Below are 57671 nucleotides of genomic sequence, written 5' to 3'. Positions count from 1 at the left end.
GGGGCCCGGGCACCTTCGACCTCATCAACTGTGTCGACGGCGGCGACATCGACCTCACGCCGTTCAACATGAACATCGCGATCGAGACCGCGCAGCGGCATCTGGCGGAACTGCTCAAGAGCAACGCCGCCTTCATGATGCTGGGCGGCGACCACTCCCTGACCGTGGCCGCCCTGCGGGCCGTCGCCGAGCAGCACGGCCCCGTCGCCGTCCTGCACCTGGACGCGCACTCCGACACCAACCCCGCGTTCTACGGCGGCCAGTACCACCACGGCACGCCCTTCCGGCACGGCATCGAGGAGAAGCTCATCGATCCGGCCGCGATGGTGCAGATCGGGATCCGCGGCCACAACCCGAAGCCCGACTCGCTCGACTACGCCCGCGGCAACGGCGTCCGCGTCGTGACCGCCGACGAGTTCGGCGACCTCGGTGTGGCCGGCACCGCGGACCTCGTACGGGAACGGGTCGGCGGACGGCCCGTGTACGTGTCGGTCGACATCGACGTCGTCGACCCCGCCTTCGCCCCCGGGACGGGCACCCCCGCGCCCGGCGGCCTGAGCTCCCGAGAGCTCCTCGCCCTGCTGCGCTGCGTCGGCGACCTCCGACCGGTCGGCTTCGACGTCATGGAGGTCTCGCCCCTGTACGACCACGCCGGGATCACCTCCGTCCTGGCCACCGAGATCGGCGCCGAACTGCTCTACCAGTACGCCCGCGCCCACCGCGCCCCGGCGTAGCCCCGAGGCCCTCCCGGCCCGGCGCGGCCCGCGCACCGTCGCATCCAGACGCAAAGGAGACATCGCACCCATGGCTTCTCCGATCATCGACTGCACCGCCCACCAGGAACACCTGCGTGCCCTCGCGGCCGAACTGCCCGAGGTGCCGCGCGCCGACCTGTACGGCTTCCTGGAGCAGGCGAAGGCCCTGTCCGAGCGGCTTCCGCGCGAGATAGGCGCCGCCCTCGACAGGTTCAACGCCGAGGGCACCGAGGACGGCTATCTGCTGCTGCGCGGACTGCCGTTGGAGGCGGAGGGCGAACTGCCGCCCACGCCCACCTCCACGCCCGCGCCGGCGGACCGGGGCCGGCTGCTCATGGAGGCGATGCTCGCCGTGGCCGGCCGCCGGCTCGGACTGCACACCGGCTACGCCGAGTTGCGCTCCGGCACGGTCTACCACGACGTGTATCCCTCGCCGGGCGCGCACTACCTCAGCTCGGAGACCTCCGAGACGCTCCTGGAGTTTCACACCGAGATGGCGTACCACGTCCTCCAGCCGAACTACGTCATGCTGGCCTGCTCCCGTGCGGACCACGAGCGCCGGGCCGAGACGCTCGTCGGCTCGGTGCGCAAGGCGCTCACCCTGCTCGACGAGGACACCAAGGCGCGGCTCTTCGACCGCAGGCTGCCGTGCTGTGTCGACGTCGCCTTCCGCGGCGGCATCGAGGACCCGGGCGCGATCGCCGAGGTCAAGGCGCTGTACGGGAACGAGAAGGACCCGTTCCTCGGCTACGACCGTGAGCTGCTCGCCCCCGAGGAGCCGGCCGACAAGGAGGCCGTCGCCGCCCTGTCGCAGGCCCTGGACGACGTGACGGAGGCCGTGAAGCTGACCCCCGGCGACCTTCTGATCATCGACAACTTCCGTACCACGCACGCCCGTACGCCGTTCAGCCCGCGCTGGGACGGCAAGGACCGCTGGCTGCACCGGGTGTACATCAGGACCGAGCGCAACGGGCAGCTGTCGGGTGGTGAACGGGCGGGCGACGTGGTGTCGTTCTCCCCGCGCCGCTAGGCAGACCGTCCGCCGGGCGCCCGGCGAGCCCCCTTCGCGCACCCCGATCCTGGCCCCGGGGCGCGCGGAGGGGGCCGTGGCACGTTCGGCTCGTTCTCGGTGGCGCCCCGAGCGGCGCGTGAAACGCTGGCTCACCGGAAGTAACGCAGACGGGAGACGATGACATGTCCGACTCCACATCGACGGCTCGGGCGACGCCGCTGGGCTTCGCCGTGCACACCGCCCCGGTCGGTCTCGGCGACGACGGCCGGGACGACTTCACCGTGCTCGCCTCGACCGTCCCGGCCCAGGTCAGCGGGGTGTTCACCCGGTCCCGGTTCGTCGGGCCGAGCGTTCTGCTGAGCCGCGAGGCCGTCGCCGACGGGCAGGCGCGGGGCGTTGTCGTGCTGGCCCGCAACGCCAACGTCGCGACCGGCCGGGAGGGCGAGGCCAACGCGCGGGAGATCCGCGCCTCGGTCGCCGCCACGCTGGGCGTGCCCGACGGGGAGGTGCTGGTCGCCTCCACCGGCGTGATCGGCCGCCAGTACCCCATGCCGCAGATCCGCGAGCACCTCAAGTCACTGGCCCTGCCGTTCCCCGAGGGCGGTTTCGACCGTGCTGCCCGCGCCATCATGACCACCGACACCCGGCCCAAGGAGGTCCGGCTGCGCTGCGGTGACGCGACGGTCGTCGGGATCGCCAAGGGCGTCGGCATGCTGGAGCCCGACATGGCCACGCTGCTCACCTTCTTCGCCACCGACGCCCGCCTCGATCCGGCCGAGCAGGACCGGATCTTCCGGCGCGTCATGGACCGCACGTTCAACGCCGTCAGCATCGACACGGACACCTCGACCAGCGACACCGCGGTGCTGTTCGCCAACGGGCTGGCCGGCGACGTCGATCCCGGCGAGTTCGAGCAGGTCCTCCACGAGGCCGCCCTCGCGCTCGTCAAGGACATCGCGAGCGACGGCGAGGGGGCGAGCAAGCTCATCGAGGTGCGCGTGACGGGGGCGCGGGACACCGCCCAGGCCAAGCGGGTCGGCAAGACCGTCGTCAACTCGCCGCTCGTGAAGACCGCCGTGCACGGCAGCGACCCCAACTGGGGGCGGGTCGCGATGGCGGTCGGGAAGTGCTCCGACGACACGGACATCGAGCAGGACGTGGTGCGGATCCGGTTCGGGGAGACGGAGGTGTACCCGGCGGGGTCCGTCGACGTGGCCGAGGAGGACGCCGTGCGGGCCGCTGTCGCGGAGCACCTCAAGGGGGACGAGGTGGTCATCGGGATCGACCTCGGGATCGCCGAGGGGGCGTTCACCGTGTACGGGTGCGACCTCACGGAGGGCTACGTCCGCCTCAACTCGGAGTACACGACCTGACGTCGCCCAGCGGATTCCCGCCCCCTCCGTCCCGTACCTGGGGGCTGCCGGCCCCCAGACCCCCGCGTCGGCCTGAACGGCCTCGTCCTCAATCGCCGGACGGGCTGAGAAACAGCCCCTCCGGCGATTGAGGAGCGGGGGCCCGGGGGCAGCGCCCCCGGTACGGGACGGGAAGGGGCGGAGGGGGCGAAGAACGCCCGGGTATGCCGAGCCCGCACGTGCTATGCGTTCCCCCTGCCCAGGGGCCCTCCGGGTCGTCGGGCGAGCCCAGGATGGGAGCGGAATGCATCCGGCAGGAGGGCCGCAGGGACATGGAGAGCACGAGGACCGACACCGGCGAGACCGGGTACGACGCGGGGGTCCGGGGCGTGGTGAGGCCGGGCGACGCACGCGGCGGCACGCTCCGCCTCGTCCGCACCGACGACTTCGACTCGCTGGACCCGGGCAACACCTACTACGCGTACACGTGGAACTTCCTGCGCCTGATCGGACGGACGCTCGTCACCTTCGACACCGCGCCGGGCAAGGCGGGCCAGCGCCTCGTGCCGGACCTGGCGGAGGCGCTCGGCGAGTCCTCGGAGGGCGGCCGGGTGTGGACGTACCGGCTGCGCGAGGGACTGCGGTTCGAGGACGGCAGCCCGGTCACCGCCGGTGACGTCAAGTACGCGATAGCCCGCAGCAATTACGGAACCGACGTGCTCGGCGCGGGGCCCACCTACTTCCGGCACCTGCTGGGCACCGAGTACGGCGGCCCCTGGCGCGAGCCCGACGCCGACGGGCCGGTCACCCTGGAGACCCCCGACGAGCGCACCCTCGTGTTCCGGCTGGCGGAGCCGTTCGCGGGGATGGACCTGCTGGCGACGATGCCGAGCACCACCCCGGTGCCGCGCCGGCTCGACACGGGCGCCGGGTACCGGTTGCGGCCGGTCGCGACGGGCCCGTACCGCGTGGTGTCGTACACCCGCGGTGAACTCGCCGTCCTGGAACGCAATCCGCACTGGGCCCCGGAGACGGACCCGGTCCGCAGACAGCGGGTGGAGCGCATCGAGGTGCACCTCGGCAAGGACCCGCACGAGGTGGACCGGATGCTGCTCGCGGGGGAGGCGCACATCGACCTCGCCGGGTTCGGGGTCCAGCCCTCGACGCAGGAGAGGATCCTGGCCGACCCGGCGCTGCGCGCCGACGCCGACAACCCGCTGTCCGGGTTCACCTGGATCTACTGCCTGTCGAGCCGGATCGCGCCGTTCGACAACGTGCACGCCCGCCGTGCCGTGCAGTTCGCCACCGACAAGGCCGCGATGCAGGAGGCGTACGGCGGTTCGGTCGGCGGGGACATCGCGACGACGATCCTGCCGCCGACGCTCGACGGCCATCAGGACTTCGACCGCTACCCGGTGGGCCCCGAGGGGCGCGGCGACCTCGACGCGGCGCGGGCCGAACTCGCCGCCGCCGGGATGCCCGACGGGTTCCGGACGAAGATCGCCGCCCGCAAGGACCGGCTGAAGGAGTACCGGGCCGCCGAGGCGCTGGCCGCCGGGCTCGCCCGGGTCGGCATCGAGGCCGAGGTCCTGGACTTCCCCTCGGGCGACTACTTCGACATCTACGGCGGCTGCCCCGCCTATCTGCGCGAACACGGCATCGGGATCATCATGTTCGGCTGGGGCGCCGACTTCCCCGACGGATACGGGTTCCTCCAGCAGATCGTCGACGGCCGGGCCATCAAGGAGCGCGGCAACCAGAACATGGGCGAGCTGGACGATCCGGAGATCAACGCCCTGCTCGACCGCGGTGCGACCTCCTCCGACCCGGCCGAGCGCGCGGAGATCTGGCACCGGATCGACCGCCTCACCATGGAGCACGCGGTGATCGTGCCGTACCTGTACCCGCGCTCGCTCCTCTACCGGCACCCGGACGCCCGCAACGTGTATGTGACCGGGTCCTTCGGGATGTACGACTACGTGGCGCTCGGCGCGAGCTGAGACACCGCGCGCAGGTCCTGCCGGTGGGTTCCCGCGACCCCCGGCAGGGCGAGGCTCCGGCAGGACTGCGCCGCCTCGTGGAACTCCGCCTCGAAGCGGCCCAGTCGGTGCAGGAAGCTGCGGGTGGAGCCGGTGAGGTCGGTACCCCGTGCGCTGCGCAGCAACAGCTGTGCTCCCAGGCCGAGTTCGAGCCGGTGGATGCGACGGGTCAGCGCGGACTGGCTGATGGAGAGCACCGCGGCCGCCCGGTTGATGCTGCCGTGCCGCGCGACCGCCCGCAGTACGTGCAGGTCGTCGACGTCGAGCTTCCGGGTGCCCTGCGCGGTGTCCGGTGCCGTCGGCGCGGCCGGCCCCGGACCGGCGGTACGGGCGGCTCCGGTCGTCCGTTCGCGGTACCAGCGTGTCCACCACGGGTCGGTGAGCAGGGCCGGGTGACGGTCGGCGAACCGGCGCAGATAGCGGTCGGCGAGCAGCTCGGCCAGGTGCTCCGCGAGCGCGCCGGGGACGACCGTCGGGTCGACGAGGAGGCTGGTGGAGCGGTGGGGGCGCTCCACGACGGACCGGTGCACCACGGAGGGGGCGACGACGGCCGGCCGGGTCGGGGAGCCGAGGCCGATCGCGTCGCCGCGCCGCAGCATGCCCCGGGCCACGGAGGCTCCGGTGACGTGCAGGGCGGCGGGCGCGGGCAGCCCGGCCGCCTGGAAGACCCGCGCGACCAGGACCTCGGAGTCGGGGCCGACCTCGGACACCCAGGTCTCCTCCCGCAGATCGGCGAGGGAGACCGCGCCGCCGCCGGCCAGCCGGTGGCCGTGGGGCAGGGTGACCCACAGCGGGTCGTCGAGGACCGGGTAGGTGCGCACGGGGCGTTCGACGGACCGGCCCGGGGCGTCCAGGTTCCAGGTGTGCGCCGCGTCGACGTGGTAGCCGGCGAGCCTGCGCATGACCTGCTGGGGCGTGTCGTGGTGCACCGACAGCAGGATGTCCAGGGCGGCGGCGGCGTCCTCGACGACGTCCTCCAGGAACGGTTCGGCGGAGGCGATGGCCAGGACGGCCGGGGCGTCGACGGCCTCGGGCCCGTGCCCGAAGATGTCCGTCCGGACGGCGAGGTCGACCTGGCGGAAGAACCGGCGGCCGGCGGCCAGCAGGCGCGAGCCCGCCGAGGTGAGCCGCGCGGTGTGCCGGCCGCGCAGGGTCAGCGGCAGCCCCACCGCCTTGTCCAGGCGCTCCAGTTGGCGCTCCACGGCACCGCCCCGTGAGCCGGTCCTGCGGGCGGCCTCGGCGAGGTCCCCGCACTGCCCGACCGCGTCCAGCAGGGACAGGTCGGGGCGGGTGAAGGGGAAGCCCGCGAGGGCGCCGGGGCACGCCGGCGTGGGGGGCGCGGCGGTGGGGGACGCCGGAGCGGGCGTGCCGGTGGAGGAAAAGGATGAGGGAATGGATGGGGGAAAGGCGGTCGGCCGGTCGGGAACAGAGGCGAGTGCAGGATGTACCGCAGGCGTTGTTTCTGACCCGGAAGACAATGTCGGTTTCCTTTGTGGTCAAGGACTGTGCCGTGTGATTGTCCGCAGTGGTTCGATGAATTCGATTCGGCCGAATTCTCCGTATGTCGCTGCGGTGATGTTAGGCACGTCCTCTCTCCGGGCTCTCCTCACTTCGGGAGAGGCGCCGGAGACCGTCCGGAGACAGGGTCCCGCGGGGTCGTTCAGGCCTGGTCGGTCGGGCGGATGAAGATCTCGTTGACCGTGGCGTGGGCCGGTGCGGTGACGGCGTAGCGCACCGCCTCGGCGATGTCGGTGGCCTGCAACTGCCGGATCTTGGCGACCCGTTCCTCGATCGCGGCCTTCGTCGGAGCGTGGGTGATGTGCTCGCGCAGCTCCGTCTCGACGGTGCCCGGCTCGACGACCACCACGCGCACCCCGCGTTCGGTGACCTCCTGGCGCAGCCCCTCGCTGAAGCCGTTCACGGCGAACTTGCTCGCGTTGTAGCCGGCCGCCCCGCGCCCCGCGACGCGGCCGGCGATCGAGGAGATCTGCACGACCGTGCCCTGGCTCCTGAGCAGGTGCGGAAGGGCCGCGTGGGTCATGTACATCAGGCCGAGGACGTTGGTGTTGATCATCCGGGTCCAGTCGGTGGTGTCGGCGTCCTCGACGGGGCCGAGCAGCATGATCCCGGCGTTGTTCACGAGGATGTCGAGGCGCCCCAGAGTCTCCACCGTGGACCGTACGGCGTCGGCCGCGGCCCGCTCGTCGGTCACGTCCAGTTCGACGACGTGCACGGTGGCGCTGGTCGCGGCGAGTTCGTCCGCGAGCGCGGTCAGCCGGTCGACCCGGCGGGCCGCGACGGCGACCGCCGCGCCCTCCGCGGCGAGCGCCCGCGCGGTGGCCGCGCCGATGCCCGAACTCGCGCCCGTGACGAGCGCGACTTTTCCCTGCAGTGCTGAGGTGGTGGTCATGGTTCTCCCCGGGGGCGAGTGCCGGTGCGTGGACGGGTCCGAGAATTCGGCCGGAACACCGGGCCGATTCGGCCGGGACGCCTGATCCCTTCGGCCGGGACCTCGGGCGAATTCAGTCGGGTCGCCAGGACGTTAGCAGCAGGGCCGTGCCTCGGTGAATGGCCGGAGGAGCCGCAGGTTATGACTGTTTCCGGCCGGTTATGCGCGCCGGGGCCCGAGGCCACGACGCCTCCGCGCGGGCACGGCAGATTGGGACGGCGACAGCACGTCGGCGCGACCCCTGTGCAGCGACCTGCGCAGCGATAGGCGGTGGATGATGCAGAACGACGCGGCACTCCAGGACGAGAAGGCGGCCCCCTCGTACCCGATGCCACGGGTCTGTCCCGTGGACCCGCCCCCGCAGCTCGCCGGACTGCGCGCCGGTCCGGCCGCGAGCAAGGTCACCCTGTGGGACGGCAGCCAGGTCTGGCTGGTCACCTCCCACGCCGGGGTACGGGCCGTGCTCGGTGACCGTCGGTTCACCGCCGTCACCAGCGCCCCCGGCTTCCCGATGCTGACCCGTACCTCCCAACTGGTGCGCGCCGCACCGCACACGGCCTCCTTCATCCGCATGGACGACCCGGATCACTCCCGGCTGCGTTCGATGCTCACGCGGGACTTCCTGGCCCGCCGTGCCGAGGAGATGCGGCCGGTGCTGCGGGAGCTGCTCGACGAGATGCTGTCCGCGCTGGTCTCCTCCGGCGAGCGGCCGGTCGACCTCGTCACCGGGCTCACGACACCCGTGCCCTCCAAGGTCATCACCCTGCTCTTCGGGGTGTCCGAGGGGGACTTCATCGAGAGCCGCAGCGCGATCCTCATCGACCGCGGCTACACGCCCGACCAAGTGGCCGCCGCGCGAGACGAGTTGGACGGCTTCCTGCGTGACCTCGTCGAGCAGCGGGTCGCCGACCCGGGCACCGACCTGGTGAGCCGGCTGGTGACCGAGCAGGTGCGCCCCGGCCGGCTGAGCGTCGAGGAACTCGTGCCGATGTGCCGGCTGCTGCTGGTCGCCGGACACGGCACGACCGCCAGCCAGGCCGCGCTCAGCCTGCTCAGCCTCGCCACCGACCCGCACCTGGCCGGCGCGCTCGCCAAGGACGAGAGCCTGCTGCCGAAGGCGGTCGACGAGCTGCTGCGCTTCCACTCCATCGTGCAGAACGGGCTGGCCCGCACCGCCGTCGAGGACGTCCGGCTCGACGACGTGACGATCCGGGCCGGGGAAGGCGTCGTCCTGTCGCTGGCCGCAGGCAACCGGGACGAGGGGGTCTTCCCGTCCCCCGACACCCTCGACCCGCACCGCGACGCCCGCCGCCACCTCGCCTTCGGCCACGGCATCCACCAGTGCCTCGGTCAGTGGCTCGCCAGGGTCGAGATCGAGGAGACGCTCGCCGCCGTCCTGCGCTGGATGCCCGGCGTGCGGCTCGCGGTGCCCTTCGAGGAGCTGGACTTCCGCCACGAGGTGTCGAGTTACGGGCTCGGCGCGCTGCCGGTGACCTGGTGAGCGACGTGCGCGAGCCGAGCGGCACGGACCCGGAGCCGGGCGCGGAACAGGGCGCGGAGGGCGGGGGAGGCCTGACCATCGCCATCGTGCCCGACGCCTGCTGCGCCATGGGCCGGTGCGCCGCGACCGAGCCCGACCTCTTCGACCAGGACCCGGCCACCGGCACCGTCGTCCTGCTCGACGCCACCCCCGCATCCGCCCTGCACGCCTCGGCCCGGCTCTGCGCCGAGCTGTGCCCGTGCGGCGCGATCACGGTCACCGAGAGCTGAGTGGAGCGATGATGATCCAAGCCCCTGGTTCCCCGTCCGCCGCCCCGGAGGCGGCGCTCGCGGCCGACGACTCCCCGATGGGAGAGGCGGCGCGCTGGGCGGTCGGGCTGCTGACGGCACCGGACCTCGCGGCGGACGACGTCACGGTCGAACGCTTCGTCCCGACCTTCCCGCCCCGGCGCAGCCAGGGCTTCTCCGCGACGCTCGGCGAGTGGCGCGAGAAGGGGCCGTTCACCGTCCTGGACTACCAGCCGATCGCGCACAAGGGCTGGGTCACCCTGGCCGGCCCGACCGGCGTGCGCCACACGCTGTCGCTCACCCTCGACTCCTCCGGGCTGATCCGCATCCTCACCTTCCTGCCCGAGATCCAGATCCCCGAGTTGGCCGACTGGGACGCGCTGGAGGACGCGCTGCGCACCCCCGGCGTCGACCACTCCGTCCTCGCGGCGCGTCTGACACCCGAGGGGATCGAGGTCCTGCACGCCTCCGACGCGGACCGGCCGATGCCCACCGGCTCGGCGTACAAGCTCTACGTGATGCGGGCGCTCGTCCAGGCCGTCGAGAACGGCGAGCTGACCTGGGACGACGAGGTCACCGTCCGGCCCGAACTGCGCAGCCTGCCCACCGGCGACATGCAGGACCTGCCCGACGGCACCCGTGTCTCCGTGCGCGAGACCGCGTACAAGATGATCGCGATGAGCGACAACACCGGCGCCGACCTGATCGCCGACCGGATCGGCCGCCAGGCCGTCGAGCGGGCCGTCGCCGCGTCCGGGCACCACGACCCGGCGCTCCTGCGGCCGTTCCTGACCAGTCACGAGGTCTTCGAACTCGGCTGGGGCAAACCGGAGTCGCGTACCGCGTGGGCCGAGCGGGACGAGGCGGGGCGACGCGAACTGCTGCGGACGATCGCCGGCGTGATGACGGTCCGGGGTTCCGACCTCGGCGCGACCGTGCACCGGCTCGGCCTCGACTGGCACATGACGGCGTACGACGTCCTGCACGTCCTCGACGGGCTGCGCGGCGACAGCGCGCGGGACACCACCGGCACGGTCGAGCACATCCTGACCGCCTACCCGGGCATCGCCGTCGACCCCGCGCGGTGGAGCAGGGCCTACTTCAAGGCCGGCTCCTGCCCGGGCGTCATGATGTTCTGCTGGCTCCTGGAGGACGGGGAGGGCACCGCGCACGTGCTGGTGCTGCGCCAGTCGGCGGACGAGCAGAAGCCCATCGGCGACGGCCTGTTCCTGCGCGGCCTCGGCTCGCGCGTCGTCAACTCCGGGCTCCTGACGGCGAAAACCGCCCGGTGAGCGTCCGGGACCGACTCCTCGCCGTCCTCGTCGCCGTGCTGTGGGGACTGAACTTCCTCGCGGTGCGGGTCGGGCTCGACCACTACCCGCCGTTCTTCCTCTCCGCGCTGCGCTTCGTCGTCCTCGCCGTACCGGTCATCGTCTTCGTGCCCCGCCCGAAGGTCCCGCTGCGCTGGCTGGTGATCTACGGACTCGGCTTCGGCGCCATGCAGTTCGGGCTGCTCTTCCTCGCCATCGACCAGGGCATGCCCTCCGGCCAGGCATCGGTGGTGGTGCAGGCGTCAGCGCCCTTCACCATGCTGCTCGGCGCGCTGCTGCTGGGTGAGCGGATCTCCCGGCGGCAACTGGCAGGTGTCGCCGTCGCCGTCGTCGGCATGTCCGTGATCGCCGTGGAGCGGGCCCGCAGCGCCGCCCTGCTCCCGCTGTTGCTGACCCTGCTCGCGGCGCTCGGCTGGGCGTTCGGCAACATCGCCAGCCGGCAGGCGCGACCCGACCATCCGCTGCGGTTCGCCCTGTGGATGTCGGTCGTGCCGCCCCTCCCGCTGCTGGCCCTCTCGGCGGCCATGGAGGGTCCCGGTACGGGCTGGCGCGACTTCGGTGCCTCGTTCTCCGCCGACGGCTGGCCCGGTCTGGTCGCGCTCGTCTACACCGCGCTGGCCGGTTCGGTGGTCGGCTCCGGCATCTGGACCACCCTGCTGAAGCGGTACGAGGCGGGGAAGGTCGCGCCGTTCTCCATGCTGGTGCCCGTGGTCGCGGTCCTCGCCGCCTGGCTGGGCCTCGGCGAGCAGCCGACGGCCTGGTCCGCGATCGGCGGCACGGCGGTCGTCGCCGGCGTCCTGGTGGGCACGGGCTGGAACCCCTTCAGACGTCGTGGCGCGGCGGCCCGGCAGGGCGTGGGGCCCGTTCCGGTGGAGGGCGGCGGCACGGTACCCGCCCAGCCGGGCCCGCACGATCGCGAGCGGCGGCGGATCACCCGGCGCTGACAGCGGGGGCAAGGCTCCGGCCCGCCGCACGGTCGGCCCGGCCGGGCCCGTACGCCCGGCCCGGCTCGTGTCCCGCGGCCCGGCTCTCGTCCCCCGACCCGTCCGCGGGCGGGCCATGGGCCTCCCGCTCCGACCTCGGCAGCGGATGGCCGGCGACGCACCGCGCGGGCCGCCCGCCGGTGGCCGGAGCGCTCCCCTCCCTCCCCGGCCGGGGCCGCGCGCTCGCGCCGTGACGGCCGGCCGCCGATCCGGCCGTCACCCGCGAACCGACGGACGGCCGTGCCGCTCACCGAGGTGAGCGGCACGGCCGTCGCGGTATCGCGCCGTAGGACGGCTGGTCAGCGTGGATCGATTGCGCCGACCAGGCCCGTCCAGGTCGTCCAGCGGTCCGTCGGGGTGAAGCCGAGGGCGGCGTTGACCGCGATCATCGCGGTGTTGTCCTCGGCGTTCGCCGTCTCGATCAGCCGGACGGCGGGCTCGTGCCGCAGCACGTACTCCAGGTTCGCGAGCTTCAGCAGCGTGCCCAGCCGGTGGCCCCGGTGCGCGCGGTGGACGACGGTCATGCCCTGGAGCGCGTAGCCGGGATTGCCGGTGGTCTTGGAGACGCTGGTGTACCCGGCGAGCTGGCCGCTCGCCTCGTGCAGCACACCGGTGTGGTACGCCTTCCGGCCGCGCCCCACCCGCATGGTCTCGAACTCCCGCGCGTAGCTGGTCCCGACCTCCTGGTCCTCCCCTCGGGCGTCGTCCTGCTCCTCGTCGAACGACTCGTCGCCCAGGGACTGTTCGAGCACCGAGACCCGTACCGCGTACTCATCGGGGGTGATGGTCCCCCAGGTCACCAGCGAGTAGCCCGGGGGCACGTCGGGCACTCCTGGGGCCAGCGGGTCGTGGACGCCGAGGTCCAGCCACTGGTGGACGCCCGCCGGGGCCGCGGCCCGCCGTGCGCCGACCGCCGCGGCGAAGGCCGCGGGAGCGGTGTCCCGCACGGGACCGCCGGGCAGGGCCTCCACGACGGTCCCGGAGAGCACCGAACGCCCGTGCCCGGCGGCGAGTTCGGCCGCCCGGCCGTGCAGCGCCCGCCCGATGCCCCGGCGCCGCAGCTCCGGGTGGACGAGGAGCTGGTCGACCCGGGCGACGTCCGCGCCGTCGGGCAGCGCGAGCCGCAGCGCGCCGACGACACGGTCGCCCCGGCCCTCGTGACGGACGACCCAGTCCTCCAGCTTGGTCGCGGGCGGCGGGAAGCGCAGCGAGCCCGTCATGTCGGCGGCGCAGGGCGGCGCGGCTCCCGGCACGTCCCCGGCCGCGTCGTCGAGCAGCGTCAGCCACTGGCGGACGGTGGTCTCGTCGTCGGCGGCCAGCGGGCTGAAGCGCAGGCCCTGGGTGCTGTCGTTCACGGTGTGGTCTCCCGGTCGGTGCTCTCGGCGCGGTCGGGGGCGACGCCCATCGCCTGGACGTCGTACAGCCCGAAGGCGGGATGGACGTAGACGTTCGTGACCCACGGGTTGCGGAAGTGCAGGGTCTTGTCGTGGACCAGGGGAAGGATCACGGCGTGGTCCATCACCAGGCGTTCGATCTCCCGCCAGTGACGGGCGCGTTCGGCGGGGTCGGTGGTGTGCAGGCTCCGGTCGACGAGGTCGTTGACGCGCGGGTCGTCGAGTTCGGCGATGTTCCAGTTGCCGCCGTTGCGGCGGATCTGCCGGCCGTCGACGAGGGGCGCGAGGAAGCCGTACTCGGTGGGGAAGTCGGCGCCCCAGTCGGTGACGACGAGCCCGAGGCCGTGCTTGCGGATCGTGTCCGGGTGCCCGGCGCCCAGGCTGAAGTAGCTGGCGACGTCCAGCTCCTTCACGGTCAGCCGGATGCCGACGCGGGCCACCGACTCCGCCACGGCGTCGGCGACGAGGCGGAACTTGCCGCGTTGGGTGCCGATCACCGCCTCGAAGCCGTCCGGCATTCCCGCCGCCGCGAGTTCGGCGCGGGCCGCGTCGAGGTCGCCGCGCAGGTCGGGTCCCGTCGGGTAGGGGTCGAGGGCCTGGTGGGCGGGGAGTCTGGGCGGGAAGAGCGCCGTGGTCAGGTCGCCGCCCATGACCGGTCCGCCGCGGGCCTCCTGGAGCAGGATCTTGTCGGCGGCGTAGTGCACGGCCCGCCGCGCGTGCACGTCGCCGAACGGCGGGACGTGCGGCTGGATCGAGACGAAGTGCAGGAAGCTGGTGCGCGGATTGTCGGTGCGGGAGCGCAGCACCCCGTCCGCCGTGACGCGGCTCTGTGCCGCGTGCTGGAGGCCCCGGCCTTCGAGGTTGATGTCGAACTCGCCCGCGATCAGGCGCCGGTCGAGCTCGTCGACGTCCACCCCGATGGTCAGCTCGACCCGGTCGGGCAGCGCCGGGCGGACCGGGTCGAGCGCCCGGTCCCAGTAGGGGTTGCGCTCCAGGTGCAGGAAGCGTCCCGGCCGGTGCGCGGCGATGCGGTACGGGCCGCTGGAGCGCGGGTTCTCCCCGTACTCGGCACCGAGGTCGGCACGGCGCGGCACGGGGGCGGCGGCGGGCTGCGCCATGAGGTGGTCGAAGTCGGAGAACGGCCGCCGCAGTCGGAAGACGATCGTGCGGTCGTCGGGCGTGAGCACCGACTCCAGCGGTTCGTCGGTGCGGTACGGGCCCGGGTAGGGGCGCGCCGGATCGTCCAGCAGCGGGATGAGGTACGTCGGTCCGCCGGGCAGCACGTCCTGGGCGAACACCCTTTGCACGGCGTTGCGGAGGTCGTCGGAGGTGATCGGCGAACCGTCGTCGTAGCGCAGGCCGGGGCGCAGCCGGTAGGTCCAGGTGCGGCCGCCGTCGCCGACCTGCCCGGGGCCCTCGGCGAGGTCCGGGACGGGCACGAGCCCGGCGGGGCCCGCGTCGGTGGGGTACGCCATGAGGGTGCGGTTCAGCATCCGCTGGAGCAGCCAGACCCAGACGTAGTAGGTGCGGGCCGGGTCGAGGGAGTCCACGTCGGCCGAGGACACCAGCCGCAGGGTGCCGCCGCGCGCGGTCGAGGGGTTGACCGTCGCTCCGACGGCGGCGTTCCAGCCGGCCCCCGCGCGCGTGATGCGTTCCGTTCCCGTGCTCATCGTGTGGTCGTCTCCCGGTCGGAGGTACGAAGGGGAGCGTCCGTCTCCCGGTCGGAGGGAGGAGAGGGAGTGTCGCTCTCCCCTGCGGGGCGCCCGGCTCCGGCCGCCCGCGGGCTCGCCTGGCGCGGGACCCGGGCCGTGTCGCCTGACTCGGCGCGGGGCACGACGGCCGTGCCGCCGCCGGATCCCGTGCGGTCCAGCCGGAGCAGGAACGCGTGCTCCTCGCTCGCCCGGCAGCCGCGGGCGAGCTTCGCCTCGATGCTGCCGATCCCGGCGTGCAGGACGGACACGCCCTCGCGGGCGGCCGCTTCGAGGACGCGGTAGTACAGGACGTCGTAGTAGAGCGGCAGTTTGCCCTGGGCCTCGTAGTCGAATCCGGCGCGGTGGCCGAACCACTGCTCCTCACCGCGCGCCCGGGACCGCAGCACCATGCCGAAGCCGATGATGGCGCCGTTCTGGCGCGCCACCGAGACCATCGCGTCGTCGCCCATGACCTCGGAGATCCAGCTGAGGAGCCCCGCCGAGTGCTCGGGGCTCGCCGGATTGCCGTACTTGCGCAGCAGGTTGCAGTCGAGCTCGCCCAGGCGCGGCGCCAGCGCCTTGGTGAGCGGTTCGAGGTGCACCTCGACCTTCGCCTCGGCGAGCGCCCGGCGCTCCAGACGCACCCGGCGGCGCCGGTGCTTGCTCATGCCGGCGAGGAACTCGTCCCAGCCGCCGGCCGGGATGGGCAGCCAGGCGTAGTGCGCCGACAGGTGCGAGCGGTAGCCGCGCGCGTGCAGCAGGTCCACCAACGCGGCGTCCCGGACGTCGACATGGGGGAAGCAGACGCTCGCCGCGCCCCGCTCCCGCGCGAGCTGTTCGGCCCGCTCCACCAGGGCCTCGACGTCTCCCGGCCCGGCGTGCGGACCGGCGAGGGCGCGGGTGCGGCCCAGGTGCCGGCCGCCGCACACCAGCGACGGCAGCAGGGCGGCGGGATCGCCCCCGGCGACCTCCCGCAGGACGGCCTCCGCCTCGGGCGTCCCGCCGTCCTCCAGTGCCCGGGAGAGCATCGCGTCCGGCCGGGCCAGCAGCCACGGCACCGAGTCGTCGGCCCACGCGGCGACCAGCCCGGCGACGGGGTCGCCGTCCCGGTGCCGCATCAGGAAGTCCATCGTCGTCCCGGAGTTGCGCTCCTGCACCGCGAGCCATCGCGAGGTCTGGAAGAAGTCCTCCGCGCCGAGCAGTCCGTCCCAGCCGGCGCCCGGCAGGCCGGCGGCGTCCGCCACCGACCGCACGTCGCTCCGGCCGGCCGCATACGGACCGGTGCCGGTCACAGCTCCCGCGTCCCGTCCTCGACGACGAAGTCGAGGTGGGCGGCGGCCTTGTCGGCGAGGGCCTGCGCCTCCAGGCGGTCCGGTCCGCTGCAGTAGGTGAAGCCGACACAGGCGGAGTTGTCCATCCGCTGGAGCAGGTGGTCGCCCTTCTCCACGTGCAGCAGCACCTGCACCCCGGGCACCGAGGCGGCGGCCTCCACGCCGTCGACCCGCTCCAGGACGCCGCGCCGCTGCGGGTAGATCATGCGGACGGCCGCGCCGCCGGAGTGCCGGACCGGTTCGATCGCCGGTACCTCGCCGATCGTCAGCAGCCAGGCGTCCAGGATGGGGCTGCGCCCGGTGACGTCGGTGACGAGCATCGTCATGCAGCTCGACGGGGTGCGCGGGTTGGCCTCGATGATCCGCCAGCCGGACTCGGTGCGCCGTACCTCGGTGTGGCAGGGGCCGTGGTCGTAGCCGATGGCCTCCAGGGTGCCGACGACCGCCGAGTAGAGCTCGTCGCGCTCCTCGTCGGGGAGCGGCACGGGGAAGGTGTGGCCGCACTCGATGTAGGCCGGGTCGCCGAAGAGGTCCTTCGAGGTGACGCCGAAGACGTGCGTGTGCCCGTTCACGGTCATGGTCTCGACACTGACCTCGACGCCCTCGACGTACGTCTCCAGCAGGACGTCCCCGGAGCGCGGCTGGCCGCGCAGGCTCCGCCGGATGCCGGACAGCTCCTGCCAGGCCTCGACGAGCTGGTCCATGTCGTCGACGCGGCGCACCCCGTAACTGATGGCCTCCGCGGGCGGCTTGGCGATCATCGGGAAGCCCAGTCGGCGGGCCGCCTCGTCGAGCTGTTCGGGGCCGCTGACCAGCATGTGCGGGATGTTGTAGGGCACGTCGCCGAGCGCCACCCGCAGCCGGTCCTTGGTGTTGGCCCGTTCCACGGCTGCCGGGTCGGGACCGGGCAGGCCGAGGCGGCGGGCCGCCTGCGCGGCGAGCACCGTGTGGTAGTCGGAGAACGACGTGAGGCCGTCCACGAGGGGCGTGCCGTCCTCGCCGGTCACCACGGACAGCACCGCTTCGAGGTCGGTGGTGTCGACGTCGACGACCCGGTCGACCGCGGCGGCGAGCGGGTGCGCGTCCCAGTCGTGCCCGTGGGTGTACCAGGACCGGTCGCCGGTCAGCAGCCACACCTCCAGACCGTGCTCGCGGGCCTGGTGCAGACCGAGGACGAACGGGTGGTTCTGCATGTGTTCGACGATCGCGATGCGCTTGCCGACGAACATCGCGTAGTCGGCCAAGGGTGTTGTCATGGGGACCGCCTCCATGGTCCCGCCCGCCGATCAGGTCGGGGGCGGTGCAGTCGACTGGCGTTGAACACCAGTTGACCGTGCCGGTCCCGCGGCGGCCATGAATCGGGTGGTCACACGCATAGGCGGTCGGCGAGGCGCATAGGAACACGGAGCGCCGGGCCCGTACCCGCGAAGTCGCTCACGCGGTCCGTACCCGCGAAGTCGTTCACGCCGGGCGTGGCTGGGTCAGTGCCGCCAGCCCGCCCAGGACGGCGAACAGGGCCAGGAACGCGGCCGTGGCGCCGTGCCCGACCGCGTCCTCGACGACGTGGCCCCCGATCAGGAACCACGCCACCGTGCCCGCGAGCAGCAGGAGATGGTTGCCGCGTTCGCCGAGCAGGCGCATCCCCGCCCAGAGCAGCAGCGGCATGGACAGGACGCCGGCGATCCCGGCGAGGAGCGATTCGAGGGACCCGGCGAGGAAGGCGTCCTCGCTCGCGTCGCGCACGCCCTGCGCCCAGGAGCGGCAGGACGTCCAGATCCCGTAGCAGACGACGGCGGACACCGCGGCGACGGCGGTGCCCTTCGCCCAGCGGGTGGCCCGGCCGGCGGTGGTGCGGTTCGTCATGGTGGCAGCCTTCCATGGCACGGGGACGGGGGTCCGGGTGCACGCACCCGGACCCCCGCCCTCATCTCAACTCAGCCTCTCGTGAACCGTGTTGGGTGGCTCACAGCGAGTGCTGCAGGCTGTCGGCGTACAGCCGGGCGCCCGCGATCTTCGGGTGGAACGACTTCATGGACGGTGCCACGTTGCCCGGCAGCCAGTCCCAGTCGCGGTTGTCGGCCTTCGAGTGACCGGACAGGACGATGCCGTTCACGTCCTCCGGATCACCGCAGATGGCCTTGCCGGCGAACTCGTCGCGCGGGTCGGAGAACACCGCCTTCGCGCTGTACGCGGTGTTGGCGTCGTTGACCGCGCCCTGCATCTCGGCGGCGAGTGTGTCGGCCATGCCGTTCAGCCACGGCGCTTCCTCCGTGCCGATCCCGATGACGCAACTCCCGTCCTTCTCCAGGAGTTTCGGGTAGCCCATCAGCACGATCTTGGCGTTCGGCGCCTTCTGGTGGAGCGCGCCGAGCATGCTCGCCAGGCGTGGCCTGATCTGGTCGTGCAGCCAGGTGGGCGCCCAGTCCTCCAGGGAGCCGGTCTTCTGGCCGTTCTTCTGGCCGGTGTCCGGGTCGACGGCGTCGATGGAGTTGTTGTTGCACACGGTCAGGGCCGTGATGCACTCCTGGACGATGTCGGCGAACCGGGCGTCGTTGCCGCCGATGGACAGGGTCACCAGGGTGGTGTTCTGGTCGAGGTAACCCTGCTGGATCTGCGGGAGTTCACTGCTCTGGCCCTGGTTGAGGATGTTGAAGTGGCGGGCACCGGAACAGGCGATGAAGTGGTAGTCCATGGCCGCGTCGCGGTCGTCGGCCATCGCGCCGATCGACTTGGAGTAGCCGGGCAGGGTGGCCTGCCGCGACCAGGCGTACTTGGACCGGTGGCACTTGTCCTCGGTGTCGGGCTGCGTCGAGTCGTAGTAGTCGGACTCGGGGTAGTAGTCGTCGCCGCCGTTCGCCGAGGCGCCCTCGCCCGAGGAGTAGGAGTCGCCCATCGCGACGACCTGGTTGGCGGGCTTGGCGCCCATGGGCTGGAAGCCGACGGAGTCCCACGCGACGTCCTCGGTGCCCTTGCCGTCCTGGGTGACGTTCGACAGGGAGACCGTGGGTGTGCCGGTGAAGTTGAAGACCCCGAGGGAGACCCACTGGTTCTTCATCACCCGCTGGAGGAGCGTCCGGTTGGGGCTGGTCGAGTTGGAGCCGCCGACCTTGTACAGCGCCTGGCGGGTGTGCGCGCCGTGGTCCGGCAGGTGCACCCACACGCGCATCCAGCCGCGGTCCGCCTTGTTCAGCGTCCAGGTTCCGGTGGTCTGGAGCTTGGTCGCGTCGGCCGTCCCGCTCTTGTTGGTGTGCGAGAACCAGAAGTGGTTGCCGTAGGCGGCGCCGATCTGGTGCAGGTCGATCCGGCCGGAGGCGGTGCCGAAGCCGAAGCCGAAGGTGCCCGCCGAGGAGACGGTCCCGCACGATCGGCCACTGGATCCGGCCGGTACGACACCGTTGTCGACGTCGTCGACGACGTAGGTGCCGGATGGCAGACCGGACGAGCAGTCGGGCGGGTACGAGTTGGCGTCCGGCTGCTCGGGATAGGTGTCGTCGAACCGGTGGAGCGCGTTGCCGCACAGGGCGGCCGAGGTGCAGTTCTTCCAGGTGGAGGCCTTGGTGAACCAGCACTTCAGATAGAGCGGGTCCGAGGTGCTCGGGTCACCGGGCAGCAGGCAGGGGCCGCCGCCGGTGTTGTTGGTCGCGCTGTCGCTGATCTTCGACGGGTTGCAGTTGTTGCTGCTGTCGCAGAACAGCGAGATGGGCGGCTTGGCCGCGGTGCGCGCGGCGGTCGTCGTCCACCAGGCGGCGCGGTAGCCGGGCTGGAAGTCGCCGGGGGCGAACATCGCCGAGATCGGGCGGGCCGCCCAGCCGATGACCTTCTCCTCGTACGGCCAGTCCTGCGGGTGGGCGGCGTGGCTGTAGTCGTCACCGCCGGCCGAGTTCTCCAGGAACGGCGTGCGGTTCTCCTTCCACAGCGGGTTCGCCGGGTTGTTGGTCCAGCCGAGGCCCCACTTGCCGGCGTTGCTGCCCGCGTCCGCCTTCAGGTGGTAGCCCGTGTTGTACGACCACAGGGCGGCGAACCAGTTCTCGATCCACTGCGGGCTGCCGTCGTTGATGGTGATCCCGTCGGCACGGGTCTGGTTCCACTTCTCGACCAGGATGTTCACGCCGGACGCGATGTTCGCCGCGTAGTCGAGGGCGATGGCCTCCTGCTGCGCGGGCGTCTTCGTCGGCTGGCCCTTGCCCGGCAGCCGCATGCCGTCGGTGACCTGGGTGACGCCGTAACCGCAGTCGGACTTGCTCCAGTCGATGGCCCACGGGTCGGTCTGGGTGCCGTCGGAGGAGTAGGAGACGCCGTAGAAGTTGCCGACGAGCGGGTTCGCGGTGACGCCGGGTACGGCATAGCGGGTCGCCTGCCACATGTTCGACTCCTGCGCGGTGACGCCGAGCATCACCTGCGCGGGGATGTGCCAGTTGGCCCCGCTGCCGCCGCTCAGTGCCTGGAGCGGGAACAGGGTCTGCGGCGCGTAGGCGCCCATGCCCGTGTTCTTCCAGTTCGCCGCGCGGGTCGCGCCCTTGTTGAGGGTGCCGACGACGGCCTGGTCCACGGCCCACTCGATCTGCCGCGGGGTGGGCTGGAACGCCTGCTTCTTCGGGTCGTTGCGCGGCACCGAGCACGTGCGGTCGGTGTCGACCGGCGCGGCCATCGGGCTTGCCTTGCCGGACTTCGGGGACGTGGACCTCCCGGTGGCGGACTTCCCCGACGCGGACCCCGCGGGCGCGGCCAGCGCCGGGCTCATCGCGGTCGCGGCGCGCTGGGCGGCCGCGTCACCGATCCGGTTGCCCGGGGCGGCGTCGAGGACGGTGCTCCTCCCGGTGTCCAGGGCCTTCAGCGTGATCCGCGCGGCGCGCGCCGAGAAGGAGTCCTTCTGGGAGATGCGGGAGTCCTTGCCGTCCGCCCACGCGGTGGTCACCGCGGCCCCGCCGCGGCTGGAGATCCGGGCGTCCTTCGCGATGCCGCCCGGGTTGCGGACGGCCGGCGGGAGCGATCCGCCCGTCTTCGCCGAGCCGGTCACGTACACCGCGCCGGCGGGGGTGCGCGCCAGGTCGAACGCGGTGAGCGAGCCCTCTCCGAGTTGGGTCGCCCGGCCCTTGCTGTCGGGTGTGCGCAACGCGCTCGCGGCGACGCGGGAGACGGCGGCCCGGTCGTCGGTGGAGGACTTCTTGGCGCCCCCGGGCAGCCGGTCGATGAAGGTGACACCGCCGTCGGCGTCGGGCTGCAGCTGGAAGGGGACCGCGTGGGTGACGGCCACGGTCTTCACCGTGCCGCCCTGGACACGGACGACCCGGTTGCCGCGGGCGCCGACGATCGCGCCGTCGACGGGGACGGCCGAGGTGACCTGGCCGGGCACCTTCGTGGCCACGGCCTTGCCGCCGGCGGCGGTGACCGAGACGAGCCGCGTCTCGTTCGTGCGGGAGGTGGCCTCGTCGGTGAACTGCGAGAACACGGCGTTCTCGGTGGTGCCGCAGCCGGGGGAGAAGTAGCCGAGGGTGGCCTGGAAGGGGAGCTTGCGCACGGCCCCGGACCGCAGGTCCACGATCGCGGTGAACGCGCCGCGGCTCAGCAGGTCGGGTTTGTTGGTGAAGGTGCGCGGCGCGTAGGCGACGGCCGCGTACCGGCCGGAGCCGGTCAGGCAGGCGTTGCCGATCCAGGTGTCCGTCTCGAAGCCCGGCTCGGACAGGGAGGCGGCTGTCTTCCAGGCGTAGCCGCTCTTCTCGTCGGCGATCATGACGTGGAAGCCGGTGCCGTCGCCGGACGTGGTGAACGCCCGGTCGGCGGACGCGCTGTAGTTCTTGCCGAGCAGTTCGGCGCGCTGCTTCGCGGGGACCGCGTCCGGCCGGCTCTTCGCCGGGTCCTTCCCGTCCGCCTGCGCGGACTTGGGGGTGGGGGACCAGCCGTCGGCCGCGCCCGGAGGGACCGCGTTCGCGTAGGCCTGCGTCGTGCCGATCCCGCAGGCCACCGCTATCGCGACGGCCGTGGCGACCGGGACACGCGCCTTCCTCAGTCTGCTGCGTCTCAACTTCGTTTCCTTCATGTGGGGTTCACGCCCGGGTCTGGGCATGCGACCTGTGGGGGGAGAGCGAGCAGCGTGGCACCGGCCGCTCTTCGGCCTGTCCCCACCAACTCCTTCGCGCCGGTGGCCGGTTCGCGCTGAGTGCGCGTACTCAGGTGTCCCCGGGGCCCCTCTGCCACCCTGGACGGCATGTCCTCGCGCAAGCGCCTCCCGGCCGTCTCCGCCCTCACCGCCGCGACGGCCCTGTCCGCAGTCCTCTGTCTGACCGGTTGCGGCACCCACCGCCCGGCCGCGGCACCCGGCGGAACTGCCGACTCGCCTTCCCCGGTCGCCTCTTCGGCCGCCGCGCCGTCGAGCCCGCACGCCGAGCCCGACCGTGGCGACAGCGCGCCGCACAACGAGGAGAACAACATCGGACGCCGGCCCGGCCGGATGACCGCGGCGGACAGGGAGACGGCGCGGAAGGAGGCCGCGAAGGTCCGGCCCGTACTGGAGAAGCTCCGCGCCGAGGGTCGCGTCGGCCCGGACGCCGTACGCCCCGCGCTCGCCGCCCTCGGTTTCCCGCCCGCCGACCTGCGCGTCCAGGAGCCGTGGTCGCGCTGGAACGTGGACCACGCGGAGAAGGTGCCGGGCACGCTCTACGGCATCCGGATCGGCGCCACCGCCTGCGTCTCCGGGATGCTGGACGCCGACCAGGTGTGGACGGAGGTCACGGGCCCGTACCCGGAGACGGGATGCGTGGCGCCGCCGGTGGCGCACTGAACGCGGCCGGACGGACGCCCTGACGGTTCGCCACAGGTGAGTCGCGCAAGAAGATCCGGGGGACATCGGGGCCCGGCGGCGGACGTATGGGTGTAGACCCGGACGTACGCGCCGCGGACCCGGGGGCGTACGTGAGGGGGCTTTCCGGTGAACGGCTAGCATCGCGGCACAGTTGTCGGCCGGGATGGGGTGGGTGTCGTGTCACAGGCGGAGGAGGGGCCGCGGATCGCCGTTGCCGTGGTAACCATGGGCAACCGTCCCGCCGAGGTCGACGCCCTGCTGACCTCCGTGGCCAAGCAGGATCTCGCGCCCACCCGGATCGTGATCGTCGGCAACGGCTGCCCGCTGCCCGAGTTCGCCGAACGCCTCGGCCTGCCCGGCGAGGTGACCGGGATCGAACTCGACGAGAACCTCGGCTGCCCCGGTGGCCGGAACGTGGGGCTCGCCCGGTTGCGTGAGTTCGGGGACGTGGACGTGGTCGTCGAACTCGACGACGACGGCCTCCTCGTCGACGGCGACGTCCTGCGCACGGTGCGCGACCTGTACGCGGCCCGGCCGCGCCTCGGCATCGTCGGCTTCCGGATCGCCGACGAGCTGGGCGAGACGCAGCGCCGGCACGTGCCGAGGGTCGGCGCGAAGGACCCGATGCGTGGCGGCCCGGTCACCGGCTTCCTCGGCGGCGGCCACGCGCTGTCCATGCCGATGCTCGCCGAGACGGGGGACTGGCCCGCCGAGTTCTTCTTCGCGCACGAGGAGACCGACCTCGCCTGGCGGGCCATCGACGCCGGCTGGACCGTCCTCTACGAGCCCCGGCTGCTCCTCCAGCACCCCAAGACCTCGCCGGCCCGCCACGCCATCTACTACCGGGTCACCGCCCGCAACCGGGTGTGGCTGACCCGCCGCCGGCTGCCCCTGCCGCTGATCCCGGTCCACCTGGGCATCTGGATGGTGCTCACGCTCCTGCGGACCCGGTCGGCCGGCGGACTGAAGGCCTGGTTCGGCGGATTCGCGGAGGGGCTGCGGCAGTCCGGCGGCGAACGGCGCCCGATGCGCTGGCGCACGGTCTGGCGTCTCACCCGGCTCGGGCGGCCGCCCGTCATCTAGGGACACCCGTCCGGATCGGGCCGGAGCGCCCGGGCGTTGCAGGCGCACCCGCCGGGCGGGCCCGCCCCGGACGCCCCGCGCACGCCCCACGGGCGCCGGTGGAAGTCCGGCACGGGACAGACGGAGGCCCCGGTCGCTCACCTCGACGACCGGGGCCTGCCACGTCCCGGATGTGGCCGCGGCGGCGACACTCCCCCGAGTTACGCGTAGTACGCGCGCACCGTCGGGCCAGATCCGATGAAGTGATCACATCAGGCCACACCAACGGATCGCTAACATGAGGCCAACGTTCCCGGGAGGGAACGGTCGGTCGGCCGACGGGGGCCGTCGTCAGGGGACGCGAACGCGTCGTGGAGCGTGGCCACCGGGGCCGGGCGGGAAGGCAGTGGGGCGGTGTGATGCGGAACGGGCTGCGGTTCGGGCTGCTGGGGCCGCCGGTCCTCTACGGCGCCGACGGTGAGGTCGTCCCGATCGGCAGCGGCAAGACCCGTGCCCTGCTGGCCGCACTCCTTCTCGAACCGGGCCGGGTCGTCTCCGTCGACGCCCTCAAGGACGCGCTGTGGGGCGGTGCTCCTCCCGCCTCCGCCCAGGCGTCGCTGCACAACCACGTGACCCGGCTGCGCCGCCTCCTCGACGATCCGGAACGGCTGCGCGCCGTACCGCCGGGCTACGTCCTGCGCGTCGCCGAGGGCGAGCTGGACGTCCGCCTCTTCGAGCGGCACGCCACCGCGGCGCGCGAGGCACACGCCGGACCCGACGCGGAGCGGGCGCTGCGGGAGTCCGCCGCCGCACTCGCGCTCTGGCGCGGCGCCCCACTGAGCGGCCTGCCGCCCGAGACCGGCGGACACGCCCTCGTCCAGCGGCTGGAGGAGGCGCGGCTCCTGGTCCTGGAATGGGGGTACGAGGCGGAGCTGCGCCTCGCGCCGACCGTGGCCCGGCTCGACGGGCTCGCCCCCGAGCTGGCCGCCCGGATCGCCGAACATCCGCTCCGCGAGTCCTTCCACCGGCTGCTGATGCTCGTCCTGCACCGCACCGGACGCCAGGCCGAGGCCCTCGCCGTCCACCGTGACCTGCGGGCCCGCCTGATCGAGGAGCTCGGCATCGAGCCGGGCCCCGCGGTGCGCGAGGCCCACCTGGAGATCCTGCGCGCGACGGACCGGGACGCGGACACCGCCCCCAGCGGTCGGCGGGGTGCGGAAGCGGACCGGACCGGCGCCGAAGACCGGCCCACGGAAGCCGGGCCCACGGAAGCCGGGCCCACCGACCGGGAGAGGGCGGAGCCGTCCCCGCCGTCCTGCCCCGCCCAACTGCCACTGCCACCGGCCCACTTCATGGGCCGCGTGGACCTCCGGGACCAGCTGATCCGGATCCTGCGGCCGCAGCAGCCCGCCGCGTTCCCGGAGCCGCCACCCCGGTCCGGCAACGCATGGCACCCCCACTGCACCGCCCCCGCCTCCACCCGCGTCACCGTGATCAGCGGCATGGCCGGCGTCGGCAAGAGCGCACTCGCGCTACACGTGGCGCACGAGTTGAGGGAACGTTTCCCCGACGGCCAGTTGTACGTGAACCTGCACGGCGCAACGCCCGGCATGACCCCGATCACCGCGGGCCAGGCCCTCGCCGCACTCCTGCGCGACCTGGGCGTGGAACCCCGCCGCGTCCCCGAGAACGCCGACGCGGCGGCCGCGTTGCTCCGCTCGACGCTCGCGCCGACCCGCACCCTCATGGTCCTCGACGACGCGTCCCACGCCGCCCAGGTGCGCCCGCTGCTGCCGGCGGGACCGGACTGCGCGGTGATCGTGACGAGCCGCTCACCGCTCACCGCCCTGGACGGCGCCCACCGCTTCCCCCTCGCCCCCCTCACCGACGAGGACAGCGCGGCCCTGCTCCGCGCCGTCTCCGGCCGCCAGGACGGCCTCGACAGCGGGCACCCCCTCGTCGAACTCACCGGCCGGCTGCCCCTCGCCCTCCGCGTCGTCGCGGCCCGCCTCGCCGCGCGCAGCGCCCTCACCCCCGACGTGCTGGCCGGTCAACTCGCCGCCACCGAAGGTCGGTTGCATCACCTGGAGTACGACGACCTGAGCGTGCGCCGCTCCCTGGCCGTCGCACACGACGCGCTGCGCGCCTCCGACCGCGAGGCGGACCGGGACGCGGCGCTCGCGCTGTGCCGGATCGGCGCGCTCGACCTGCCCGTCTACGGAGCCGCCCTGCTCGCCCGTCTCACCGGCACCGGCGAGCGCCGCGCCGAGGCCGCCCTCGACCGCCTCGTCGACGTGGCCCTCCTGGAGGAGACGGCGTACGGCCGCTACGCGCCCCACGACCTCGTGCGGGACTTCGCGCGGGAGATCGCGGGCGCCGCCGAGTGCGTCCTCGCCACGAGGGGCCCGGTTCCGGACGGCGCCTCCCCGCGTCAGGGCTTCTCCGACGTCCTCGGTCCGGCCGCCGTGCCCGGAGGGCGCGGACCGGCTGTCCCCGGCGACCGGCCCGCCACCGCACCCGGCGGGCATGACGCGATCGTCGCCGAGCGGGCCCTGCGCTGGTACGCCTCGGTCGCCGCCCGGTCCCTGGAGGCGATCCTCGAACCCGGGCTCGACCGCGAGGACCGCAGCAGGCCGACCGCCTCACAGCCCGCCGGACACACGGCGGACGTGGCGGCCACGCCCGCCTTCCGCTCGGCACGGGAGGCCTTCGCCTGGGGCGACTCCGAGCTGGCGAACGCGGTCGCGCTGGCGGAGCGGTACGCACGCACCTCCCCGTACGTCCCGCTGCTGGCCCGCATGCTCAACCCGTACGTCCAACGCAGCGGGCACGTGGCCGAGTTGGAGCGGCTCCAGCGGGCCGCGCTCGAAGGGGCGCGGCTGCTCGGCGACGACGCGGCCGAGGCGTACGCGCTCGGCGACCTCGGCGGGCTGCACTTCATGACGGGCCGGGCGGGCGAGGCCCTCGCCCTGAACGACGAGGCGCTCGCGATCTGGCGCCGCCTCGGCGTGCTGTCCTGGGTGCGACGGGGCCTGAACAACCGGGGCATGCTCCTCGAAGGCCTCGGCCGTTACGACGAGTCCGGTGAGGCACTGCTGCAGAGCCTGCAGTTCTCCCGGGAGCTCGGCGACCCGCACATGGAGGCCATCACCTACAGCCACCTCGGCAACCTGTACGAGCACAGTGATCCGCGGGCCGCCATCGACCACCACAAGCGCAGCCTCGCGATCGGCGAGGCCGTGCAGGACGTGATCATCCGGCACTCCGCGCACTGCAACATCGGCTACGCCCACCTCACGCTCGGCGAACCGGCCGCCGCCGTACCGCACTTCGAGGAGAGTCTGCGGGTGCTGGGCAGTCATGGCGACTGGCACGGGGAGTCGCAGACCCGGCTCGGCCTGGTGCGCGCCCTGCGCGGCGTGGGCCACCGGGAGCGGGCGGCGCGCGAGTGCGACCTGCTGTGCTGCCGCGCCGACCGCCGCGCGGACCGGTACACCGGCGGTCTCGCCCGGCACCAGCGGGGCCTGCTCCTGCGCGAACAGGGCGACGCACAGGCCGCGTACCGCGAGTGGGCGTCGGCCCTGGAAGCCCTGGAGGACACGGACAGCCCGGTCGTGGGCGAACTGAGAAAGCTGCTGGCGACGTGATGCCGGCCGCGCGGAGGCCGGTTCACCGACGGCTGGACTGCGGGTGTCCGGCCGTCCGGCGACCGGTCCCGCTGACACCGGCTCAGCCGCCCCTCCCTCCGGCCGCCGACCGCCGACGGTCCGCTGACGCCGGCTTCACCGCCGGCTGAGCGTCGGGCTGCTGCCCAGCACCGTCGGCCTGACCGCCTCCCTCGGACGGTCCGAGCCCGTTTCGGATGTCGCCGGTGGTCGGTGCGGGGTGGTGTCATCGGGGCGTGTGGGGCGGCTACTTGGCGTCCGCGTAGCAGCTGACGACCGCTGTCGTGAACGGGAAGCGGACCGGGGTCTCCCCGAAGGTGAGGCGGCCGGCGAGTTCGGCCGCGTCGCGGATGGCGGCCACGACGGCGTCGGCCTCCTCGGCGGGACAGTGCACGATCACCTCGTCGTGCTGGAAGAAGACCAGCTCGGCGGCGAGGCCCTCGCAGGTGCGGCGCAGCCCCGCCAGCATCAGCAGGGCCCAGTCGGCGGCGCTGCCCTGCACGACGAAGTTGCGCGCGAACCGGCCGCGGGCGCGGGAGTCGGAGGACGCGTACCCCGGCACCCAGCCCTGGCCGGCGGGGGTCTCGGTGGGATCGTCCTGCGGGATGCCCGCTTCGTCGCCGCCGTCGCGCGCTCCGGCGGCCGGGGGGCAGGTCCGGCCGAGCCAGGTCCGGACGAGTCGGCCCTCCTCGCCCGCGCGGGCCGCGTCGTCCACGTAGGCCACGGCCCGGGGGAAACGGCGGCGCAGGAGCGCGAGGTTCTTGAGGCCGTCGCCGGAGGTCTGGCCGTACACCGCGCCGAGCACGGCGAGTTTGGCCTGGGCGCGGTCGCCGGAGAAGGCCCGGTCCGACACCGACTGGTAGAGGTCGCTCTCGCGGCCGGCGACCTCCATCAGACCGGGGTCGCGCGAGATGGCGGCGAGGACGCGCGGCTCCATCTGGTCGGCGTCGGCGACGACCAGCCGCCAGCCGGGGTCGGCGACGACCGCCCTGCGGATCACCTTGGGGATCTGGAGGGCGCCGCCGCCGTTGGTCACCCAGCGCCCGGTGACGGTCCCGCCCGGAAGGTACTCGGGGCGGAAGCGGCCGTCGCGGACCCAGTCCTGGAGCCAGGACCAGCCGTGGGCGACCCAGATCCGGTACAGCTTCTTGTACTCCAGGAGGGGTTTCACGGCCGGGTGGTCGACGGACTCGATCTCCCAGCGCCGGGTGGACCTGACCTTGATCCCGGCCTGCGCGAACGCCTTGACGACGTCGGCGGGAAGGTCGGGCCTGACGCGTCTGCCGAACGCGGCGGAGATCTCGTCGGTCAGCTCGGCCAGTCGGCGCGGCTCACCGCCTCCGGTGTAGCGCTCGCCGAGCAGTTCGTGCAGGACGTCACGGTGGACGTCCGCGCTCCACGGGAGCCCCGACTGGTTCATCTCGGCGGCGACCAGCATCCCCGCGGACTCGGCGGCGGTCAGCAGCCGCATCCGCTCGGGGTGGGCGCTGGTGTCGTGCCGGCGCTGCTGGTCGGCGTAGACGGCGAGGAGGTCCGCGAGCGGCAGGTGGACCGGGCGCGGTTCGAAGAGGGAGGACTGCGAACCCGGCTCGGCGGAACGCTGCGGCGGGTCCGGCGGCACGGGGCCGCCGCGCAGCCGTGCCAGCGCGGCGGCCGCCGACCGGGGCTCGCCCAGCCGCCCCTCGTGTCCGAGCAGCAGGGTCTCGGCGGCCTCCATGTCGTAGCACCGCTCTACTCGCACCCCCGTGGCGAGCAGTCGCGGATACACGTCGGCCGTCGAACGCCACACCCACCGGGTCACGTCCGGCCGGGTCCGCACGGCCTCGGCGAGGTCGGGCTCCCGGCGGACCGGCCCGGCGGGCAGCCCGTCCGGGCCGAGGGCGGCGATCTCCGCGCCGCCGTCCTCGGCCGGCGCGAGAGCCCAGCGCTCGGTCATGCTTCCGAGTCTCGCAGGGGGGTCTGACAACGCCGTCCGGCGACGCGACCAGCGGCTTCGCCGTGTCTCTACGCGGTCCCCTCCGAGGCCTGCTTCTGCCGCACGACCGCGTCGAGCAGAGCGGTGATGTGGGCCTCGGCCGTCGCCTTGTCGACGCCCACGCCGCTGAGGACGCCCGTGCCGTTCTCGAACTCCAGCAGGGCGAGCAGGATGTGCTCGGTGCCGACGTAGTTGTGCCCGAGGCGCAGGGCCTCGCGGAAGGTGAGCTCCAGGACCTTCTTGGCCGCCGGACCGTAGGGAACCAGTTCGGGGACCTCGTCGGCGGCGGGCGGCAGGGCGGCGGTGGCGGCCTCGCGGACGGTGTCCAGGGAGACGCCCTGCGCGGTGATCGCCCGCGCCGCGAAGGCGTCGGGCTCGGTGAGCAGGCCGAGGACGAGGTGCTCGGGGAGCCCCTCGGTGTTGCCCGCCGCCTTGGACGCCTCGTGCGCGGCCATGACCACCTTGCGGGCCCGCTCGGTGTAGCGCCCGAAGCCCTGGCTGGGGTCCAGGTCCACCTCCGCCTTGGGCACGAACCGCTTCTGGGCGGCCTGCCGGGTGACGCCCATGCTCTTGCCGATGTCCGTCCAGGAGGCGCCCGAACGCCGTGCCTGGTCCACGAAGTGCCCGATCAGGTGGTCCGCCACGTCGCCCAGGTGGTCGGCCGCGATCACCGCGTCCTGAAGCTGGTCGAGCGCGTCGCTGTGCACCTTCTTGATGGCGTCGATGAGGTCGTCGAGCCGTACGAATGCCTTGCCGGGTGGGTTCGTCGTCATGTGTCAACGCTAGGTTGACAGTGCGGGGGTGTCAACCCGAAGTTGACAGTGGGTCGGGACTGTCCTCCCGTGAGATCCGAGGGAATGTGCGGGGCGGAATGCGCACGGCGGGATGTGCACGCGGGAAAGATCGATGGAGGGAGCCCGGGTGCCCGCGCCCGGCGTGCTCGACGCCGGCAACCGGCCCCCCGGCGCCGGAGGGCGTCGCCGAGCACGCCGGGCGCGCCGGACCGGGGCTCCGTCAGGCCCGTCGCGAGGCCCCCGCCACCGAGGCCCCCACCCCGATCGCGAGGCACACGCCGACGCAGCCGGTCAGCGGGACCCACGGCACGGTCACCGTCACGGGTGCCGACAGCCGGCCGAGCGCTCCCGCCAGTCCGGCGAGGTTGACCGCGGCGACCGTCGCTCCGAGGGCCGCTCCGACGCCGACCGCCAGCGCCGCCTCGCCCGCGACCAGGCCCAGCACCTGGCCCCTGGTCGCGCCCGCCAGGCGCAGGGACCGCAGTTCGGCGCCCCGCGCGGACGTCGCCATGAGGCAGGTGCCCGCGAGCGCGATGCCGGCGTAGACGAGCGCGATGCCGAGAACCATCAGGAACCCGAGCCGGGTCTGTGTCCCGGAGCGCGGTCCGGTCGCGGCCAGCCACTCCGAGGCCGTCCGGACCGTGCCGCCGGAGGCGCGCAGCGCGCTCGTGACCGCCCCGGGGTCGGTTCCGGGCCGCATCCGTACGTCGAGCCGGTCGAGCTGTGCGCCCGGTGCGTTGGCCGCCGTCACATAGGCACCGTTGTCGCCCGTGCCCCGCGCCAGCACGGCGGCGATGCGCAGGCGCGCGGGGCGCCCGTCGCCGAGCCGGACGTCGACCCAGGAGCCGACCTCGCCGTGCCGCCACTCCCCGTCGACGACGATCGACCGGTCGTCGAGATCCCGCACGTCCCCCGCGACCACCGGCAACCGGGTCACCGCCGCGAACGCCGCCACGTCGTCCACCGCCCGCGCGTCCGACCGTACGAGCGCGGTCCCGTCCTCCCCGACGAAGACGGCCGTCGACGCGGTCCCGGACACCGTCGCGCCGGGCACCCGCACCTGCCTCAACCGCTCGCCGGTGACGACGAGTTGAGCCGTCGTCCGCTCCCGCGCCTCCGTCGCCCGGGCGCCGGTCACCGTCGCCGCCGAACCGAGCAGCGATCCGGCCAGCGCGACCGTCACCAGGGCCGGCGCGGCCACGGCGGCGGTGCGCCGGACGGACCCGGCGGCGTTCGCGCGGACCAGGACGCCGTACGCGCGGGGCAGCCGCCGCAGCGGAAGCAGCCGGACGAGCGGACCGACCAGCGCCGGTGCCAGCACGGCGACCGCCGTGACGAGGACCATCGGCTGGGTCGCGTAGGTCTTGCGCTTCAGCAGGGCAGCCGGGTCCGCGTACAGCGTCCAGGCCGTCAGGCCGAGCCCGGCCACCAGCAGGACCGCACCGGTCACCCGCCGGGACCCGGGCATCACCCCCGTGTCGACGGACGCCTCCCGCAACGCCTCCAGAGGGCCGGTCCGCCCCGCGCGCCGAGCCGCAGCCCACGCACCAGCGAGCGCCACCAACACCCCGACGCAGAAGGCGACTTCGTACGGCCAGTGCGTCCCCGCCCGTAGGGCGAACCAGGGCGGCGCCACCTGGCCCTCCACCAACTCCCGCACCAGCGTGGGCGCGGCGGCGCCGCCCAGCACGCAGCCGAGGGCGGAGGCCACCAGGCCCACCGCGAGCGCCTCCCCGAGCACCGTCCGCCGGACCTGCCCGGGCAGCGCCCCGGCGAGCCGCAGCAGCCCGAACTCCCGTCGGCGCAGGGCGACCACGAACGCGAACGTCGACGCCGTCACGAAGACCGCGACGAAGGCCGTGACCCCGGCCGCCGTGCCCAACAGCGCGTCGACTCCCACCAGCGCCTCGGTCTCCCGGGCGGCGGACGGGTCGGCGAGATGCCGGTCGTCGCCGGTCAGGACGCGGCCCCGGCCGCCGACGAGACGCCGTACGGCCGGGGCGGGCGCGTCGACGCCGACCGCGTCGCGGGCCGCGCCGTCGGTCCGTACCCGTCCCAAGATCCGCAGTTCGGCCAGGAGTTCGCTGTCCACAGGGTGTGGATGCGCGAGCGGCTTCGACACCCGGGCGGTGTCCGGACCCCGTCGCACCTCCATGGTGACCGTGTCCCGGCCCATGACCACGACCGGCGAATGCGCGAAGCGGGTCGGCGGCCGCGGGGGCGGGTCGGTCGCGGCGGCCAGGCCGAGAGCCATCGCCGTCATCACCGCGACCCCGAGCGCGACGGCGACGAAACAGCCGAGGAACGAGGGCCACCGCGCCCGCAGGGACCGCAGGCTCAGCATGCCCGTCCTCCCGGGACGGCAGGGGCCGGGGTTCCGGGCGGCGGCGCGTGCGGGTGCGGGGCTGCGGTGGTCCGTGCGGCGGTGTGCGTCATGGCTCCAGCGAACCGTCCGCGGGCTTCCCGGACACGACCACCAGGGGGCGTCCCGGGGGTGGGGCAGGCCATACCCCGAGCGCATCGCCGGGCCCGTGAAACCATCGGGGAATGAGTACGTCCAGCACCGTGGAGCGCGCCTTCGAGGCCGCCCTCTACGCCGACTCCGACGCGGCCCTCGACACCGGCGCCTCCCTGCTCGCCGCCGACCCGGCATCCGACGCCGAACTCGCCCGCCGGGGGCGAGAGTTCGTCACGGCGGCCTGGCGGCGCGGCTGGCAGCCCGCCGACGTCGTACGGCTCGTACGGCGCGACCTGGACGACCTCCACGTACGCCTGGTCACCTCCCTGATCCTCCAGGAGCAGGACGGCGACCGCTCACCCCGGGGCGCGCGCTGGGCCGCGCAGCTCGACGAGCTGGCCACCACGCCGCACGACGTCCGTACCGACCGCTTCTCCCACGCGACCGCGGCCCTGGAACTGTGCCGCCTGCTCCTGCGCCTGCCGTCCATCGAGCCGCTGGAGACACCGCACACCCCGGCCCCGGCCTCCGCCCCGCGCGAGACGCGCATGCTCGGCCGCATCCGCGCCCTCCTCGCCAAGGCGGAGGCGACCGGCTTCCCGGAGGAGGCGGAGGCGCTCAGCGCCAAGGCGCAGGAGCTGATGGCGCGGCACAGCATCGACGAGGCGCTGCTCGCCGCCCGGACCCACGCGAAGGACGGGCCCGGCGCCTGCCGCATCGGCGTCGAGGCGCCGTACGAGACGGCCAAGGCGGTGCTCCTGGACGCGGTGGCCGGTGCCAACCGGTGCCGCGCCGTGTGGAACGACGCCCTCGGTTTCTCGACCGTGGTCGGTTTCGAAGCCGACCTGGAGGCCGTCGAACTCCTCTACACCTCGCTCCTCGTGCAGGCCACGGGGGCGATGGCCAAGGCCGAGGCGGCCCAGCGGGCGGGCGGCCGCAAACGCACGAAGACCTTCCGGCAGTCGTTCCTCGCGGCGTACGCGCACCGCATCGGCGACCGGCTCGCGTCGGTCGCCGAGGGCCAGGTGACCGCCACGGAGGGGGAGTTGCTGCCGGTGCTCGCGGCCCGTGACGTGGCGGTGGCGAACCATCTGGACGAGATGTTCCCGCAGACCGTGACGACCCGGATGCGCGGGATCACCGACGAGGCCGGCTGGCACGAGGGCGCCGCCGCGGCCGACCGAGCCCAGGTCGGCACCCGCCCCCACCTCCCGGCAAAACCCGACCGACCCCGGTGAGCAGCCGACGACTCAGGGACGCGAGGAACGGCGCGCCGGCCCCCACCGGCGGGCGGCGGACATGCTGCCGGGTGGTGTGGTTCAGGGGCGCGGGGAACGGCGCGACAAGCCCCCACCGGCGGGCGGCGGACAAGCTGCCGGCTGGTGCTGTTCAGGGGCGCGAGGAACGGCGCGCCAAGCCCCCACCGGCGGGTAGCGGACGGGCTGCCGGGTATTGCTCAGGGGCGCGGGGAACGGCGCGATCGGCCCCCACCGGCGGGCGGCGGACAAGCTGTCGGCTGGTGCTGTTCAGGGGCGTGAGGAACTGCGCGCCAAGCCCCCACCGGCGGGTAGCGACGGGCTGCCGGGTGTTGTTCAGGGGCGCGGGGAACGGCGCGACAGCCCCCACCGGCCGGTGGGGGCTTAACTGCCGGTTGCGGGCGCCGGCGCGGGCGCCGCGACGCGCTCAGTCGCCCGCGTGCTGGAACGGCGTCACGGTCGCGTTCGGCGCGCTAGCCGCGCCCTTGCCCGCGACCGGGCCGTAGGACCACGGGAAGTCCTGGGTGGCGCCGGTGCCGGGGAAGCCGATCGTCAGGGTCTTGGCGGCGAGGCTCTTCGCGTCGCCCTCCGCCCCCCGCACGTAGGTGATGGTGAAGGACGCGGTGTCGCCCTTGGCGAGGGTCAGCTCCTCGGGCTGCGCGGAGTCGTCGGCGCCGATCTCCGCCGCACTCCCGGCCGCCGCCTTCACGGAGAGCCGGGGGACACCCTTCAGGGTGCAGCGCGCGCCCTTGTTGGTGAGGGTGACCGGAATGTTGCCCGTGTCCCCGGCGGCCGTCGCGGCGTTGGCGGGTCCGACCTGGAGACCGGCGTCGCCGATCGCGCAGGCCGCGGTGGCCGCCTTCGTCGCGGAACCGGAGCCGGCCGGGTCCCCGGACTTCCCGGAGCCGCTGGAGCCGCCGTCGTCGCAGGAGGTCAGGGCGAGGGCGGCGGCGAGGACGGTGACGGCGATGGGCAGAGCGCGCATGGGTTCCCCTGGGGGTCGGAACGATGTGCATGGATCATCACGCACGCGGGTCCGCCGATGTCGCGCACCCCTCACCGTTCACCCGACCGGGACCGTTATCGCCCGTTTCTGCCCGCGGACCGCCCCGGAGCCGACCGAATCGGCCCCTCCGCCCACCGAACCGGACCGACCGGGGGCGCGCCCGTGGCCGCCCGCTCGCCGCGCCCCGCCCGGAGCGGGACCGGGCACGCCTGAAGCGGCCCCGGTCAGGACCCCAGCCCGAGGCTCGCCGTCGGCAGGCCCGTGGGCAGCTTGCCGCCCTCGCTCTTCGTGTACGTCTCCTTGCCGAGCGCGCCCTGCCAGGTGACGTGCAGGGTCCGGCCGCTGACGGAGTCGACCGTGCCGACGGCGCGGTCCTTGCTGCCGTCCGTGCAGGCGAGACGGATCGTCCGTGTGCCGGACTTCTCGGCGGTGGTGCCGCTGCACATGGTGCCGCCGGTCGCGAAGAGGCCCGCCTGCTTGCCGTTGACCATCAGCACCACGGCCTTGCCGCCCGCCGTGGTCAGCCAGCTGCCCGACAGGTCACCGCCCGCGGAGGACGTGTCGTCGGAGCCGCCGCCCGTGCCGCCGTCGTCGGTACCGGTGGCCGCCGTGGCGGACGGGCCGGCACTCGTCGGCGTGTCGTCGGAGCCGCCGTCGCCGCCGCTGCCGCAGCCGGTCAGTGCGAGCCCCGCCGTGAGACCCATGGCCGCGGCCGTGAGACGTGCCCGGCGGAACGGGAAGGTCGCCGTAGTCACTGAAGCCCCCAAGAGTGGGTCGGATGCCGCGTCGCCTGAACGGCCGCCGCACGTTATCAGGAGGGTGCACGGGTTCCCGGAGTCGGCCACCGGATGCCTGTGGGAGGAGATATCGACGTGAACCCGGTTCCGGATGATGACCCCGCCGCGCCGTCCACCGGACCATCACATGGACACTGGAACAGGAAGGGCGCGGCACGCGTCTCTTCCTAGTACACGAGGGATCCGATCCGGACGATCCCGCACAGATGATGGCGCGCAAGATCATGGACGGGGGCCGGAGGCCGCGTGTGACGCGGGCTCCGGGGAACGCGCCGGACCGGATGCGGTCCGGTCCGTGCCCAGGCGGGCTGCGGGCCGTAGTCGCGGGCGCGACAGTCGGTAGTCAAGGAACGGTCAAAGCTGTAACCGCGGGACCACCCCCCGTGCACGTGCATCTGCCCATGCATCTGCACATGAACAGAGCTATGATCCGAGTCAGTTGACCACTGCATCTATGGCCACCTCAGCCACTGCACGACCGGGGAGCGACCTGTGGACCACGACGTGTTCGACCTGGATGACGTGTACAACGGCATGGCTGACGACGTGTACAACGGCATGGCCGCGACCGAACTCGACGGCGTGGCCTGGCAGAAGAGCAGGCACAGCAATTCGCAGGGTTCCTGCGTGGAGTTCGCCCGGCTGCCCGGCGGCGACGTCGCGGTGCGGAACTCGCGGTTCCCCGAGGGGCCCGCGCTCGTCTACACCCGCGCCGAGATAGAGGCCATGCTCCTGGGTATCAAGGACGGCGAGTTCGACCACCTGATCGCCGGATGACGGATGTGATCGCGGGACGCACGGCAGGGGCCGGCCGCGGGAGGGTCGGCGTCGACCGAGGGTGATGGTTACGCTGCGTTGCGTGACACGCGTAGAACCGCGGCGCCGGAAGGCGCCGCGGTTCTTCATGTGCAGGGGGGAGGGGCCGGTGCCGGCTGCGGCGGCAGCCGGAACAGCGCCCAGACCACCTTGCCGCTGAGCGTCCCGGCGAGCGGATGCCAGCCCCAGCCGTCGGCGAACGAGTCGACGAGGAAGAGGCCGCGGCCGGACTCCGCGGAGAAGTCGTCCGAGTCGCCGGCGACCGGACTCTCGTGGCTGGGGTCGCGCACCGCGCACACCAGTCGGGAGGTCCAGCGCATCAAGTGCAGCCGCACGGGCGGCCCTTGGTCGTCACGCGGGGTGTCCGAGGGCAGGGCGTGCCGGAGTGCGTTGGTGACGAGCTCGGAGACGACCAGACAGACGTCGTCGAACCGCTCGCCGATGTCCCACTGGTCCAGCGTCCTGCGGGTGAACTGCCGTGCCTCGCGGACCGCTTCGAAACGGGCGGGCAGAGCGCACGAGGCGGCGCTGCACACGGCCGCGGGATCGAGAGGCGGAAGTCCCTGCCGTAAGGGTTCGAGCATGGTCGATCCATTCGTCCCCATGCGAGGCACTCCCGGGTGTTCGCGGTCGTTGCGATGCAGCGGTGGCGCGGGGACCATGGTTCCGAATGCGCACAGCAGATGCAAGGGCAGATGCACGTGCACGCGACCGAATTGGACCTTCCTCTCCTGGTTCCTCTGCATTTATTCTGGCGAGATATTCCCGTTGTTGACGCTCTGTTGATCTGTTAATGCGCGCCTCCTTTGGCTCCTTTCCGTTTCCGTAACCGAACGAGTACTGCTTGAAGTGTTTTAGTGGCAGACTGCGGCGTCTGGAAGACGGTTGGGGAGGCTGACGAACGTGAGCGCTGGTGAGTCGAGCGGCTCGGTGGTGCGGCGCATGCTGCTGGGTTCACATCTGCGGCGCCTGCGTGAGGCGCGTGGCATCACCCGTGAAGCGGCCGGCTACTCGATCCGCGCCTCCGAATCGAAGATCAGCCGCATGGAGTTGGGACGGGTGAGCTTCAAGACGCGCGACGTCGAGGATCTGCTGACGCTCTACGGCATCACCGACGAGGCGGAGCGCACCTCCCTTGTCTCGCTCGCCAAGGAGGCCAACGTCGCGGGCTGGTGGCACAGTTACTCCGACGTCCTGCCGAGCTGGTTCCCCACCTATGTGGGCCTCGAAGGCGCCGCCCACCTGATCCGTGTCTACGAAGTCCAGTTCGTGCACGGCCTGTTGCAGACCGAGGCGTACGCCCACGCGGTCGTCCGGCGCGGCATGAAGGGCGCCTCCGCCGCCGACGTCGACCGCCGCGTCGCGCTGCGTCTGGAGCGGCAGAAGTACCTCGTCGCCGAGAACGCGCCGGAGTTCCACATCGTCCTCGACGAGGCCGCGCTGCGCCGCCCGTACGGCGACCGCGAGGTGATGCGGGGGCAGCTCCAGCATCTGATCGACGTCTCGGAACGGCCCAACGTCCGTCTCCAGGTGATGCCGTTCAGCTTCGGCGGGCACTCCGGCGAGAGCGGCTCCTTCACCCTCCTCAGCTTCCCGGAGTCCGACCTCTCCGACGTCGTCTACCTAGAGCAGCTGACCAGCGCGCTCTACCTGGACAAGCGCGAGGACGTCACGCAGTACGAGAGCGCGCTCAAGCAGCTCCAGCAGGACAGCCCCGGGCCGTCCGAGAGCCGCGACCTGCTGCGGGGTCTCCTCCAGCTCTCCTGATCCCGCCCGGACTTGCCAGGTCACCTTCAACTCCCTTGAAACACAAGTACGATGACGTGTGATCAGACCGTGATCGGATGTCCGCTGCCCCGGGTCAGGAGCCTGCCTCGGCAGCACAGGGATTGAGGGAGCGCATGTCGTCCTACTTCACCGACCTGGCCCAGCAGTACATCGACGGCGAGTGGCGCCCGGGCACCGGCTCCTGGGACATCATCGACTTCAACCCGTACGACGGCGAGAAGCTGGCCTCGATCACCATCGCCACGGTGGAGGAGGTCGACGACGCCTACCGTGCCGCCGAGCGCGCCCAGAAGGAATGGGGCGCCACCAACCCGTACGCGCGCCGCGCCGTCTTCGAGAAGGCCCTCGCCCTCATCGACGAGCGTGAGGCCGAGATCACCGAGGTGATCATCGCGGAGCTGGGCGGCACCCGCCTCAAGGCCGCGTTCGAGCTGCACCTCGTCCGGGAGTTCCTGCGCGAGTCGGTCCAGCTGGCGCTGCGCCCCGAGGGGAAGATCATCCCCTCGCCGGTCGACGGCAAGGAGAACCGCCTCTACCGCGTCCCGGTGGGCGTCGTGGGCGTCATCAGCCCCTTCAACTTCCCCTTCCTGCTGTCGATCAAGTCCGTCGCCCCCGCCCTCGCGCTCGGCAACGGCGTGGTCCTCAAGCCGCACCAGAACACGCCGATCGTCGGCGGCTCCCTGGTCGCGAAGATCTTCGAGGACGCGGGGCTGCCGGGCGGCCTGCTGAACGTCGTCATCACCGACATAGCCGAGATAGGCGACGCCTTCATCGAGCACCCGGTGCCGAAGGTCATCTCCTTCACCGGTTCCGACAAGGTGGGCCGGCACGTCGCCACGGTCTGCGCCGCGAACTTCAAGCGCTCGATCCTCGAACTCGGCGGCAACAGCGCCCTGGTGGTGCTGGACGACGCGGACGTCGACTACGCGGTCGACGCCGCCGTCTTCAGCCGCTACGTCCACCAGGGCCAGGTCTGCATGGCCGCGAACCGTGTCCTCGTGGACCGCTCCGTCGAGGCCGAGTTCACCGAGAAGTTCGTCGCCAAGGTGCGGACGCTGAAGGCCGGCGACCCGAGCGACCCGCAGACGGTGATCGGCCCGGTCATCAACTCCTCGCAGGCGGACTCCCTTTCGGGCACCGTCGAGCAGGCGATCGCGGAGGGCGCCACCGCCCTGGTGCACGGCACGACCACGGACAACCTGGTCGAGCCCTCCGTCCTGACCGGCCTGCCCGCCGACTCCGCCCTGCTCCGCCAGGAGGTCTTCGGCCCGGTCGTCTTCCTCGTGCCCTTCGACGGCGAGGAGGAGGCCGTCCGCCTCGTCAACGACACCCCGTACGGACTGTCCGGCGCCGTCCACACCGCCGACGTCGAGCGCGGCGTGAACTTCGCCAAGCAGATCGACACCGGCATGTTCCACGTGAACGACGGCACCGTCCACGACGAGCCCCTCGTCCCGTTCGGCGGTGAGAAGCACTCCGGCACCGGCCGCCTGAACGGCGAGACGACGGTCGACGCGTTCACCACCACGAAGTGGATCTCCGTGCAGCACGGCCGCAGCCGCTTCCCCTTCTGACGGCTTCCGGCGGCTTCCGACAGCCGGACCGGGACGTCCTCGCGACCGCCGAGGCCGTCCCCGCTCCCTCCTCGCGTACCCGGGCCCTTGCGGACAGAACCTGACCGCAAGGGCCCGTAGCGTCCATCGGTGTCAGGCAAGAGGACCGATGGGACGAGAGGGGCCGGTCATGGTCACGCACGTGCGAGCCGAGGAGCGGGGCGACGAGCGCGGGGCGCTGCTCGCCTTCATCGAGGAGCAGCGGGGCGGTGTCCGCCGGGCGCTGCTCGGACTCTCCGAGGAGCAGGCCGCGAGCCGGCCGACCGCGAGCGAACTGTCCCTGTCCGGGCTGCTCAAGCATGTCGCCGAGGTCGAGCAGGGGTGGATCGCCCGCGCCCGAGGCGAGGCGCCCGCCGTCCGGCGGGACGAGTCGAACTGGCACGAGTGCTTCGTCCTGGTCGAGGGCGAGACCGTCGCCGCCCAGCTCGCGTACTGGGAGAAGGTCGCCGCCGAGACCGACGCGTTCCTGCGCTCGGTGCCGAGCCTCGACGACACCTTCGCGCTCCCGAACGACCCCTGGTTCCCGCCCGAGGGCCGCGTCTCGATGCGCTGGGTGGCCCTCCACCTGATCCGCGAGACGGCCCGGCACGCGGGTCACGCCGACATCATCCGCGAGTCCCTGGACGGCAGGACCGCCTTCGAACTGGTCGCACAGGAGCAGGGCACCTCCTGGGGCTGACACCCCCCTAGGCTGGGCGGCATGTCAGCGATCCGTCTCCTCGTGCTCGGCGCGGTGCGCCAACACGGGCGGGCCCACGGCTATCAGGTGCGCAACGACCTGGAGTACTGGGGCGCGCACGAGTGGTCCAACGCCAAGCCCGGCTCGATCTACCACGCGCTCAAGCAGATGGCCAAGCAGGGACTGCTGCACGCCCACGAGATCGCGCCGTCCACGGCCGGCGGCCCGCCCCGCACCGAGTACGAGATCACGGACAGCGGCACCGAGGAGTTCCTGACGCTGCTGCGCGCGTCCCTGACGGCGTACGACCAGAAGATGGACGTGCGGTCGGCGGGCATCGGCTTCATGGTCGACCTCCCGCGCGAGGAGGCCGTGGCCCTCCTGAAGGAGCGCGTCGGGAAGATCGAGGAGTGGCGGGCGGCGGTCACCGGGCACTACGTGCCCGAGGACGGCCCGGAACGGCTGGGGCACATCGGCGAGATCATGAACCTGTGGGTCCACTCCGCCGACGCCGACGCGGCGTGGACCCGCGGTCTGATCGCCCGCGTCGAGGCCGGCGCGTACACCTTCGCCGGGGAGGGCGCGCCGTTCGTCGGGATCCTCGCGGAGGGCGAGGCGAACCCGTACGCGACGGGCGAGCGGCACCCGGAGGACGCCCGCTGACCCGTCACGACCGCGCGACCGGGTGAGCGCACGGCCCTAGTGGTGGAAGCTGGTCGCCGCGCTCTTGTCCCGGATCAACGGTCCGGGCTGGGCGCGCAGTTCGGGCAGCAGCCGCTTCAGGTCGTCGATGAACAGCTCGGCCAGGTCGGAGGTGAAGCCGTTGCGGCACACCACACGCAGCACCGACAGGTCCTGCCGGTTCTCGGGGAACGTGTACGCCGGGATCAGCCAGCCGCTCTCGCGCATCCGCCGGGACACGTCGAACACGTCGTACGAGGTGACGTCCGGCGCCGTCGTGAAGGCGAACACCGGCAGCTCGTCGCCCCGGGTGATGAGCCGGAAGTCGCCCAGACAGTCGATCCGTTCGGCCAGACCCCGTGCCACGTCCCGGGTCGTCTGCTGCACCGTCCGGTAGCCCTCGCGGCCCAGCCGCAGGAACGTGTAGTACTGCGCGGCGACCTGCGCTCCGGGGCGCGAGAAGTTGAGCGCGAAGGTCGGCATGTCACCGCCCAGGTAGTTCACCCGGAAGACCAGTTCCTCGGGCAGGTCCTCGGGGGTCCGCCAGAGGGCCCAACCGACACCCGGGTACACCAGGCCGTACTTGTGGCCCGAGGTGTTGATCGACGCCACCCGGGGCAGCCGGAAGTCCCAGACCAGGTCCTCGTCGATGAAGGGCGCGACCATCGCGCCGGACGCGCCGTCGACATGGACGGGGATGTCGAGGCCCGTGCGCTCCTGGAGGGCGTCCAGCGCCGCGCACAGCTCCTGGATCGGCTCGTACGACCCGTCGAAGGTGGAGCCGAGGATGCCGACGACCCCGATGGTGTTCTCGTCGCACAGCTCGGCGGCGGCCTGGGGGTCGAGATGGAACCGGTCGCCCTCCATGGGGATCTGGCGCGCCTCGACCTCCCAGAAGTTGCAGAACTTGTCCCAGCAGACCTGGACGTTCACCCCCATCACCAGGTTGGGCCGCGCGCCGGGGTAGCGGTCCGCGTTGCGCTGCGTCCAGCGCCGCTTCAGCGCCATGCCGGCGAGCATGCACGCCTCGCTCGACCCGGTCGTCGAACAGCCCACCGTCGCCGACGGATCCGGCGCGTGCCACAGCTCGGCGAGCATCGCCACGCAGCGCCGCTCCAGCTCGGCGGTGCGCGGATACTCGTCCTTGTCGATCATGTTCTTGTCGCGGCACTCCGCCATCAGCATCCCCGCCTGCGGTTCCATCCAGGTGGTGACGAAGGTGGCGAGGTTCAGCCGGGAGTTCCCGTCCAGCATCAGCTCGTCGTGCACGATCTGGAGCGCCGTCGTGGGCGGCAGCGGGCCGTCGGGGAGGCGGTGCTTCGGCGGCGCCTCGACCATGCCGCTGACCGGGTTGGTCTCCCCGTAGAACGGGTTGACGGACATCGGGCTCTCTTCGTGTGCCTGGTGGCCCTTGTGGAGCGGCATGGGTCTTCTCCCATCGGTCTGCGGGACGGAGTGTCCCCTTCGGTCATCGGATGCGGGCACGCCCGCGGTTCACGGATCGGGTCATCGGATCGCGGTCCCGTCCTCGCGCAACTGCATCTGGGGCCGGCCGGTCACCAGCAGCCAGGCAGGCAGGGACGCGATGCACAGGAGGGCGATGATCGAGGGCGAGGACACCAGGACGGCGGCCGTGAACAGGCTCACCCATCCCTGCCGGGTGATCGCGAGGAGTGTGCCCAGTACTCCGGCGGCCAGACCCAGTGAGGCCGGGACCGAGGGCACGAGCGCGTGGGCGCACAGCCCGAAGGCGGCGCCGGCGAAGACGGCCGGGAAGATGCGGCCGCCGCGGAAGCCGCAGGACGCCGCGATCACCAGCGCGGCCAGCTTCACCACGGTCATCAGCGCGAGCCGGCCCGCGGAGTAGCCGTCCGGGTTGCGGGCCAGCTCCGCGACCTGGTCCAGGCCCTTGAACAGCGTCAGCGAGCCGCCCAGACAGCCGAGCAGGCCGAGGACGAGCCCGCCCACGGGAAGCGCCACCATGGGGTGACGCAGGTGCGAGAAGACCTTGTGGACGAAGGGGAAGGCGTAGACCGCGGCCATGCCCAGCACGGCCGCGGCGGAGGCGATCACCAGCGCGGACAGGACGTCGGCCCAGCCGGGATCGCCGAGCGGGGGCAGATCGAGGTCGAAGCTGGAATGGCCGATCAGCGCCGTGGTCATCGAGCCCACCGACGCCGCCGTCAGCGGGGCGAAGAGGTTGTCCCACAGCATGCCCTTCACCTGGCGTCCGGCGAGCGCCTCGGAGATGACCAGCGCCGCCGCGACCGGCGTACCGAACAGGGCGCCGATCGTGGCCGCCTCGGCCAGCGTCACCCACACCTCGCCGGGAGCGGCGGGCGCGAACCTGCGGCCCGCCCAGAACGCCAGCGCCACGTTGACCGCGATGATCGGGTTCTCGGGGCCGAGGCTCGGACCGCCGGCCAGCATCAGTGCCGTCGCCACGAGGAGCCCCGGAAGGATGACGAGGGCCATCGGGGAGGCCTGGAGCCCCAGGGTCGCCGGGTCGGGGCCCGCGTGTCCCGGCGCCTTCCACACCACCAGACCGACCAGGACGCCGGTGGCGGTGAGCATGACGATCATCCACAGGGAGGAGTAGCCGCCGATGCCGAGCGCGTCCGGGAGAGTCGTCCACAGCACGTTCTTGAGCTGTTCGGCCAGCTCGCTCACGCCCACGAAGAGGAGGCTGGAGACCGCGCCGACGACGACGGCCGGGAGGAACAGCGGCAGCAGGGTCCGTGCGCGCATCGCCCGGGAGGGGACCGGCCCAGGGGGAGCCGCTTCGTCGGTCACGGCCTCACCCTAAGGGCGTGAAACGGACATAACATCCCGAACGGCCGGGGGTCGAGCAGGGGAGCGGACAAGGAGGACGGGCCGGACCGTGTGGCGGGCCGGGGCTTGTACCTCACGTCGCGTGAGGCCCCATCGTGAAACGCGTACCGAGGAAGGAGCGGACGTTGAGCCACTCAGTGGGCCAGGTCGCCGGTTTCGCCGGGATCACGGTGCGCACGCTGCACCACTACGACGAGATCGGCCTGCTCGCACCCGGCGGACGCAGCCACGCGGGGCACCGGCGCTACAGCGACGCGGACCTCGACAGGCTCCAGCAGATCCTGTTCTACCGGGAGCTCGGCTTTCCGCTCGACGAGGTCGCCGCCCTGCTCGACGATCAGGCCACCGGGAAGGCCGACCCGCGCACCCACCTGCGCCGTCAGCACGACCTGTTGACCGCCCGGATCGAGAAACTGCAGAAGATGGCGGCGGCCGTGGAGCACGCCATGGAGGCACGCACGATGGGCATCGACCTGACGCCGGAGGAGCGGTTCGAGGTCTTCGGGGACAAGGACCCGGAGGCATACGCGGAGGAGGCCGAACGCCGCTGGGGAGGCACGGACACCTACGCCGAGTCGCAGCGCCGAGCGGCCCGCTACACCAAGGACGACTGGAAGCGCATGCAGACGGAGGTGGCGTCCTGGGGCGAGCGGTACGACGCCCTCATGGAGGCCGGCGAACGGCCGGACGGCGAGCGGGCCATGGACCTGGCCGAGGAACACCGGCAGCACATCACCCGGTGGTTCTACGACTGCACCTACGAGATCCACCGGGGGCTCGGCGAGATGTACGTCGCCGACGAGCGGTTCAAGGAGTTCTACGACTCCATGCGGCCGGGACTGGCCGAGCACCTGAGGAGCGCGATCGCGGCGAACGCGGCCCGAGCCGGCGGGTAGTCGCGGCCAACGCGGCCCGAGCGGGCCGGTGAGGACCGGCCGCAGGCGCACCGGCTCGGAACGGGCGGTGGACAGAGGGGTAAGGGGCGTCCGTCCATGGCGGCCGCCCCTTACCCGTACCCGCCGTTCGCGCTACTCCTTCACCAGGACCACGGCCGTGCCGTACGCGCACACCTCCGTACCGACGTCCGCCGCCTCGCTCACGTCGAAGCGGAACATCAGGACGCCGTTGCCGCCACGCGTGCGTGCCTGCTCGACGAGCCGTTCCATGGCCTGGTTCCTGGTCTCGACCAGCGTCTTGGTGAGCCCCTTGAGCTCACCGCCGATCATCGACTTCAGACCCGCGCCGATCTGGCTGCCCAGATGGCGCGAGCGCACGGTGAGGCCGAAGACCTCACCGATGACCCGCTCGACGCGGTATCCGGGTACGTCGTTCGTCGTCACGACCAGAACGTCCGACTGAGGACCCTGGCCGCCTCCGTATTCTTCGATGCCCATGGCTCACAGCTTTGTCCCAGTCGGCCCACAGTGCATCCTGGAGCCACGGGTGGAACCTGGGGTGGACCCATTGCGTTGATAGCTTTGGTCGGCCGAACAGGACCGCCGCACCTCCCTTCACCCCTCAGGAGCCCGGAACCGTGACGACGCTTGCCCTAGGTCCAAGCTGGCTGGATCCGAACACGCTCCTGGACAACTTCGGCATCTGGGGCCTGCTGCTCATCGTCTTCGCCGAGTCCGGTCTGCTGATCGGCTTCTTCCTGCCGGGCGACTCGCTGCTGTTCACCTGCGGTCTGCTGATCACGGCGGGCACCCTGGACTTCCCGCTGTGGGCGGCGATCCTGCTGATCTGCGTCGCCGCGATCCTCGGCGACCAGGCGGGCTACCTCTTCGGCAAGAAGGTCGGTCCCTCCCTGTTCACCCGCCCGGACTCCCGCCTGTTCAAGCAGGAGAACGTGGTGAAGGCCCACGAGTTCTTCGAGAAGTACGGGCCCAAGTCCCTGGTGCTGGCCCGCTTCGTGCCCATCGTGCGCACGTTCACGCCGATCATCGCCGGCGTGAGCGGCATGAGGTACCGCTCCTTCATCACGTTCAACATCATCGGCGGCGTCCTGTGGGGAGCGGGCGTCACCCTGCTCGGTTCCTGGCTCGGCAACATCGAGTTCGTGCACAAGAACATCGAGGCGATCCTGATCCTGATCGTCCTCGTGTCGGTCGTCCCGATCGCCATCGAGTTCCTGCGCGCCCGGTCCAAGGCGAAGAAGAACCCGCCACAGGAGCAGCCGTCGGCCCAGGACCTGCCCCCGGCCGCCCACACCCGCCCCGCCGCGCCGGTCATGGACGACGCGACCCGGCCGCTGCGCGTGCCGCCGGTCCAGGAGGGCCAGGACCAGTACGGCTACCAGGGCCACGGCCAGGCGTACGGGAACAACGGCCACGAAGGCTCGTACGGCCACCAGGGCCAGGGCCACGACCCGTACGGCAACCACCAGGGCGGCCAGGACCCCTACGCCAACCAGAACCAGGGCTACGGCTACCCGCAGCAGCAGCAGCAACAACCGCAGTACCAGGAGCCGTACCAGCAGCAGTACGGCCAGGGCGGCTACGACCAGCAGCAGTACGACCGTCAGCAGTACGACCAGGGCTACCAGCAGGGCTACGACCAGGGACAGCCCCAGCAGCCCCAGCAGGGCTACGACCCGCGTCAGGGCCGGCGGCGGCACCCGCAGGACCACTCCCAGCAGCAGTACGGCTCGGAGCAGTACCCCTACGGCCAGGGGAACGGCCAGGGGAACGGCCAGGGGAACGGCCAGAACTGAGGCCGCCCGGCCGCCCTCGCGGCGGCCCCGGACCTCTCAGAACCCGCGCGTCCGCTTGGCGGCCCGACGTCCGCCTGCGGAGCCGCCCGGCAGCCGCAGGAAGAGACGTGAGATCTCCGATCCGAGGTTCACGCCGATCGCGATGGCCATCGCCAGGGCCGCCGCCTTGGTGAGCGAGACCAGCCCCTTGTCGACCTCGTTCTGCGCGATCGACAGCAGCCCGAAGTAGGTGGCCGAACCGGGCAGCAGGGGCCCGATCGCGGCCGTCGTGTACGGCAGCGCCGAGGCGAACCGGTAGCGCGACAGGAGTTGCCCGAAGAGCCCGACCAGGCCCGCCGCGACGGCTGTGGAGGCCACCGGCGAGATGCCCCCCGCGTAGTGCATCGCCCCGTACACCGACCAGGCCACACCGCCGTTGAGGGTCACCGCCAGCACGGTGGACCGTTCCTGCTGGAGCAGGACCGCGAAGGTCAGCGACAGCAGCATGGACGCGGCGATCTGCAGCAGCGGCCGCTCGGAGATGTTCAGCGCCGCGTCCGGGTTGAGCTCGGCGCCCAGCTTCACGCCGAAATAGAGCACGACCAGGACGCCGGCCACGATGCCGACGAAGAAGTACATGACTTCGAGCAGGCGCGCGGACGCGGTGATGTAGAAGCCGGTCAGACCGTCCTGCACGCCCGCGACGAGCGCCCGCCCCGGCAGCAGGGCGAAGAGCCCACCGGTGATCACCGCGGACGCCTTCACGTCGACGTGCGCGACCGTGAGCGCCACCCCTATCGCGGCGGGCGGCATGGCGGCGACGGTGAACTGGTAGAACTCCGGCAGTCCGCGTCCGGCGCACAGCCACGCGAGCCGGTCGCCGAGCATCGCGCCGAGCGCCGCCGCGACGAACACGATCGCGTCACCGCCGACGAGCACGGAGGCCGCACCGGCCAGCAGCCCGCCGGACGCCGTGAGCACCCAGCCGGGGTACGGGTGCCGGTTGCGGCGCATCTCCGCGAGGCGCCCGTAGGCCTCCTCCAGGGAGATCGCGGTCTCCGGGTCGCTGAGATCGTCCACGAGCCGGTACACGGCCGCCAGGCGGGTGTAGTCGGTGCCCCGGCGGCGGACCGTCCGTGACGCCGTCACCGGGTCGTCCACCAGGGACGGCTGGTGCGAGATGGACAGCAGGGTGAAGGTGACGGTCGGCTCGCAGCGGTCGAGGCCGTAGGAGCGGCAGACGGCGAACATCGCCGTCTCCACGTCCTCGGCGCCCTCACCGCCCGCGAGGAGCAGCTCGCCGATCCTCAGCGTCAGGTCGAGCACGCGCGGGACGGCGGGCCCCGACTCGTCCTCCTTGTGGACGGGCTCGGGCGCGGGCCGCTCGGTCACCGGCATGCGCAGCATCGTGCGCATCCGGTCCTGCCAGGGGGCGTCCTTGGTCAGACTGACCGCGGGGATGCCGTTCGGCGGAGTGAAGGCGGGCGGAGCCTGCCGCGCGCTGTACGTGGCCGGGAGGCTGAACGCCGACCCCTCCTGCTCGGACGGCGGCGCCTGCGTGACGTCGAGCCCCCGGGGGACGGAGAACTCCGATGTGGTCGACGAATCCGCCGGCGGCGGCTGCGCGACGCCGAGTCCCTTGGGAAGGGCGAACTCCGAAGTGATCGACGACTCCTCGTCGACGGCCACCGGCCCTGGAGCCGCGAGACCGGCAGACGGACCGAAGGCCTTCCTCGCCTCGTCCGACTGCGGCTTGCGGTCTTCCGCTTCCGGGTCCGCCACCAACTCCCGCCTCGCCTTTCGCCTGCCTGTGGATCTTCTTCTAACCTCCGTATGCCTCAGTATGCGTACGGATACGCGAACGGGCCGCGCGGCCCCCGGAGGGATCGCACGGCCCGTTCGGAATCGGGGCGGCCGGAGCCGCCCTACGGCAGGTCAGTGACCGCCCGACTCCTTGAGGCGCTTGTAGGAACGCTCGATCTCGGCCTCCGCGTCCGTGCGGCCGACCCAGTTGGCGCCCTCGACGGACTTGCCGGGCTCGAGGTCCTTGTAGACCTCGAAGAAGTGCTGGATCTCCAGGCGGTCGAACTCCGACACGTGGTGGATGTCGCGCAGGTGCTCCACACGCGGGTCGTGCGCCGGGACGCACAGCAGCTTGTCGTCGCCGCCGGCCTCGTCCGTCATCCGGAACATGCCGATCGTGCGGCACTGGATGAGGCAGCCGGGGAACGTCGGCTCGTCCAGGATGACCAGGGCGTCCAGCGGGTCGCCGTCCTCGCCGAGGGTGTTCTCGACGAAGCCGTAGTCGGCCGGGTAGCTGGTCGAGGTGAAGAGTCGACGGTCCAGACGGATCCGACCGGTCTCGTGGTCCACCTCGTACTTGTTCCGTGAACCCTTCGGAATCTCGATCGTGACGTCGAACTCCACCGGTGGCTCCTCCATGATCAGCACATAGTTCTGGTGGTTAAGTGTCCCTCACGCAGGTGGGTGATCGCGAAAGGGGCTGGTGGTCGTGCCAGAGCTGAGGGCTTGGCGGACCGCGAGACCGCATCTGGTGCGGGTCGCGCGGACGGTGAAACCGCATGTGGCGCGGGTCACCCGAGCCGTGCGGCCCGGTGCCGTGCGGTTCACGACACCGCAGCTCACAGCGGTCGCCGCCACCGTGGGCCTGGCGCTCGCGGCCGGTGCGGCGACCGTGGCCGGTCCCTGGGACTCCACCGGTCAGCGTACGGCGGAGCGCGACTGGGCCGCATCGCGGGCGCCCGAGGGTGGCGCAGATCACGCGGGCGCGGCCGGTGCCGCCGCGACGGCACCCCGGCCCGCCCCCAGCGCCGCCTCCGTCCTGGCCGGGCTGAGCCGCTCCACGGGCACCGTGCCGGCCCCTGCCGAGAAAGCCCTCAAGAGGGTTCTCGACCCGCTGCTCGACAACTCCGTCCTCGGCGCCCGGCGCACCGCCGTCGTCGTCGACGTCGCGACCGGCAAGCGGCTCTACGGCAAGGGCGCGGACGAGGTCCAGACCCCGGCCTCCACCACGAAGATCGCCACCGCCGTCGCCGCCCTCACGGCACCCGGCCCCGACCACCGCATCACGACGCGCACGGTCCTGGAGCCCGACACCAAGGAGGTCGTGCTCGTCGGCGGCGGCGACCCGACGCTGACCGCCCGCAAGGTCACCGACGGCTGGGCGAGCCTGCGCACCCTCGCGGACCGGACGGCCGCCGCGCTGAAGTCCCGGCACATGAACCACGTGACGCTCTCCTACGACACCTCGCTCTACAAAGGCCCCGTACTTCACCCCATCGGGGTCAACGAGAACATCGCCGAGGTGACGCCCCTGATGGTCGACGAGGGCCGCCTGGACGACACCACGAGCGGTACGGCCGTACGCGCCGGGGACCCGGCGGCCGACGCGGCGCGGAAGTTCGCCGACCTGCTCCACGCCCGCGGCGTCGACACGACGTCACCGGGCCTCTCGAAGGCGACGGGCCGCTCGAAGGCCCTCGCGTCGGTCTCCTCGCCGCCGCTGTCCGCCCTCGTCGAACGGATGCTGACCAACAGCGACAACGACATCGCCGAGGCGCTGGCCCGCCAGGTCGCCCTCGCCACCGGCGCGGAGCCCAGCTTCGACGGCGACGCGAAGGCGATCCACTCCCGGCTGAAGAAGCTCGGACTCCCGCTCACCGACGCGCACTTCGCGGACGGCAGCGGTCTGAACCGCGCCGACAAGGTCTCCGCCGACCTGCTCACCGCCCTGCTGGCCGCGGCCGGTGACCCGGACCACCCCGAACTCCGTACGGTCCTCACCGGCCTGCCCATCGCCGGCTTCACCGGCACGCTCAGCACCCGGTACGCCGACGCGCCCACGGCCACCGGCGTCGTCCGCGCCAAGACCGGCACCCTGACGGGTGTGAACACCCTCGCCGGAACGGTCGTCGACGCGGACGGCCGCCTCCTCGCCTTCGCGTTCATGACGTCCGACGAGGCGAACCCGCCCAATCCGTTCGCCGCACGGTCCGCCCTCGACCACACGGCGACGGCCCTGGCGTCCTGCGGCTGCCGGTAGCCGCCACACGGCGGGACGGACGGGCCCGGTACGGCGGACGGACGGGACCGCTACGGCGACAGGACGAGCGAACGGGTGCCCGCCGGGACGGTGTCGGGCCCGTTCCGTCCCACGGGCATCACCAGCACCACCGGCCCCCCGCCCGGCCGCATCCGGCGCCGTACCCCTCACCGCACACGGACCCGCTCACGTACGGTTGACGCATGACGAGCATCGGTGGTGCTGCATCTACTGGGATGGTCGACTGGAACCTCGCGGTGGCGACCGCGACCCGGCTCGTGCGGCCGGGCCCCGAAGTGAGCCGTGACGAGGCCAGGGCCATCGTCGCCGAACTGCGCAGGCACGCGAAGTCCGCGGAGGAACACGTCCGGGGCTTCACCCGCATGGGTGACGACGTCCTGCACGACACCCCCGTCCTCGTCGTCGACCGCCCCGGCTGGGTGCGGGCGAACGTCGCGGGGTTCCGGGAGATCCTCAAGCCCCTCCTGGGGAAGATGCAGGAGCGGCGCGGCAACACCCCCGGCGGAGCCGTCCTCGGCGCGGTCGGCGGCAAGGTCACCGGTGTCGAGGTGGGCATGCTGCTGTCGTTCCTGTCCTCACGGGTCCTCGGGCAGTACGAGACGTTCGCGCCCGCGACCCGGGACCTGCCCGCCGGAGGCCCCGCGGGTCCCGGCAACGGCGGTGGCAGGCTCCTGCTCGTCGCCCCGAACATCGTGCACGTGGAGCGCGAACTCGACGTCCAGCCGCACGACTTCCGCCTGTGGGTGTGCCTCCACGAGGAGACGCACCGCACCCAGTTCTCGGCCGTGCCCTGGCTGCGCGACCACCTGGAGGGCGAAATCCAGTCTTTCTTGGGGGAGACCGAGGTCGACCCCATGACGGTCCTGGAGCGTGTCCGTGAGGCGGCGCAGTCGCTCGCCGGCTCGCGCCCCGACACCGAGGAGGACGACGGCGGTCGTTCCCTTGTGGAAATCGTGCAGACGCCGGCCCAGCGGGAGATCCTCGGCCGGCTCACCGCCGTGATGTCCCTCCTGGAGGGACACGCCGACTTCGTGATGGACGGCGTCGGACCCGCCGTGGTCCCCTCGGTCGCCGAGATCCGCGAGAAGTTCCAGCAGCGTCGCGCGAAGGGTGCCTCCCGCCTCGACCTGGCCCTGCGCAAGCTGCTCGGCCTCGACGCCAAGCTCCGGCAGTACCGCGACGGCGAGCGTTTCGTGCGCGCGGTCGTCAACGAGGTCGGCATGGACGGGTTCAACCGCGTGTGGACCTCCCCGAACACCCTCCCGACCAAGGCGGAGATCGCCAAACCGGCGGACTGGGTCACACGGGTGCACCGCAAGGCGGAGTCGTGAACCTTACGGGACGGTCGTGAACCGGATCCGGCCGACGGCAGGCAAACGCCCCTCCAATCACCCGTCCGAGGGACCGTGGAGCATGGGTAGGCGTGCAATGCTCGGGGAACGCCCCGGTTCTGTCACCATCTACACACTCTGAGTGACCGATCCCGGGCTAACCCCCCGAAAACTTCATGAAGGGAACCGGACATGGGTCCCCATCCTGCGGTCGCGGCGATACGCCTGGCGGTCCGCCGCGTACTCCACGACATCCTCACCGAGCATCCGCCCACCCCCGACACCCGGCGTACGCCCGCCCGCGGTGCCGCGCGCTCCTGCGTGCATGACGCCGAGCGCGTCCCCGCCCCCGGAACACGCCGCAGCACGACCGTGCCGGCCGGCGCTCCCGTCGAACAGCCCCCCGCGACCTCTCCCCGGCCGCGCCAGGGCGGCGACGCGCCCCCGTCGCCCCTCGCGCCCCTCGTCCTCGTGGCGTGCTCCGGCGGCGCCGATTCCATGGCGCTCGCCTCCGCCCTCGCCTTCGAGGCACCCAAACTCGGCATCCGCGCCGGTGGCATCACCGTCGACCACGGTCTGCAGCCCGGTTCCGACCTGCGTGCCGACGAGGTCGTCCTCCGCCTCACCGAACTCGGCCTGGCCCCCGCCGAGTCGATCGCCGTCACCGTCGGCCGCGACGGGGGTCCCGAGGCCGCCGCCCGCGACGCCCGGTACGCCGCTCTGGACTCCGCCGCCGAGCGGCACGGCGCCACCGCGATCCTCCTCGGTCACACCCGCGACGACCAGGCCGAAACCGTCCTGCTCGGCCTCGCCCGCGGCTCCGGCATCCGCTCCCTGTCCGGCATGGCCGCGGTCTCGGGGGCCGACGGCCGTTACCGGCGTCCCTTCCTGCACCTGGACCGGCAGACCGCCCGCAAGGCCTGCATGGTCCAGTCGTTGCCCGTCTGGGACGACCCGCACAACACCGATCCGGCCTACACCCGGTCCCGGCTCCGCCATGAAGGTCTGCCCGCCCTGGAGAAGGCCCTCGGCAAAGGAGTCGTGGAGGCCCTCGCCCGGACGGCCCAGCTGTCCCGGGACGACGCCGACGCCCTCGACACCTGGGCCAGCCAGGCCGAGGCCTCCGTACGCGACGCGGCCGGCCTCCTGGAGTGCGCCAAGCTCTACGCCCTGCCGCCCGCCGTACGGCGCCGCATCCTGCGCCGCGCGGCCATCGAGGCGGGCGCCCCGGCCGGTTCGCTGTTCGCCCGTCACATCGAGGAGATCGACCGGCTGATCACCGGCTGGCGAGGCCAGGGAGCGATCAATCTCCCGGGCAAAGTCGTCGCTCAGCGCCAGGGTGGCAGACTGGTGATTCGGCAAGGCTGAAAACCGGACCCTCCGCCGGGGCCGCTCACGCGGTTCCACGGGACCCCAGTACCGGGTCCCGGGCGGTCCGACCGGCCGCGCGAGCCCAAAAAAGTGGGACGGACGACCGAAAGTGATGCGGGTGGACGCGAAAGACATGGGCACCGACCTCAAGTCGGTGCTCATCACCAAGGAAGAGATCGACGCGAAGCTGGCAGAGCTGGCCGCGAAGATCGCCGCGGAGTACGCGGGCAAGGACCTGCTGATCGTCGGAGTGCTCAAGGGCGCCGTGATGGTCATGGCGGACCTCGCGCGTGCGCTGTCCACCCCCGTCACCATGGACTGGATGGCCGTGTCGTCGTACGGCGCGGGCACCCAGTCCTCCGGCGTGGTGCGGATCCTCAAGGATCTCGACACCGACATCAAGGGCAAGCACGTCCTGATCGTCGAGGACATCATCGACTCGGGGCTGACCCTGTCCTGGCTGCTGTCCAACCTCGGCTCGCGCGAGCCCGCCTCGCTGAAGGTGTGCACGCTGCTGCGCAAGCCGGACGCGGCGAAGGTCGCGATCGACGTGGAATGGGTCGGCTTCGACATCCCGAACGAGTTCGTCATCGGGTACGGCCTGGACTATGCCGAGAAGTACCGCAACCTCCCGTTCGTCGGTACGCTCGCGCCCCACGTCTACGGCGGCTGAGCACCCTCTCCGCGAGGGCGGCTGAGTCCTCGTAGGACGTTCGGGAACCCCAGCGGGTTTCGCGCCGTTGGAGCATGCGTGGGCGGGATTGCCAGCAGTCCCCTGCGGCTTCGGGTGACAATGCTGGGGTACCGTCCGAAGAACAGTCTTTATCAAACTCACTATGGCAGGAGGGACGGGGCGGCACCGCTCCGTATGGATGGACGTGAAGCGATACTTCCGTGGGCCGGTCATGTGGATCGTGCTGGCCGTCCTTGCCGTGGTCGTGTTGATGCAGGTCGTCGGTTCGTCCGGCGGCTACAAGACGGTGGACACAGGCCAGGTCGTCCAGGCGATCAACCAGAACAAGGTCGAGTCGGCAAAGATCACCACCGGCGACGAGCAGGTCATCAAGGTCTCGCTGAAGGACGGCGAGAAGGTTGACGGCAGCTCGAAGATCCAGTCGAGTTACATCGGCGACCAGGGCGTGACCCTGGCCAACACACTCCAGAACAAGTACGAGAACAAGCAGATCCCGGACGGCTACACCGTTTCGCCGTCCAAGCAGAACCCGTTCCTGGGCATCCTGCTGTCTCTGCTGCCCTTCGTCCTCATCGTCGTCGTCTTCCTGTTCCTGATGAACCAGATGCAGGGTGGCGGCTCCCGGGTCATGAACTTCGGGAAGTCCAAGGCGAAGCTCATCACCAAGGACACCCCGAAGACGACGTTCGCGGACGTCGCCGGTTCGGACGAGGCCGTCGAGGAGCTCCACGAGATCAAGGAGTTCCTCCAGGAGCCGGCCAAGTTCCAGGCCGTCGGCGCCAAGATCCCCAAGGGCGTCCTGCTCTACGGGCCTCCCGGTACCGGCAAGACCCTGCTCGCGCGTGCTGTCGCGGGCGAGGCGGGCGTTCCCTTCTACTCGATCTCGGGTTCCGACTTCGTCGAGATGTTCGTCGGTGTCGGTGCCTCCCGAGTCCGTGACCTCTTCGAGCAGGCCAAGGCGAACGCCCCGGCGATCGTCTTCGTCGACGAGATCGACGCGGTCGGCCGCCATCGCGGCGCCGGCCTCGGCGGTGGTCACGACGAGCGCGAGCAGACCCTCAACCAGCTGCTCGTCGAGATGGACGGCTTCGACGTGAAGGGCGGCGTCATCCTGATCGCCGCCACGAACCGGCCCGACATCCTCGACCCGGCCCTCCTGCGCCCCGGCCGGTTCGACCGCCAGATCGCGGTCGACCGCCCGGACATGCAGGGCCGTCTGGAGATCCTCAAGGTCCACCAGAAGGGCAAGCCGGTCGCCCCGGGCGTCGACCTGTCCGCGGTGGCCCGCCGGACCCCCGGCTTCACCGGTGCCGACCTGTCGAACGTGCTGAACGAAGCTGCGCTGCTCACCGCGCGCAGCAACAAGAAGCTCATCGACAACGACATGCTGGACGAGGCGATCGACCGTGTGGTCGCGGGCCCGCAGAAGCGGACCCGGATCATGTCGGACAAGGAGAAGAAGATCACCGCGTACCACGAGGGCGGACACGCCCTGGTCGCGGCTGCTTCCCCGAACTCCGACCCGGTCCACAAGATCACGATCCTGTCGCGTGGCCGTGCCCTCGGCTACACGATGGTCCTGCCGGACGAGGACAAGTACTCCACGACGCGCAACGAGATGCTGGACCAGCTCGCGTACATGCTGGGCGGCCGCGCGGCCGAGGAGCTCGTCTTCCACGACCCGACCACCGGTGCGGCGAACGACATCGAGAAGGCCACGACCACCGCTCGCGCGATGGTCACGCAGTACGGCATGACCGAGCGTCTTGGCGCGATCAAGTTCGGCGGCGACAACACCGAGCCCTTCCTGGGCCGGGAGATGTCGCACCCGCGCGACTACTCGGAAGAGGTCGCCGCGCTCGTCGACGAAGAGGTCAAGAAGCTCATCGAGAACGCGCACAACGAGGCCTGGGAGATCCTGGTCGAGAACCGCGACGTTCTGGACGCGCTCGTGCTCCAGCTGCTGGAGAAGGAGACGCTGAGCAAGGAGCAGATCGCCGAGGTCTTCGCTCCCATCGTGAAGCGCCCGGCCCGCCCCGCGTGGACCGGCTCCTCCCGTCGTACTCCGTCCACCCGTCCGCCGGTGCTCTCCCCCAAGGAGCTGTCACTGACGAACGGCGCGAACGGCTCGACGGCCTCCATCGCCACCGCGACGGAGTCCGTCCCGGCGACGGAGACCAGCCCGGAGGACCGCACCGAGAGCTGACATCGTTCGGCTCCCGGCGCTCCCACCAGGGCCGGAATGCATGCCGCGCCCCCCAGGTTCTAGCCTTGGGGGGCGCGGCTTTTTCGTACGCCCGCACCTTTTGGACGCGTCGACGGCACGCGCAGGATCCACAGGAACGAGGACCAGATGACCGACCCCGTGACGCTGGACGGCGAGGCCACGATCGGCGAGTTCGACGAGAAGCGCGCCGAGAACGCCGTACGCGAGCTCCTGATAGCCGTGGGCGAGGACCCGGACCGCGAGGGCCTCAGAGAGACGCCGGGGCGCGTCGCGCGGGCGTACAAGGAGATCTTCGGGGGACTGCGGCAGCAGCCGGAGGACGTGCTGACGACGACGTTCGACCTGGGCCACGACGAGATGGTCCTGGTGAAGGACATCGAGGTCTTCAGCACCTGCGAGCACCACCTGGTCCCGTTCCGGGGCGTCGCCCACGTCGGCTACATCCCGGCGGCCAGCGGCAAGATCACCGGTCTGTCCAAGCTCGCCCGCCTCGTCGACGTCTACGCCCGGCGCCCGCAGGTGCAGGAGCGGATGACCACCCAGATCGCCGACTCCCTGATGGAGATCCTGGAGCCGCGCGGTGTGATCGTCGTCGTCGAGTGCGAGCACATGTGCATGTCGATGCGCGGCATTCGCAAGCCCGGCGCGAAGACCATCACGTCGGCGGTGCGCGGACAGCTGCGGGACGCGGCGACCCGCAACGAGGCGATGAGCCTCATCATGGCCCGCTAGGGCGGGAGAGGGCCCGCGGCGCAGTCGGTGCTGTCAGGGCGGTCCGCGCCGTCCGGCCCTCCGCGTCGTTTTCCCGGCGCCGCAGGACAGCGGCCCGTCAGACCGGTCCTCTTCATGCCGACCCGGGTTCCAGGGATTTCCAGGGGCCCTCGAAGGAGAGCACCGCGAAGGCGGCCGTGTGGAAGCCCTGGGCC

The 57671-nt window shown here is 72.2% G+C and carries 44 protein-coding genes and 1 pseudogene (1 of these 45 running past the window's edge); 26 read left to right on the top strand and 19 right to left on the bottom strand.

The annotated features are described in order from the left end of the window. The 4 genes from speB to AB0C62_RS00210 form a co-directional block, all read left to right on the top strand. A protein-coding gene (speB, locus tag AB0C62_RS00225) for an agmatinase (RefSeq protein ID WP_362968785.1) crosses the window boundary here: on the top strand, positions 1-734 show its 3' portion. 208 nt of this gene lie to the left of the window's left edge; 734 of the gene's 942 nt are visible here — the last part of the coding sequence; its start codon lies off the left edge, out of view; it ends in the stop codon at positions 732-734. Between the two features lie 70 nt (positions 735-804). Further along, on the top strand, positions 805-1785 hold the full coding sequence (gene cs1 / locus AB0C62_RS00220) for a clavaminate synthase Cs1 (protein WP_362968783.1): 981 nt from the start codon (positions 805-807) through the stop codon (positions 1783-1785). Positions 1786-1949: 164 nt separating this feature from the next. Continuing rightward, positions 1950-3140 (top strand): bifunctional glutamate N-acetyltransferase/amino-acid acetyltransferase ArgJ, encoded by a 1191-nt coding sequence (gene argJ / locus AB0C62_RS00215; RefSeq protein WP_362968781.1) that lies wholly within the window; start codon positions 1950-1952, stop codon positions 3138-3140. Between the two features lie 311 nt (positions 3141-3451). Continuing rightward, the gene (locus AB0C62_RS00210) at positions 3452-5119 is read left to right on the top strand and encodes an ABC transporter substrate-binding protein (protein ID WP_362968778.1); all 1668 of its coding nucleotides are present in this window, start codon (positions 3452-3454) and stop codon (positions 5117-5119) included. On the opposite strand, the gene AB0C62_RS00205 is transcribed toward AB0C62_RS00210, so the two are convergent. Together AB0C62_RS00205 and AB0C62_RS00200 are read right to left on the bottom strand one after the other, a co-directional pair. Continuing rightward, positions 5095-6429 carry a LysR family transcriptional regulator gene (locus tag AB0C62_RS00205; RefSeq protein WP_362969107.1) on the bottom strand — a complete coding sequence of 445 codons (1335 nt, stop codon included), beginning with the start codon at positions 6427-6429 and terminating at the stop codon, positions 5095-5097. The two genes, AB0C62_RS00210 and AB0C62_RS00205, sit on opposite strands and share 25 nt — an antisense overlap. Positions 6430-6818: 389 nt before the next feature. Further along, positions 6819-7568 carry an SDR family NAD(P)-dependent oxidoreductase gene (locus AB0C62_RS00200; RefSeq protein WP_362968776.1) on the bottom strand — a complete coding sequence of 250 codons (750 nt, stop codon included), beginning with the start codon at positions 7566-7568 and terminating at the stop codon, positions 6819-6821. A 313-nt stretch (positions 7569-7881) separates the two neighbouring features. Here AB0C62_RS00200 and AB0C62_RS00195 point away from each other — a divergent pair, with 313 nt between their 5' ends. From AB0C62_RS00195 to AB0C62_RS00180, 4 genes are all read left to right on the top strand, one after another. Continuing rightward, positions 7882-9108, top strand: a complete 1227-nt coding sequence (locus AB0C62_RS00195; protein WP_362968774.1) for a cytochrome P450 — start codon at positions 7882-7884, stop codon at positions 9106-9108. Positions 9109-9215: 107 nt separating this feature from the next. Further along, positions 9216-9377, top strand: coding sequence for a ferredoxin (locus AB0C62_RS00190; RefSeq protein ID WP_362969106.1), 162 nt, complete (start codon positions 9216-9218; stop codon positions 9375-9377). Positions 9378-9388: 11 nt separating this feature from the next. Beyond that, entirely contained in the window at positions 9389-10687 is a 1299-nt protein-coding gene (locus tag AB0C62_RS00185; protein ID WP_362968772.1) for a serine hydrolase, read from the top strand. After that, on the top strand, positions 10684-11670 hold the full coding sequence (locus tag AB0C62_RS00180; protein ID WP_362968770.1) for an EamA family transporter: 987 nt from the start codon (positions 10684-10686) through the stop codon (positions 11668-11670). The genes AB0C62_RS00185 and AB0C62_RS00180 overlap by 4 nt, the downstream gene beginning before the upstream one ends. A 338-nt stretch (positions 11671-12008) precedes the next feature. Here the strand turns inward: AB0C62_RS00180 and AB0C62_RS00175 are convergent, their stop codons facing one another. The 6 genes from AB0C62_RS00175 to AB0C62_RS00150 all read right to left on the bottom strand — a co-directional run bounded on the left by AB0C62_RS00175 (position 12009) and on the right by AB0C62_RS00150 (position 22147). Continuing rightward, positions 12009-13064 (bottom strand): GNAT family N-acetyltransferase, encoded by a 1056-nt coding sequence (locus AB0C62_RS00175; protein ID WP_362968768.1) that lies wholly within the window; start codon positions 13062-13064, stop codon positions 12009-12011. Continuing rightward, positions 13061-14773, bottom strand: a complete 1713-nt coding sequence (locus AB0C62_RS00170) for an ABC transporter substrate-binding protein (RefSeq protein WP_362968766.1) — start codon at positions 14771-14773, stop codon at positions 13061-13063. Before AB0C62_RS00170 ends, AB0C62_RS00175 begins: the two co-directional genes overlap by 4 nt. Further along, entirely contained in the window at positions 14770-16086 is a 1317-nt protein-coding gene (locus AB0C62_RS00165; RefSeq protein WP_362968764.1) for a GNAT family N-acetyltransferase, read from the bottom strand. Before AB0C62_RS00165 ends, AB0C62_RS00170 begins: the two co-directional genes overlap by 4 nt. Further along, on the bottom strand, positions 16083-17381 hold the full coding sequence (locus AB0C62_RS00160) for an ATP-grasp domain-containing protein (RefSeq protein ID WP_362968762.1): 1299 nt from the start codon (positions 17379-17381) through the stop codon (positions 16083-16085). Before AB0C62_RS00160 ends, AB0C62_RS00165 begins: the two co-directional genes overlap by 4 nt. Positions 17382-17586: 205 nt before the next feature. Then, positions 17587-17988 carry a hypothetical protein gene (locus tag AB0C62_RS00155; protein ID WP_362968760.1) on the bottom strand — a complete coding sequence of 134 codons (402 nt, stop codon included), beginning with the start codon at positions 17986-17988 and terminating at the stop codon, positions 17587-17589. 100 nt (positions 17989-18088) lie between these two features. Continuing rightward, entirely contained in the window at positions 18089-22147 is a 4059-nt protein-coding gene (locus tag AB0C62_RS00150; RefSeq protein ID WP_362968758.1) for a NocE, read from the bottom strand. 183 nt (positions 22148-22330) lie between these two features. Here AB0C62_RS00150 and AB0C62_RS00145 point away from each other — a divergent pair, with 183 nt between their 5' ends. From AB0C62_RS00145 to AB0C62_RS00135, 3 genes are all read left to right on the top strand, one after another. Beyond that, on the top strand, positions 22331-22903 hold the full coding sequence (locus AB0C62_RS00145; RefSeq protein ID WP_362968756.1) for a hypothetical protein: 573 nt from the start codon (positions 22331-22333) through the stop codon (positions 22901-22903). Between the two features lie 189 nt (positions 22904-23092). Continuing rightward, positions 23093-24007 (top strand): glycosyltransferase, encoded by a 915-nt coding sequence (locus tag AB0C62_RS00140; protein ID WP_362968753.1) that lies wholly within the window; start codon positions 23093-23095, stop codon positions 24005-24007. Between the two features lie 398 nt (positions 24008-24405). Next, a complete protein-coding gene (locus tag AB0C62_RS00135) occupies positions 24406-27633 on the top strand; it encodes a BTAD domain-containing putative transcriptional regulator (protein ID WP_362968751.1) in 3228 nt (1075 codons plus the stop codon). 265 nt (positions 27634-27898) lie between these two features. Here the strand turns inward: AB0C62_RS00135 and AB0C62_RS00130 are convergent, their stop codons facing one another. From AB0C62_RS00130 to AB0C62_RS00120, 3 genes are all read right to left on the bottom strand, one after another. Further along, positions 27899-29587 carry a bifunctional 3'-5' exonuclease/DNA polymerase gene (locus tag AB0C62_RS00130; RefSeq protein WP_362968749.1) on the bottom strand — a complete coding sequence of 563 codons (1689 nt, stop codon included), beginning with the start codon at positions 29585-29587 and terminating at the stop codon, positions 27899-27901. 68 nt (positions 29588-29655) lie between these two features. Next, on the bottom strand, positions 29656-30399 hold the full coding sequence (locus tag AB0C62_RS00125; protein ID WP_362968747.1) for a Clp protease N-terminal domain-containing protein: 744 nt from the start codon (positions 30397-30399) through the stop codon (positions 29656-29658). 241 nt (positions 30400-30640) lie between these two features. Next, positions 30641-32764, bottom strand: coding sequence for an ABC transporter permease (locus AB0C62_RS00120; RefSeq protein ID WP_362968745.1), 2124 nt, complete (start codon positions 32762-32764; stop codon positions 30641-30643). A gap of 203 nt (positions 32765-32967) precedes the next feature. Between AB0C62_RS00120 and AB0C62_RS00115 the strand changes: the two genes are divergently transcribed. Then, entirely contained in the window at positions 32968-34116 is a 1149-nt protein-coding gene (locus tag AB0C62_RS00115; protein WP_362968742.1) for a DUF2786 domain-containing protein, read from the top strand. Positions 34117-34561: 445 nt separating this feature from the next. On the opposite strand, the gene AB0C62_RS00110 is transcribed toward AB0C62_RS00115, so the two are convergent. Together AB0C62_RS00110 and AB0C62_RS00105 are read right to left on the bottom strand one after the other, a co-directional pair. Next, positions 34562-35119 (bottom strand): DUF4232 domain-containing protein, encoded by a 558-nt coding sequence (locus tag AB0C62_RS00110; protein ID WP_362968740.1) that lies wholly within the window; start codon positions 35117-35119, stop codon positions 34562-34564. Positions 35120-35364: 245 nt separating this feature from the next. Beyond that, a complete protein-coding gene (locus AB0C62_RS00105; RefSeq protein ID WP_362968738.1) occupies positions 35365-35895 on the bottom strand; it encodes a hypothetical protein in 531 nt (176 codons plus the stop codon). 161 nt (positions 35896-36056) lie between these two features. Here AB0C62_RS00105 and AB0C62_RS00100 point away from each other — a divergent pair. Next, positions 36057-36179 (top strand): annotated as a pseudogene (locus tag AB0C62_RS00100) (SRPBCC domain-containing protein); the annotation flags it as partial. A gap of 292 nt (positions 36180-36471) precedes the next feature. Next, a complete protein-coding gene (locus tag AB0C62_RS00095; protein ID WP_355878903.1) occupies positions 36472-36714 on the top strand; it encodes a DUF397 domain-containing protein in 243 nt (80 codons plus the stop codon). Between the two features lie 125 nt (positions 36715-36839). Here the strand turns inward: AB0C62_RS00095 and AB0C62_RS00090 are convergent, their stop codons facing one another. Further along, on the bottom strand, positions 36840-37358 hold the full coding sequence (locus tag AB0C62_RS00090) for an ATP-binding protein (RefSeq protein ID WP_362968736.1): 519 nt from the start codon (positions 37356-37358) through the stop codon (positions 36840-36842). A gap of 337 nt (positions 37359-37695) precedes the next feature. On the opposite strand from AB0C62_RS00090, the gene AB0C62_RS00085 reads away from it, so the two are divergent. The 4 genes from AB0C62_RS00085 (at position 37696) to AB0C62_RS00070 (ending at position 41496) form a co-directional block, all read left to right on the top strand. Then, positions 37696-38520, top strand: coding sequence for a helix-turn-helix transcriptional regulator (locus AB0C62_RS00085; RefSeq protein WP_362969105.1), 825 nt, complete (start codon positions 37696-37698; stop codon positions 38518-38520). Between the two features lie 134 nt (positions 38521-38654). Further along, on the top strand, positions 38655-40115 hold the full coding sequence (locus AB0C62_RS00080) for an aldehyde dehydrogenase family protein (protein WP_362968734.1): 1461 nt from the start codon (positions 38655-38657) through the stop codon (positions 40113-40115). 169 nt (positions 40116-40284) lie between these two features. Then, positions 40285-40833 carry a DinB family protein gene (locus AB0C62_RS00075; protein ID WP_362968732.1) on the top strand — a complete coding sequence of 183 codons (549 nt, stop codon included), beginning with the start codon at positions 40285-40287 and terminating at the stop codon, positions 40831-40833. A gap of 21 nt (positions 40834-40854) precedes the next feature. Further along, positions 40855-41496 carry a PadR family transcriptional regulator gene (locus AB0C62_RS00070; protein ID WP_362968730.1) on the top strand — a complete coding sequence of 214 codons (642 nt, stop codon included), beginning with the start codon at positions 40855-40857 and terminating at the stop codon, positions 41494-41496. Positions 41497-41532: 36 nt separating this feature from the next. Here the strand turns inward: AB0C62_RS00070 and AB0C62_RS00065 are convergent, their stop codons facing one another. Further along, positions 41533-42939 carry a glutamate decarboxylase gene (locus AB0C62_RS00065; RefSeq protein WP_362968728.1) on the bottom strand — a complete coding sequence of 469 codons (1407 nt, stop codon included), beginning with the start codon at positions 42937-42939 and terminating at the stop codon, positions 41533-41535. Positions 42940-43020: 81 nt separating this feature from the next. Continuing rightward, a complete protein-coding gene (locus tag AB0C62_RS00060; protein WP_362969104.1) occupies positions 43021-44262 on the bottom strand; it encodes an ion channel protein in 1242 nt (413 codons plus the stop codon). Between the two features lie 209 nt (positions 44263-44471). Between AB0C62_RS00060 and AB0C62_RS00055 the strand changes: the two genes are divergently transcribed. Further along, a complete protein-coding gene (locus AB0C62_RS00055; protein WP_362968726.1) occupies positions 44472-45242 on the top strand; it encodes a MerR family transcriptional regulator in 771 nt (256 codons plus the stop codon). Positions 45243-45374: 132 nt separating this feature from the next. Here AB0C62_RS00055 and AB0C62_RS00050 read toward each other — a convergent pair whose 3' ends face one another. Then, positions 45375-45740, bottom strand: a complete 366-nt coding sequence (locus AB0C62_RS00050) for a YbjQ family protein (RefSeq protein WP_081218598.1) — start codon at positions 45738-45740, stop codon at positions 45375-45377. 140 nt (positions 45741-45880) lie between these two features. Between AB0C62_RS00050 and AB0C62_RS00045 the strand changes: the two genes are divergently transcribed. Beyond that, positions 45881-47059, top strand: coding sequence for a VTT domain-containing protein (locus AB0C62_RS00045; protein ID WP_362968724.1), 1179 nt, complete (start codon positions 45881-45883; stop codon positions 47057-47059). A 36-nt stretch (positions 47060-47095) separates the two neighbouring features. Here AB0C62_RS00045 and AB0C62_RS00040 read toward each other — a convergent pair whose 3' ends face one another. Continuing rightward, the gene (locus tag AB0C62_RS00040) at positions 47096-48820 is read right to left on the bottom strand and encodes a threonine/serine exporter family protein (protein ID WP_362968722.1); all 1725 of its coding nucleotides are present in this window, start codon (positions 48818-48820) and stop codon (positions 47096-47098) included. A 153-nt stretch (positions 48821-48973) separates the two neighbouring features. Further along, the gene (locus AB0C62_RS00035; RefSeq protein WP_362968720.1) at positions 48974-49465 is read right to left on the bottom strand and encodes an inorganic diphosphatase; all 492 of its coding nucleotides are present in this window, start codon (positions 49463-49465) and stop codon (positions 48974-48976) included. Between the two features lie 79 nt (positions 49466-49544). On the opposite strand from AB0C62_RS00035, the gene dacB reads away from it, so the two are divergent. The 6 genes from dacB to folE all read left to right on the top strand — a co-directional run bounded on the left by dacB (position 49545) and on the right by folE (position 57477). Next, positions 49545-51101, top strand: a complete 1557-nt coding sequence (gene dacB, locus AB0C62_RS00030; protein ID WP_362968718.1) for a D-alanyl-D-alanine carboxypeptidase/D-alanyl-D-alanine-endopeptidase — start codon at positions 49545-49547, stop codon at positions 51099-51101. A gap of 203 nt (positions 51102-51304) precedes the next feature. Continuing rightward, entirely contained in the window at positions 51305-52453 is a 1149-nt protein-coding gene (locus AB0C62_RS00025; protein WP_362968716.1) for a zinc-dependent metalloprotease, read from the top strand. A 192-nt stretch (positions 52454-52645) separates the two neighbouring features. After that, complete coding sequence (gene tilS, locus AB0C62_RS00020; RefSeq protein WP_362968714.1) at positions 52646-53821, top strand: tRNA lysidine(34) synthetase TilS; 1176 nt, start codon at positions 52646-52648, stop codon at positions 53819-53821. A 115-nt stretch (positions 53822-53936) separates the two neighbouring features. Continuing rightward, positions 53937-54497 carry a hypoxanthine phosphoribosyltransferase gene (gene hpt, locus AB0C62_RS00015; RefSeq protein ID WP_362968712.1) on the top strand — a complete coding sequence of 187 codons (561 nt, stop codon included), beginning with the start codon at positions 53937-53939 and terminating at the stop codon, positions 54495-54497. A gap of 199 nt (positions 54498-54696) precedes the next feature. After that, positions 54697-56724, top strand: a complete 2028-nt coding sequence (ftsH, locus tag AB0C62_RS00010) for an ATP-dependent zinc metalloprotease FtsH (protein ID WP_362969103.1) — start codon at positions 54697-54699, stop codon at positions 56722-56724. A 147-nt stretch (positions 56725-56871) separates the two neighbouring features. Next, the gene (gene folE, locus AB0C62_RS00005) at positions 56872-57477 is read left to right on the top strand and encodes a GTP cyclohydrolase I FolE (protein WP_362968710.1); all 606 of its coding nucleotides are present in this window, start codon (positions 56872-56874) and stop codon (positions 57475-57477) included. The last annotated feature ends 194 nt before the right edge of the window (positions 57478-57671 follow it).

Origin of the sequence: Streptomyces sp. NPDC048643 (assembly GCF_040650615.1) — a bacterium.
Taxonomy (GTDB): domain Bacteria; phylum Actinomycetota; class Actinomycetes; order Streptomycetales; family Streptomycetaceae; genus Streptomyces.
Note: the sequence above shows the minus strand (reverse complement) of the source record. Positions and strands in the feature narration are given on the sequence as shown.

Bases quoted from the DNA above. Each gene is read 5' to 3' on its own strand.
- AB0C62_RS00115 (WP_362968742.1), top strand. From the start codon at position 32,968: ATGAGTACGTCCAGCACCGTGGAGCGCGCCTTCGAGGCCGCCCTCTAC.
- AB0C62_RS00200 (WP_362968776.1), bottom strand. From the start codon at position 7,568: ATGACCACCACCTCAGCACTGCAGGGAAAAGTCGCGCTCGTCACGGGC.
- folE (WP_362968710.1), top strand. From the start codon at position 56,872: ATGACCGACCCCGTGACGCTGGACGGCGAGGCCACGATCGGCGAGTTC.
- AB0C62_RS00155 (WP_362968760.1), bottom strand. From the start codon at position 17,988: ATGACGAACCGCACCACCGCCGGCCGGGCCACCCGCTGGGCGAAGGGC.
- AB0C62_RS00170 (WP_362968766.1), bottom strand. From the start codon at position 14,773: ATGAGCACGGGAACGGAACGCATCACGCGCGCGGGGGCCGGCTGGAAC.
- AB0C62_RS00065 (WP_362968728.1), bottom strand. From the start codon at position 42,939: ATGCCGCTCCACAAGGGCCACCAGGCACACGAAGAGAGCCCGATGTCC.
- AB0C62_RS00190 (WP_362969106.1), top strand. From the start codon at position 9,216: ATGGGCCGGTGCGCCGCGACCGAGCCCGACCTCTTCGACCAGGACCCG.
- AB0C62_RS00135 (WP_362968751.1), top strand. From the start codon at position 24,406: ATGCGGAACGGGCTGCGGTTCGGGCTGCTGGGGCCGCCGGTCCTCTAC.
- AB0C62_RS00050 (WP_081218598.1), bottom strand. From the start codon at position 45,740: ATGGGCATCGAAGAATACGGAGGCGGCCAGGGTCCTCAGTCGGACGTT.
- hpt (WP_362968712.1), top strand. From the start codon at position 53,937: ATGCGGGTGGACGCGAAAGACATGGGCACCGACCTCAAGTCGGTGCTC.
- AB0C62_RS00210 (WP_362968778.1), top strand. From the start codon at position 3,452: ATGGAGAGCACGAGGACCGACACCGGCGAGACCGGGTACGACGCGGGG.
- cs1 (WP_362968783.1), top strand. From the start codon at position 805: ATGGCTTCTCCGATCATCGACTGCACCGCCCACCAGGAACACCTGCGT.
- AB0C62_RS00070 (WP_362968730.1), top strand. From the start codon at position 40,855: ATGTCAGCGATCCGTCTCCTCGTGCTCGGCGCGGTGCGCCAACACGGG.
- AB0C62_RS00110 (WP_362968740.1), bottom strand. From the start codon at position 35,119: ATGCGCGCTCTGCCCATCGCCGTCACCGTCCTCGCCGCCGCCCTCGCC.
- AB0C62_RS00085 (WP_362969105.1), top strand. From the start codon at position 37,696: ATGCTGCTGGGTTCACATCTGCGGCGCCTGCGTGAGGCGCGTGGCATC.
- AB0C62_RS00160 (WP_362968762.1), bottom strand. From the start codon at position 17,381: ATGACAACACCCTTGGCCGACTACGCGATGTTCGTCGGCAAGCGCATC.
- AB0C62_RS00095 (WP_355878903.1), top strand. From the start codon at position 36,472: ATGGCTGACGACGTGTACAACGGCATGGCCGCGACCGAACTCGACGGC.
- AB0C62_RS00060 (WP_362969104.1), bottom strand. From the start codon at position 44,262: ATGCGCGCACGGACCCTGCTGCCGCTGTTCCTCCCGGCCGTCGTCGTC.
- ftsH (WP_362969103.1), top strand. From the start codon at position 54,697: ATGGACGTGAAGCGATACTTCCGTGGGCCGGTCATGTGGATCGTGCTG.
- AB0C62_RS00145 (WP_362968756.1), top strand. From the start codon at position 22,331: ATGTCCTCGCGCAAGCGCCTCCCGGCCGTCTCCGCCCTCACCGCCGCG.
- AB0C62_RS00125 (WP_362968747.1), bottom strand. From the start codon at position 30,399: ATGACGACGAACCCACCCGGCAAGGCATTCGTACGGCTCGACGACCTC.
- AB0C62_RS00025 (WP_362968716.1), top strand. From the start codon at position 51,305: ATGACGAGCATCGGTGGTGCTGCATCTACTGGGATGGTCGACTGGAAC.
- tilS (WP_362968714.1), top strand. From the start codon at position 52,646: ATGGGTCCCCATCCTGCGGTCGCGGCGATACGCCTGGCGGTCCGCCGC.
- AB0C62_RS00120 (WP_362968745.1), bottom strand. From the start codon at position 32,764: ATGCTGAGCCTGCGGTCCCTGCGGGCGCGGTGGCCCTCGTTCCTCGGC.
- AB0C62_RS00080 (WP_362968734.1), top strand. From the start codon at position 38,655: ATGTCGTCCTACTTCACCGACCTGGCCCAGCAGTACATCGACGGCGAG.
- AB0C62_RS00130 (WP_362968749.1), bottom strand. From the start codon at position 29,587: ATGACCGAGCGCTGGGCTCTCGCGCCGGCCGAGGACGGCGGCGCGGAG.
- AB0C62_RS00195 (WP_362968774.1), top strand. From the start codon at position 7,882: ATGATGCAGAACGACGCGGCACTCCAGGACGAGAAGGCGGCCCCCTCG.
- AB0C62_RS00075 (WP_362968732.1), top strand. From the start codon at position 40,285: ATGGTCACGCACGTGCGAGCCGAGGAGCGGGGCGACGAGCGCGGGGCG.
- AB0C62_RS00090 (WP_362968736.1), bottom strand. From the start codon at position 37,358: ATGGGGACGAATGGATCGACCATGCTCGAACCCTTACGGCAGGGACTT.
- AB0C62_RS00185 (WP_362968772.1), top strand. From the start codon at position 9,389: ATGATCCAAGCCCCTGGTTCCCCGTCCGCCGCCCCGGAGGCGGCGCTC.
- argJ (WP_362968781.1), top strand. From the start codon at position 1,950: ATGTCCGACTCCACATCGACGGCTCGGGCGACGCCGCTGGGCTTCGCC.